This window comes from Rhizobium ecuadorense (assembly GCF_001187535.1).
GTDB lineage: Bacteria > Pseudomonadota > Alphaproteobacteria > Rhizobiales > Rhizobiaceae > Rhizobium > Rhizobium ecuadorense.
Window position 1 is genome coordinate 1 of the sequence record NZ_LFIO01000045.1, and the last position, 40,938, is coordinate 40,938.

Consider the following 40,938-nt stretch of genomic DNA (forward strand, 5'->3'; position numbering starts at 1 on the left):
CCCGGATCTTCACGTTGTAGTCGACGACGCGCTTGACGGGCACGAGAATCTTCATTTGCAAAACCCCTTTATGTCTAGACTGCCGGCCATCAATGCGGCCGTTCGGCAAGCAGCGCCCAGAAGGCGAAGAGCGGTGTGTCCACCGACCTCATGGCATGTTTGATCCCGGGGATATTGTAGAACGATCCGCCGATACCAGGCGAAAACCAGTCCCCCTCCCCTTGCTGAAATTCTCCCTCGGAAAGCACGAGATAAACTTCCTCCGGCGGGTGGTCGTGATCGGGATAGCGCACGTGCGGCGCCAGCAATGTCACACCGAGCCACAGGTCGCTCCGCTCCTCCAATCCTCCCGGGCCGATGATCATGGCATTGGCATGTCCATCGACGAAATTGTCGCCGGCCGTGTGGTCATACTTGGTGCGCCGACGCCATTCAAGCATCGGCTCGATGCCTTTGAACGCCGCGATCAATCGCGCCAGCGAAGGATCATAGGAGGGATCGACCGCAAGCGCCACATCAAGCTGAGCGCAGACGGGCAACCGGCTTCCCTTCCCCGCACGCATGATCCCCGGCTGCTCCAGCGCCGCAAAAAACTGACCGATCGAGCGCCGGGACTCCTGAGCTTTCGCGAACTGATCGAAAGCCAGAGATGCGGCATCCACGAAAAGCCGGAGGCTTTCTTCACGTAAACTCATATCATCCCCCGAAAGGAGCGGCCGACGCGCGGCCGCTCCTGCAATCATATATCCTTGGCGATGCGCAGGCCGTCATAAATGGCGGCATGCGTATTGCGCGCAGCGACAGCATCGCCGATCCGGAACAGCTGGAACTTGCCTTCAGGATTGCGCATGACGGACTGCGGCTCTCCCTGGAGAAGCTGGTCGTGCGACATCTCGCCGAGATTGCTCGAGCTGGGCTTCAGCTCGAAATAGAGCTCGTCGAGCGGGATGGTCCCGTGATTGACGACGATCTGGTCGAAGCTGCTCTGCTTGGCAATCCCGCCGTAATCGCTGCCGACATGGGCGACGAGCTGGTTGCCGCTCTTCTCGACGGCCTCCAGACGATAGGTGACGGTGAAGGTCACGTCATGCTTCTGAAGCGCGCGCATATAGGGCACCAGGTTCATGGCCATGACCTCCGGCGCGAAGGAGCGGTCCGGCGTCATGATCTCGACCTTGGCGCCTGCCTTGGCGACGAACTCCGCCGCCTGAAGACCGGCATGGTCGCCGGCATCGTCGAAGATCAGCACGTTGGTTCCAGGCTTCACGTCGCCGGAGATGATGTCCCAGGAGGAGACCACCAGCTCGTTGCCGCGCGAGAGAACCTCGGTATGCGGCAGGCCGCCGGTCGCGATAATGACGACATCGGGGTTCTCGGCTTCGATCGTGTCGGCTTCTGCCCAGGTGTTGAAGTGGAAGGTGACGTCGTATTTCTGGCACTGGCTCATGCGCCAGTCGATGATGCTGATCATCTCCCTGCGGCGCTCGCTTTGGGCGGTGAGCCGGATCTGGCCGCCGGCATTGTTCGCCGCTTCGAAGACGACGACCTGGTGGCCGCGCTCTCCGGCGACGCGCGCCGCCTCCAGACCGGCCGGACCGGCGCCGACGATGACGACCTTTTTCCTGGTGTCGGCCTTTGCCACGATATGCGGCATGGTCAGTTCGCGGCCGGTGGCAGCATTGTGGATGCAGTAGGCGGCCCCGCCCTGATAGATGCGATCGAGACAGTAATTGGCGCCGACGCAGGGACGGATATCCTCTTCCCGCTTTTCGATGATCTTGCGGACGATGTGCGGATCGGTCATGTGGGCGCGGGTCATGCCGATCATGTCGACCTTGCCGGCCGCGATCGCGTGGCGGGCGGTGGCGACGTCGGGGATCTTCGCCGCATGGAAGGTCGGGAAGTCGGTCGCGGCGCGGATCTCGCCGGCGAAGTCGAGATGCGGTGAATTCGCCATGCCCTGGATCGGGATCACGTCGGTCAGACCCGCGTCGGTATCGATGTGGCCGCGGATCACGTTCAGGTAATCGATGAGGCCGCTTTCCTTCAGGCGCTTGGAGATTTCGATGCCTTCGGCCTTGCCGGTGCCGCCGGGAAGACATTCGTCGGCGGTATAGCGCAGACCGAGAATGAAATCGTCGCCCACCCGCTTCCGGATCGCCTTGAACACGTCGAAACAGAAGCGCAGACGATTGTCGAGCGAGCCGCCATAGGGGCCATCGAGCTCGTTGGTGAGCGGAGACACGAACTGGTCGATCAGGTGACCATAGGCCTCGAGTTCGACACCGTCCATGCCGCCCGCCTTCATGCGTTCGGCCGCATCGGCGAAGTCCTTGATGATGCGCTCGATATCCCAATCTTCCATCTTCTTCGGGAAGGCGCGGTGCGAAGCTTCGCGATGATGGGATGGGGCAACGACCGGCAGCCAGTCTCCCTTGTCCCAGCGGGTGCGCCGGCCGAGATGGGTCAGCTGGATCATGATCGCCGCACCCTCTTCATGCACGGCATCGGTCATTTCCCTGATCCAGGGCACGATCTCGTCCTTATAGGCAAGCAGATTGTTGAAAACCGGCGGGCTGTCCTTGGAGACGGCAGCCGAGCCCGCCGTCATCGTCAAAGCCACCCCACCCTTTGCCCGCTCCACCGTATAGGCGCGATATTTTCCCTTCGGCATGCCGTCTTCCGGATAGGCCGGCTCGTGAGACGTCACGATGATACGGTTGCGCAACTTCAAATGCTTGAGCTGATAGGGCTGCAGAAGGGGATCATTCGACATGGGCCGTGGTTCCGGATTAAAACATCGAGGGAAACGCTAAGCGCAATGTACATATGTGTCAACGACGAAAACAGTTAAGTCGCTATTTTCGACACTGATGTACATTTTTCTTGTGCGCGGCTTCATAATTTGATAGGAGATAAGGCATGGATCAGGCTTTAAACGACACTGGCTGGCGCGGGTCGCAGGAAGGGTGGCTTGAGGCAGCCTACCACTCCCTGCTGGAATCCGGCGTGGATTCGGTGAAGATTCTGCCGCTGGCGAAGAAGCTCAATCTCTCGCGCACGAGCTTCTACTGGTTCTTCAAGGATCGGGAGGAGCTATTGAGCGCGCTCGTCGCGCTGTGGCGCGACAAAAACACCGGCAACATCGTCAAGCGGGCCGAAGCCTATGCGGAATCGCTGGCCGAGGCGATGCTCAACGTGTTCGATTGCTGGCTCGACAACGATCTGTTCGACGCGAAGTTCGAGTTTGCCGTGCGCAGCTGGGCGCTGCAATCCGACGAGCTTCTCGCAGAAGTCCAGCAGGCCGATCAGATCCGGCTTGAGGCGCTCAAACGCATGTTCATGCGGTTCGGGTTACCAGAAACGACATCGGATGTCAGAGCGCGCACAACGTACCTTGTTCAGATCGGATATATTTCCATGCAATCAAGGGAGGAACTCGCCGTCCGCATGAAACGGATTCCGGAATATATCGCGATCTACACGGGCGTCGTGCCGCAGCAGAGGGAGCTCGACCGCTTCTTCTCCCGGCATCGCTACAGGCCCGGCTAGAGGAGGCCCGGATGAGCGTTTCCTTGAGGATCGGTATCATTGGCGGCGGCGGCTGGCTGGGCGGAGCAATCGCCGGCTCGATTGTCGATGCCGGCCTGGTCGAGCCTCGGAATCTCTCGCTCTCCTATCGCAGCCTGCAGCCGGATCGCTTCGCGAACTCCTTCTGGACCTCCGACAATCAGGTGCTTGCCGACCGCTCGGACGTGATCCTTCTCTCCGTCCGGCCCGATGACTGGCGCACCCTTGATGTCGATGCTGGCGGCAAGCTCGTCATTTCGGTCATGGCGGGCATCAGTCTTGCCGCCCTTTCACAACGCCACAAGACCGGCCGTGTCGTCCGCGCCCTGCCGAATGCCGGCGCCGAAGTGGCCAGGTCCTATACGCCCTGGATTGCTGCGGGCGACATTCCGGAAGGCGACCGCGCCGTCGTCCGCGCCATTTTCGAGGCATGCGGATCGCAGGACGAGGTCGCAAGCGAAAGCGACATCGATTACCTCACCGGCCTTTCCGGGTCCGGACCGGCCTTCCCGGCGCTGCTTGCGGCCGCCATGATGCGTGACGCCATCGCCCGCGGCCTGCCGGCCGCGATTGCGCGCCGCGCCGTCAATACGGTGATATCGGGCGCCGGCCGGCTTTTGGAGCGCCGTGACGAGAGCCCTGAGGAGGTCGTTCAAACCTTTCTCGACTATCGCGGCACGACGGCGGCGGCCATCGACAGCATGCGGGCGGCGGGGTTCGACGCTTCGGTCGCCAAGGGATTATCGGCAGCATTTCAGAAATCGGTGAGTATGGGAAAGGTTTCCTGACGACCGTTGGGGCGGGTACTGCGGCACCCCGCTCGGCAAGACAAGCCGCTAAACAGAGGGAACGAGAAATGAAAAAATTACTTGCAACGACGTGTTTGACGTTCGGCCTGATCGGCGGCGCGTCATTCGCCAGCGCTGCCGAATGCGGCAGCGTGACCATCGCCAGCATGAACTGGCAGAGCGCCGAAGTTCTCTCCAACCTGGACAAGTTCATCCTGAACGAAGGCTACGGCTGCAGCGCTGACATCACCGTCGGCGACACCGTCCCGACGATCACCTCCATGGCCGAAAAGGGCCAGCCGGATATCGCGCCCGAAGCCTGGATCGATCTTCTGCCCGACGTCGTCAAGAAGGGCACGGAAGAAGGCCGCATCGTCCAGGTCGGCTCGCCGCTGCCGGACGGCGGCGTGCAGGGCTGGTGGATTCCGAAATATCTCGCCGACGCCCATCCCGATATCAAAACGATCGGCGACGTGCTGAAGCATCCGGAACTCTTCCCCGATCCCGAAGATCCGAAGAAGGGCGCCATCGTCAACGGCCCGCAGGGCTGGGGCGGTACGGTCGTCACCTCGCAGCTCTACAAGGCCTTTGAAGCCGAGAAGGCGGGCTTCACCCTCGTCGACACCGGTTCCGCCGCCGGCCTCGACGGTTCGATCGCCAAGGCCTACGAACGCAAGGAAGGCTGGGCCGGATATTACTGGGCGCCGACCGCGCTGCTCGGCAAGTATCAGATGGTCAAGCTCGAAGCCGGCGTGCCGGAGGATTCAGCCGAATGGAAGCGCTGCATCACCGTTGCCGACTGCCCCGATCCCAAGCCCGCTTCGTGGCCGGTCGATCACGTCGTCACCCTGGTTGCCAAGCCTTTCTCGGAAAAGGTCGGGCCTGAGGTCATGGACTACCTGGCGAAGCGCTCCTGGAGCAACGACACGGTCAACAAGCTGATGTCGTGGATGACCGACAACCAGGCGACCGGCGAAGACGGCGCCAAGCACTTCCTGAAAGAAAACAAGGACATCTGGTCCAAGTGGGTTTCGCCTGAGGCAGCCACGAAGATCGAAGCTGCCCTTTAATACTGACTATCGCGGTGCGCCAAAAGCGCACCGCTTCTCGCTCGCCGATAAAAACAAAAAGACTGCCGCGGCTCTTTGAAGAAAAGGGGAACCGAATGGAATGGTTTTATAAGTTTCCACATATGGACGACGACGCGCTTCGCAATCTGAAGAAGGCGATCGATGACGGCTTTCGCGGGTTCACCCGCGCCTACGGCGACGGCATCGAAACACTGTTCGTGCCGCTGCAGCATTTCCTCATCGCCGCCGAGCGTTTCATGACCCAGACGCCATGGCCGATCATCACCCTGATCGTCCTTGCCATCGCCTGGTTTGCCAGCCGCAGCCTGAAGATCGTCTTCGGCTGTCTGGTGACGCTGATGCTGATCGGCTATTTCGACATGTGGGACGATACGATGCGGACGGTCTCGATGATCTTCGTCTGCACGATTCTGTCCATCGCCATCGGCATTCCGATGGGTATCCTGATGGCCCGCTCCGATCGGCTGCAGCGCGTCATCAACCCGATCCTCGACGTCATGCAGACGATGCCGAGCTTCGTCTACCTCATCCCCGTCGTCATGCTGCTCGGCATCGGCAAGGTGCCCGGCCTGATCGCCGTCGTCATCTACGCCATCCCGCCGATGATCCGCCTGACCGATCTCGGCATCCGGCTCGTCGATAAGGACGTGCTTGAAGCAGCCGACGCCTTCGGCACCTCGCGATCGCAGAAGCTGTTCAAGGTGCAGCTGCCGCTGGCGCTGCCGACCATCATGGCCGGCATCAACCAGACGATCATGATGGCGCTGGCCATGGTGGTCATCGCCTCGATGATCGGCGTCCAGGGCCTCGGCCAGCCGGTGCTCAAAGCTATCGCCAACCAGTATTTCACGCTGGGTATCTTCAATGGTCTTGCCATCGTCGGCATCGCCATCATCTTCGACCGAGTCAGCCAGGCTTATGGCAAAAGGCTCCAGAAGCATCGGGAGACCGTCCATGGCTGAGCAGCGTTTCGGCGGCATCAAGATCCGCCACCTCTACAAGATCTTCGGCCCCAATCCCGCCGCCCATGTCGAGGCGGTTCAGAAGGGACTGTCGAAGACCGAGCTCAACGAAAAGCACGGTCACGTGCTCGGTCTCCGGGATATCAATGTCGAGATCCCTTCCGGCCGCATCCAGGTCGTCATGGGCCTGTCGGGTTCGGGCAAATCGACGCTGATCCGCCACATTAACCGGCTGATCGATCCGACCGCCGGCGAAGTGCTGGTCGACGGCGTCGATGTCGTGAAGATGAACGAGGCAGAGTTGCGGGCGTTTCGCCGGCACCAGACGGCGATGGTGTTTCAGAAGTTCGCGCTGCTGCCGCACCGCAACGTGCTCGACAACACCATCTTCGGCCTCGAAGTGCAGGGCATGGAGCGGTCGAAAGCCGTCGACGTCGCCATGCGCTGGCTGGAGCGGGTCGGGCTCAAAGGCTTCGAACAGCGTTATCCCAACCAGCTTTCCGGCGGCATGCAGCAGCGTGTCGGCCTGGCCAGAGCTCTCTCCAACGATGCCCCGGTCCTTCTCATGGACGAAGCCTATTCGGCGCTCGATCCCTTGATCCGCACGGACATGCAGACGGTGCTTCTCGACATCCAGAAGGAGATCAAGAAAACCATCGTCTTCATCACCCACGATCTCGACGAAGCGCTGCGGCTCGGCGACCAGATCGCCATCCTGCGCGACGGCGAAGTCATCCAGCAGGGCACCAGCCAGGACATCGTCCTGCGCCCGGCCGACGAGTACATCGCCAACTTCGTCAAGGAGGTCAATCGCGGCCGGGTCATCCATGTCGAAGCCGTCATGACGCCGCTGCACGCCGGTGCGGCGCCGGTCGGACTGGCGATTGCCGCAGGAACGACCGTCGAAGAGGCCGTCCGAATGCTGTCATCGGCGCCTGAGGGCGATGCCAGGGTGGTCTCGCCTGCCGGAGAAACCTTGGGGCTCGTCACCTTCCGCCAGCTCGCAAGTGCGATGGTGAACTCGCAGGAGACAGCCCCCCAGCGCGACAGCGCCCTGTCGGTCGCCCTCTGAAGCTCCTAGAGCGTGATGTCGAAAAGTGTAAGCGGTTTTCTCCTGACATCATGCTCTAACCTTTTGATTTAGAACAGAATTCAATTTTAGGCCGACCGGGCCTAAAATCATTCTGTTCTAATGCGGCCGTCTTCCATTTCGCTGGACATCGAACACGTCGCCATCTCGGGAACTGGGAAGCCGGCCGCCGCCGAGCGGTGAAGATACTTGATGTCAAATGGCGTCTTGTGGCCTGCCCGATCACAATATCGGCTGACCGGGGAATTGCGCTCGTAGCGTATCGATGTCATAGAGATCGGCGACTGCGCGGCCGGCGCCGGGCGCCCTATGCGTTCTATGAGGGTGGGCGGGTCGAGCAGTGACGCCGGAGCAATCCCGCTGCGTTAAGCAAGCTTTTCCTGCTTGCCAAACGAGACATTCAAGTCTCTATCCACTTTGCGCAAGCTGCGGCGCGACCATGCCTCCAGCCAGCGCCTTCCTATACATTTTGCGCAAACCCAGTCCAGACTGCGTCGCGAAAACCTCCTCGGCCGACTTTATCGGGGGCCGGCAATTGCTCGATGGCCACGGAGCAATAAGATGATTCTCGACCAAGGCCATGATGGTTTGCGGTCCTCAAGCCAAGCCCGTTCATCCATCACCCCCAAAAGGATGGAAGGGACCGTACATACGCACCCCATCCCGTGCGTATGCCTGCATGCCTGTCTGCCTGCCGAAGGCTATAAGCGGTCCACTATGAACCTTCGGCAGGCGACTGCGCTGATCCCGGGCCGTGATATTCTCCATAGCGTCAGATGATGATGCGTATCTCGGCAAGATCGCCGCGTTGAGCCCTTCGTGGCATCACGGATACACCCCATAAAATTGCCCCTCTGCGTAATCGTTTTATCACCGATAACCGGTGGCGCGAACGCTTGCCTATTGTTCCGAGTTCTGCCAGTTCCTGCCCTCAGGCTGCGAAAACCGGTCGGATGGGGACTGTCGACAATGCATTCAATGGGTCGGTTTTTTTGACGCCTGCCACGCCCGAATTCGGCCTGTGTCGGCTTGCGCAAAGCGCTGATCCTGCTGTCGATACCACGCGGAGATCGACCTGCTCCGCGGCTGCCTGCTGCACTCCAGGCCTCGATCGGCTAGGATATAGCCAGGGCTCGCCCATCAAACCCGCCCGTCAGCACTGAGAAGCGGGGGACGATGATCATGGCTATCGGCAGGGCCGAAAGAGGTACGCACATCAAACCGTCAGCCCGGACCGCGCATCGCCACGGGAGCGAGCAGTTGAGAGCAGGTCAACGCCGCCACACGGAACAGGGGGAACAGCATGTCCGAAACTAGCCCTTCGCCATTTTCGTTCCGGTTTCGCGGTTCATCCTTCGACAACATGGTCGAAACGCTCGGGGGCGCCTTCGGCGCATTCGATGCCGAGCCTGTCGGCCGCGCCCAGGAGTTCCATTGGGGGCTGGATTTTTCTGCCAGTGACAGCGCCGTCCTGCTTACCGGCTATCACGAAGCGGAGTTTCAGTTCAACATCGAGCCGACCGTCGATACGGCGGAATATCTGTCGGTTGTCGTGCCGCGAAGCGGCGGCATGGGGGTGACCTATGGATCCCGCGTCGCCGAGGCGGGGCGAGGAAAATTGCTTCTCTATAATAATTTCGAACCAGACAGCGTCATCATGCACGGCCAGTCGAATGTCATCGACGAATTGCTGATCAACTGGTCGGTGATCCTCCAGACGATCGGCCAGACGTTCGAAATACCGTTCAGCGGCTCGCTCGATCTGCTGCCGGAACTGGATCTGTCGACGCCGGTCGGCCGAACGATCGGCAACCTGACGGAGACGATCGCCATCGGCATGCGCGACGACGGCCCCTTGCTGCAGTCGCCAATCGCCATGGCGCACATGACCCAGGCACTGGCCGATCTTGTCGTGCGCATGGTGCCGAACCGGCTGTCGCATTTCCTCGACAAGGGGCCCGCCCTCATCGCTCCCCGGCATGTCCGCAAGGCGATCGATTTCATGCAGGCCAATATCGATCAGCCGATCACCATGCCGAAGGTGGCCGAAGCCGCCGGCGTCTCCAGCCGTGCACTCGAAACCGGCTTCCGGGCCTTCAGGGGCACCTCCCCCGCCGCCTATCTGCTGACGCTTCGCTTGCGCTCGGCGCGGCAGGACCTTCTCGATCCCGAGAGCAAGGCGACCATGAAAGGCATCTGTCTCAAATGGGGATTCTTTCATTTCGGAAGGTTTTCAGCGGTCTACAAATCGACCTATGGGGAATATCCTTCCGACACCAGGAAGCGCGTCTGCCGTATATAGCGGCGGTTACCGCGAAGAAGATGGCGGCAATATGTAGTGCAGTCTCATCGTCTTCTGATCCCGCTTGACGATTTCAAGCATGCCTTGGCGCTCCGCCAGCGCGTTAAGTTCCCGCAGCACGAGGGAATGTGCGATCCCGAGCTTGCGCGCAAAAGAGCGGCTGTCACGCGCAATGTCGAGTTTGGCGGCAACGAGGAGACCTGCCTGTATGGCTGTCAGGCTGATGTCCCCCTCCCGCGTCGCAGCGACGAGGGCGAGAAACCGATCGACTTCGGACGGCTCTTCGCTCACGCGGCGTTTCGCCCGCGGAAGGACACCATGATCGATTTCGAGGTGGGCGTATCGCTTTCCTTGCCAGCGCTGGCGAGCGGCACCAGCACGTTCAGCTCCGGATAATAACCGGCGATGCTGCCCCTCGGAATGTCATAGGGCACCAGACGGAAATCCTCAGCGACGCGCTCGATGCCGTCATCATGCTCGCCGACCACGTCGATGCGCTCGCCGGCCTCGGCATTCATCGCCTTCAGATCGTCGGGATGAATGAAAATGACCTGCCGCTCTCCGTAGACACCGCGATATCGGTCGTCGAGACCATAGACTGTCGTATTGTATTGATCGTGCGACCGGAATGTCTGCAGGGCGAAGCGACCTCCCTCGCCCTTTCTTGCGCGTTGATGCACCGTCTCGTCGGGAAGCGCCTCGGACGAGAATGAGGCCTTGCCCGTTGGCGTTTGCCATTCCCGATGCCTTGCCGCATTGCGCAGATGGAAGCCTCGCGGTTTGCGCAGGCGCGCATTATAGTTTTCGAAGTCCGGAATGGTCGCCTCGATATGATCGCGGATGAGATCGTAGTCATCGGCGAGCTCCGCCCAATCGACCACCGTCGAACCGACCGTCGCTTCCGCAATGCCGGCAATGATGGCGACTTCCGAGAGAATATGCGGCGAGGCCGGACGATTGATGCCCGCGGAGCCATGCACCATGCTCATCGAATCCTCAACGCTGACGAGCTGGGAATTGCCGGCTTCGTTCAGATCCATCTCGGTGCGCCCGAGGCAGGGCAGGATAAAGGCCGCTTCGCCCGGCATGAGATGCGAATGGTTGGGTTTGGTTGCGATGTGCACCGTCAGTTTCAGCTGCCGAAGCGCCATTTCCACAAGGGCGCTGTCGGGCGTGGCGCGGGCGAAATTGCCGCCGAGCCCGATAAAGGCCTCGGCCGAGCCGTCGAGCATCGCGCCGATCGCGGCCAGAACATTGTGGCCATGTTCGCGAGGAACGGCGAAGCGGAAGTGTTTTTCCAGTGCATCGAGGAAATCGTCCTCCGGCTTTTCGTTGATGCCGACGGTGCGGTCGCCCTGCACGTTGGAATGGCCGCGCACCGGGCAGAGGCCGGCGCCTGGTTTGCCGATATTGCCGCGCAGGAACATGAAGTTGGCGATCTCGCGGATCGTCGCGACCGAATGCAGATGCTGGGTGACGCCCATCGCCCAGGTGCAGATGACACGTTCGGCGGTGATGTAGACATCGGCCGCCCGTTCGATCTCCTGCCGGCTCAGTCCCGACTGGTCCTCGATCTCAGCCCAGCCTGTGGCCTCGACCGCCGCCCGATACGCTTGAAAATCCGCGCAATGTTCGGTGAGAAATGCATGGTCGAGAACGGCGGGCAGACCGGCGGCGACCGCTCTGTCTTCTGCAGCCAGCACGGCCTTGGCCATGCCCCGCACCGCGGCCATGTCGCCGCCGAGCTGCGGCTGCAGATAAAGGCTGGCGATATCGGTCGAACCGCCGCGCAGCATTTCCATCTTGTCCTGCGGATCGGAGAAGCGCTCCAGTCCGCGCTCGCGGATCGGATTGAAGACGACGACGCGCGCGCCGCGGATCGCCGCCCGGCGCAGGTCGCCGAGCATTCTCGGATGGTTGGTGCCCGGGTTTTGCCCGATCACGAAGATCGCGTCGGCCTCTTCGAAATCCTCCAGAAGCACGGTGCCCTTGCCGACGCCGATGGCCTGGCGCATGGCGATGCCGCTTGCTTCATGGCACATGTTTGAGCAGTCGGGAAAATTATTGGTGCCGTAGACGCGCACGAACAGTTGGTAGAGAAAAGCGGCTTCGTTGCTGGCCCGGCCCGAGGTGTAGAATTCCGCCCGGTTGGGGGTATCGAGGCGCGTCAGGATGCTGCCGATCTCGGCAAAGGCATCCTCCCACGCAACCGGCAGATAGCGATCGCTCGCCGCGTCGTAGCGCATCGGATGTGTCAGGCGGCCGTTGAGTTCGAGTTCATAGTCCGTCAGCCGGCGAAGCTCAGACACCGTCTTCTCCGCGAAGAACGCGGGCGTTGCCCGCTTCTCCGTCGCCTCCCAGGCGACCGCCTTCACGCCGTTCTCGCAGAACTCGAATGACGATCCGTGTTCCGGATCGCCCCAGGCGCAGCCGGGGCAATCGAAGCCATCCGGCTGGTTCGCCTTCAGCATGGTGCGCGCGCCCGAGATGGGCATGCCGCTTTGCAGCAATTGCTTGCCGCAGCTCTTCAAAGCACCCCAACCGCCGGCCGCCGCCGATTTCTTGCCAATGAATTTTGTGTCCATGCGCCCTTATTGTCGAAGCGCGGAAAACATCAAGGCCACAGGCGCGATGGTTTGATAGAAAAAACCTATCAAAGAAGGATCTCGATTTAACCGGCTTCCTTGATGGTGGGCCGGTCCCCGTTTGGCGAATGGGCCAGAATGCGATTGCGGCCCTGTGTCTTGGCGTCGTAGAGCGCCGCGTCGGCCTCGGTCAGGAGGCGGTTCGGGTTGGTCCGCAGGACGGCGCCGGTGGCACAGGATACGCCGATGCTCGCCGTCACTCGGGCAAATTCGCTACCGGAATGCGCGATATTCTCCTGGGCCAGGCGCCGGGCGAATTGCTCGGCGACGATCATCGCCCCTTTGGCGCTGGTGTCGGGGAGGAACACCACGAATTCCTCGCCGCCGTAGCGCGCGACGATATCCGCCGGTCGGCTGACGGATTGGCGCAGACATTTGCTGACGACCCGCAGGCATTGGTCTCCGGCGGGATGACCATAGGTATCGTTATAGGCCTTGAAGCGGTCGATATCGACCATCAGCAGGCTGAACGGCGTGTTTTTCCGGGCGCTGCCCGCGGTCTCGCGGGTGAAAGCTTCGTCGAAAGCGCGGCGGTTGACCATGCCGGTGAGGCCATCGGTCTCGGCAAGGTTTTTCAGCTGCTCCGCCGACAATCTGAGCGCGATTTCGGCCTGCTTCGTCGCCGTGATGTCGGAGACGACGGCCATTGCCGTGCCGTCCTCCGCAAGCCTTGTCCGGATGCTGCGCCAGTCGCCGTTATGGAGCTGAACCTCTTCGTCCTTGTTGCTGTGCAGGGAAGCCGCGGCGGCCTTGATCCAACCTTCAATATCCCCTTCGGGGATACCGGGCCGCTCGCCGGTTTCGACGACGCGGCGCAGGATGTCGCTGATATGGGCGCCGACCACGCGGGCATCGCCGGAGAGCGGGAACGCATGGCGATACTGATCGTTGCAAAAGAGGATAAAGCCGTTGCTGTCATACATGGCGATGCCATCGGACATGCCGGCCATCGCATGCGAGAGCAGGTTCTTGCTTTCGCGCAACTCTCGCTCCAGGGCAGTACGCTCCGTAACATCGCGCGTTACACCGGCAAGGCCGATCACCCGCCCCTGCTTGTCCCGCAGCGGAACCTTGGAGGCGAGCAGGAATCTGCCTTCGATATATTCGGTGGAATCGATCAGCGGCACCCCGGTGTCTATGACCTGCTGCTCGAGATAATATAATTCCTCGGCGAGCGGCCGCGACATCAGATTGAAATCCGACAATCCGGTCATCTCCGCCGTCGTCCTGAAACGGAAGAGGCGGGTCATGTTTTCATTGACGGTGATGAACCGGCTGTTTCGGTCCTTTACATAGAGATAGTCGGGCGACTGCGAAAACGCGGTCACCAATATGCTTCGTTCCAGCTCCCATTGCTGTGTTTTCAGGAGGACGAGCCCGCCCAGAACGGTCGCCAGGCAATTCAATGCGGTCAGGGGAAACCCGACGCCGGCGAGCACATGGGCATTCACCAAGGTGGGAAGCATCGCCATCGACAGGACCAATGCAACGCCGAGGGCGAGGCTTAGCAGCGCAACGTCCATGAGCCCCGGCGATCTCTTGCGAGTCCAGCCATGACCGGCCAGACCGATGCCGGTGGCGACGGCCATGGTGATGATCCCGTCGACCATCGCCGCGCCGCCGACGAAAAAACGAAAGGCGATCGCCAGCAATGCGGCAAAGGCGGCCGCGATCGGCCCACCGAACATGCCGGCCAATGCAAGCGGCGCAAAACGCATGTCGATATAGATGCCGGGATGGAATTCAATGGCCAGCAATATGGAGCCGATGGAGGCAGCGCCGGCTATGATTCCGAAGGCGATTTTTTCCTGCCGGAAGGAATGGTGCTGAAACTGAATCGAAAAAAGCGCCCACAGCGAAATTGCCAGACACACGAAAGAAAGGTTGCCACCGAATTGCGTCCAATTGCCATTCACCGCGCTGGATCCACCTTCCAAGACATGTAACGAACTCATCATAGGCGAAACTGGTTTGAGCTTGGTTAAACCGATCTCATGGGGCGGCATGGAATATCGACCAGGCCAGCCTGACACGCCTGTTATAAGGCATGCTTAACAACCGCCCCCTCTTCGTCTGGACATGTCTTGGGATGGCGCAATAATGCGTTATTCGGATAAGACTGCGCAATGGGACTATTATCGCGCGATTAAAAGCCGCTGAGATGCCGATAGTTGCAGCGCGTTCCGCTGCCAGCCAGCCGAAATTCGCCGGCGCCCCGCGGTCGAACAAGGAGCCCGGCGTGGTCCGCCGGGCATGACTTCCTTTACTTGCAAATCGCCGCGGCCAGGAAGCCGCGCATCGCCTCGCCGAAGGGCGGCCGCATCATATATTCCGCTTCCACCATCCTGCTCTGGTGATAGACGGCACGTGGATGCGAGAAGGTGAGGAAGCCGAACTTGCCGTGATAGGCGCCCATGCCGGAATGGCCGACGCCGCCGAAGGGCAGGCCTTCGGCGGTGACATGGCTCATGCAGTCGTTGACCGTCACCCCGCCGGAGGTCGTATTGCCGACAACGCGGCGCTCCTCGTCACCGTCCTGGCTGAAATAATAGAGAGCGAGCGGACGCGCCTTTGCATTGATGCGGTCGACGACGTCGGCGATATCGCGATAGGCGATGACCGGCAGCACCGGCCCGAAGATTTCCTCCTGCAGCACCCGCATATCCTCGCCCGGGTCCAAAATGAGGGTCGGAGGGATGCGGTGGACCGATTGCTGCGAGAAATTCTCCGCCGCCGGATTGATCTCGACGATACGGGCGCCTTTGGCCCTCGCATCGTCGATCAGGCCCTGGACGCGGTCATGATGACGACCATTGACGATCGAAGTGTAATCAGGATTTTCCTTCAGGGTCGGATACATCGCGCCGACCGCCGCCACCGCGTGCTTGGCAAAGGCCTCGACACTTTCCTCCGGCACATAGACATGGTCGGGCGCCAGGCAGATCTGACCGGCATTCAGCGTCTTGACGGTCATGACGCGGCGCGCGGCATCCGCCAGATCGGCCGAGCGGCCGATGACGACGGGCGATTTGCCGCCGAGCTCGAGTGTGAGCGGTGTCAGGTTTTCCGCCGCCGCGCGCATGACGTGATGGGCGATCGCCGTGCCGCCGGTAAAGATCAGGTGGTCGAAGGCAAGTGATGTAAAGGCGGTGCCGGTGGCCGGTCCACCCTGGACGACGGCGATTTCCGTGTCGTCGAAGGCGCAGGCGATCAGTTCCGTCATCAGTGCTGACGAAGCCGGCGTCACCTCCGACGGCTTGATCATGGCGCGGTTGCCGGCGGCGAGAATACCGGCAAGCGGCGCGAGCGCGAGCTGATAGGGGAAATTCCAGGGGCTGAGGATGCCCACAACGCCCTTCGGCTGATAGACCACCTCGGCGACCGCATCCGGGAACAGCGCCTCGTGCCGCTCGGGTTTCAGCCATTCGGCCAGATGGGCCTTGGCATATTTCAGCGAACCGACGCAGGTGAAAACATCGAGAAGCAGGCTTGCCTCGACACTGCGGCTGCCGAAATCCTCCGACAGTGCGGCGGCGATCGCATCCTTGTGGTCGACGAGAAGGGCGATGACGCGGTCGATACGATCGGTACGGATCTCGATATCAGGCGGTCCGTCCTTCAGGAAGGACGCCCTTTGCCGGGCAAGCAGCGCCTTCATCGCATCGGGGCTGGTATCGGTGGCGATTGGGGTGATGGTGTTCATTGTTTCCTCCCTTGAACGGTGTCAGGCGGCCGGCTGGCGCACGACCGGTTTCAGCACGATGCCCTTTTCCGCATCCAACACCGCCTGATTGATATCGGCGAAATCATAGAAGGTGACGAGCCTGTCGAAGGGGAAGCGGCCCTGCCGGTGAAGGTCGATCAGCAGCGGGATCAGCACGTCGGGATTGGAATCGCCCTCGACGATCCCGCGCACCCGGCGTCCGCCGGAGAGAATATGGGTGAGGTCGAGCGTCAGCGTCGCGCCGTGCGGCGAGGCACCGACGATGCCGCAGGTGCCGCGCGGCGCCAGCACCCGCACGCATTGATCGATGACAGCAGGCACGCCGGAAGCATCGATCGCATAATCGACGCCGGCGCCGGTCAGCGCCATGATCGTGGCAACGGCATCGTTCGCCTTGCCGTTGACGATATCGGTCGCGCCGAGTTCGGCGGCAAGCGCCAGCCGCGTCTCGTTGATATCGACGGCGATGATCCTGGAAGCGCCGACGATCCGCGCCGCCATCACGGCGGCAAGACCGACCGACCCCATGCCGAAAACCGCGAGCACTTTTCCGGGTTCGACCTTCAGCGCATTCATGACCGCGCCGGCGCCGGTCTGGATGCCGCAGGCCAGCGGCCCGAGCAGCGCCAGATCGGCATCTGCGGGCACCTTCACGATATTGCGCTCATGGCAGAGCGCGTGGCTGGCGAAAGAGGATTGCCCGAATATGTTGCCGTTCACCCGCTCCCCTCTATAGGAGAGCCCGCTCGAACCATCGGCGCGCGAACCGAAGAAATTGCGCGGGAAGAATTCGTGGCAATAGGTCTCTTCGTGCTCGTTGCAGCTCGGGCAATGACCGCAGGAGTTGAAGGTCATGACCACATGATCGCCGGGCACCACTTTGGCAACGCCCGGCCCGACACGCTCGACGATCCCGGCACCTTCATGGCCGAGCACGACCGGCTGCGGCACCGGCAGGTGCTGGTCACGCATGACGATATCGGTGTGGCAAACCCCGGTCGCCACCACACGAACCAGGATCTCCCCCTCGCGCGGCTCCTCCAGATCGAGGCTTTCCAGCGAAAACGGCATATGCGGCGCACGCGCGACCGCGGCATGTATCTTCATTCTATCCTCCTCCCGATGATCGGCCTGCGAAAGGCCCGGCCATGCCGGGTCTGACCTCAGCGCCCGCGTTTGTAGGCGCCGAGCCCCGGCTGATAGGTCTTGTCGTCGAGGAACTGCTTCAGCCCCTCGTCGCGCCCCTTGGTCTTGTCGAGAAACAGCATCTGCTCCAGCTTGGCGTAGATGTAATCGTCGGCGAGATCCCAGGGCAGATTGCGCACGCGCTTATAGGTGTCCTTGGCGGCCTTCAGCGTCACCGGGTTCTTTTCGAGCAGGCTGGCGCAGATCTTGCGGACCCGGGTTTCAAGCTCGGCGAGCGGCACGGCTTCGTTGACGAGGCCCATTTCGGCAGCCTTGCGCCCGCCGAACAATTCGCCGGTCATGATGTAGTAGAGCGCGTCGCGATGGCGCATCACTTCGGCGACCGCGCGGGTGACGTTGCCGCCCGGCAGGATGCCCCAATTGATTTCGGACAGGCCGAAATTCGCCTCCTCGGCGGCGATGGCGAGATCGCAGCAAACCAGCGGCGTGAAGGCGCCGCCGAAGCACCAGCCGTTGACCATGGCGATCGTCGGCTTTTCGAAATACATCAGCCGGCCCCACCAGCCGCCGGATTGGCGCCGCGCCTTCAGCGTCACATCGCGCGGCTTGTCATCATTGTCGCGGAAATATTCCTTCAGATCCATGCCGGCCGACCAGGACTCGCCAGCGCCGCGCAGCACGAGGACGCCGCAGCGCTCGTCGCCCTCGAGCTCGTCGAGCACCTCCAGCATCCGCGCATTCAAGGCCGGGTTCATCGCATTACGCTTTTCGGGACGGTTGAGGGTCACGAAAGCGATGCCGTTATCGAATTCGACCAGAACCGGCGATTTCATATCAGTCATGGGTCTACTCCATTGGTTTCGGCATTGAATGCCGGGGCCGCTTCATCAGGCCTGTCGTTGAAGGGTTTCGTCGGAATGCAGCTGGCGCAGAACATGTTTCTGCACCTTGCCGGAGGCGGTACGGGGAATGGTCTCGACGAAGAGGATACGCGCCGGACGCTTGAAGGCGGCGAGCCTTGCGGCGCAATGGCCGGCGATCGCCTCGTCCGTTGCCGCGGCACCCGACCGCAGCACGACATAGGCGATGCCGCATTCGCCCCATCTGTCGTCGGGAACGCCGACGACCGCGACGTCGAGAATATCGGGATGGTTTGCGAGGGCGGCTTCGACCTCGGCGGGGTAAACATTTTCGCCGCCGCTGATATACATGTCCTTCAGCCGGTCGACGATGCGATAGAAGCCGTTGATTTCGCGTCGGCCGAGATCGCCGGTGCGATACCAGCCGTCGGTAAAGGCGGCAGCGCTTTCCAGCGGCTTGTTCCAGTAGCCCGGCGTGACCGCCGGCCCGCGCAGCCAGAGTTCGCCGATCTCACCTTGCCCGACGTCGCGGCCGGCCTCGTCGACGATGCGGATGTCGAGCAGCGGCGCCGGCAGACCGACGCTGCCGGGATTATCCTGCACGGCGCGCCGGTCGATCGGCACATGCAGCACCGTTCCCGCCTCGCTCATGCCGTAGCCATTGACCAGCGCCACGCCGTCGCCGAGATAGCTTTCGATCAGCGCCTGCGTCAGCGGCGCGCCGCCGACAAAGAGCGCATGCAGGCCGGAAAGAGCCGCGGCGCTATAGGCGGGATCGCTGCGCAAGGCGAGCGCGATCTGCGGCACGGCGAAATAATGGGTGATGGCGCGCTGCCGGTCGGCAAGGGCTGCGAGCGTGCGGGCCGGGGTGAAGCGGTCGGAGACGACGAGTGTGCCACCCAGCATCAATGTGGTGCGCGCCACCGCGATCAGCCCGATCGTATGGAAGAACGGCAGGTCGCAGAGAGCGACCGATCCCGGGCCGATCTCGCCGACGAAGGAAAAATTGACGGCGGCAAAGAAGGCGTTGCGGCGGGTGATGACGACGCCCTTCGGCTGCCCCGTCGTGCCCGACGTATAGAGCAGGACGCAAGGCCGATCGGCATCGGCGGGCACGGGCTCCACCGGGAGGCTCGTCTCGATCCGCGCGGCAAGCCCGCCCGGGCCATCGGCCGTCGAGATCACCGCCATCTCGGACTCGATGTCCGCAAGATCCGTCACGGCCGCCGAAAACTCTTCGTCGTGGACCAAAAGCGCCGGCGCGCAATCGGCCAGGATCGGCCGAAGCTCGGCGGCGTTGAGACGCCAGTTGAGCGGCACGTAGATGGCGCCGGCGCGCTGGCAGGCAAAGGCAAGCACGATCGAATCCATCGAATTACGCGCCAGCATGGCGACACGCGCCCCGTCCCGCCCCGCTCCGAGCACAGCGCCGAGGAAACCGGCGCAGCGGGCGATCCGCGTATCGAGTTCGGCATAGGTCAGTTGCCGGCCGGTGGCGATCTCGAACAGAGCCTGACGATTTGGTGCAACGCGGGCGCGGTAAAGGATCGGATCATCCGTCACCAGTCCGCAATCCGCCGACGAAGCCATCCCGGAAAAGGAATGCGCCATTTTCTCCTCCCATGCCCGCCGCTCCTCCGCGGTAGGCAAATTTGTATGCAACACATACTAATATCTTTTTTCGGTGAGATGCAAGAGGCTGTTTTCGACAAATCCTGGTGCTCGAGGGAGCACGGGAAATTTCCCAACGGGGATATTGACTAACCCGCTGATTTTGATGGTTATGGCGCCTGAACGAAGCGAGACGAATGATGGCCGCAAAACCACCGCAGGACGAAATCGAGGCCGAGGAGGCTTCCGCAGCGCCGCCGCTCGACGTCGGCCGGCTCGGCGATCTCTTGGGCTTTCACCTGCGCATGGCGCATGTGGCGATCTATCGCGACTTCGCCGACACCATGGAGGAGCTCGGGCTGACGCAGAAGCAGCTTGCGGTGATGGAACTTGTCGCCGGCAATCCGGGCGCATCGCAGATCGATCTTGCCAATACGCTCGGCACCGACCGCGCAACGATGATGGCCCTCGTGAACCGGCTGGCGGCCCGCGACTTCATCGAGCGCCATCCTTCCGCGGCCGACCGCCGGCGCCAGGAACTGCATCTGACGAAGGCCGGGCGCGCGATGCTCGCGCGGGCGCGTAAGCTGATCAACACGCATGAACAGCGTTTCATCGACCTGTTTTCAGCAGACGAAATGGATGGGCTGCTGGCGGCGCTGAAGCGGATTTACAAGGGCGGTTGAACCACCGCTTTCGCTTGGGAAGCACGCAACGTCCTGGCCTGTAGATTTCTATTGGGAAAATCCCGTGTTATGATCCCAGCCCGGGCGTCGTCCGCCGTGGGTTCTGCACACGGAGACTTGTCTCATGAGTGAAATGGACGTGCTTTTTGTCACCCTGCGGCAGGCGGCTGACCCGCAGACGGTTGCGTGCATCGAAAACGTCGTCAAGCATGGCTTGGATCGCGATCTCAATCGCATCAATGCGCTGGCCTTCGCCGAAAAACATCATCTTGATGAAGAGAAAACGATCGCGGCGCTTCTGCACGCAGCCCGCATCGGCGCGTTCGAGATGACCTGGAATGTGCTTTGCCCGGGATGCGGCGGCGTCCTCGACAGCGGCGCAACCCTGAAAGGGGTCGTCCAGGACACCTACCATTGCGCCCTCTGCGCGGCCGGATACGAGCCGACCCTCGACGAGATGGTCGAGGTGACTTTCACGGTCAGCCCGCGCGTGCGCAGGATCGGCGCCCACGACCCCGATCTGCTGCCGCCGCTCGAATATTACCGGCAGATCTTTTTCAGTTCCGGCGTCGACCTGCCGGAGGACCTGGAGGCGCGATTCGAACGCATCCTGTTGGAGATGATCGAGCTGGCGCCGGGCGAGAAGGCTTTCGTGTCTTTAAAACTGCCGCCGCAATTCGTCATCATCTTCGATGCGGTCACGCACTCGGCACAGTTCATCGACGTGAAGGGGGAGCCAACCGACGAACGTCAAAACCTATCGATGGTCATCAGCCGCGCGCATGCGCTGAACGAAACGCTGACCCTGCGTCCCGGACTGCTGCGGCTCACCCTCGAAAACCACACCGATCGCAGAGTGGTGCCGAATGTCTGCATTGCAGGCGATGACCTGCACGACCTGCTGGGCCGCAGACGGCCGTTTCTGACAGCCAAGCGTCTGCTGACCAACCAGAGTTTCCGGGACATCTACCGGACCGACACGCTCGATGTCGACCAGCGCCTGAAGATCACCAGCCTGACTTTCCTCTTCACCGACTTGCGCGGCTCGACCGCGCTTTACGAGCGCGTCGGAGATCTTGCCGCCTTCGATCTGGTGCGGGCGCACTTCAGGGTTCTGCACGAGATCGTTGCCACGGAAGCCGGCGCGGTGGTCAAGACCATCGGCGATGCCGTGATGGCGACCTTTCCAAGCCCGGACCGCGCGGTGGCCGCCGCGCTCAGAATGCGGGAGGCGATGCTTCGGCTGAATGCCGAACACGGCAGCGACGACCTCCTGCTGAAGATCGGCATCCACGAAGGGCCATGCCTCGCGGTCAATCTCAACGACCGGCAGGACTATTTCGGCCAGACCGTCAACATCGCCTCTCGCGTCCAGGGCCTTGCCGATCCCAATGTGATCATGACGACGGAAGCGATCGTCGGCGATATCAAGGTTTCGGAGATCCTGCGCGACAGCGGCATCAGCTCGGCCTCCCGGATGGCAGAACTTCAGGGCATCGGCAGGGAGGTCAGGATCTTCGCGCTGTCGTGAGGTTGGTCTGCTCGTCGACATCAAGTCAAAAGGCCGGCGGAGTCGCCTCCCGAGAGCAGACATTCCCTCGATGCGAATTTCCCGACCCGCGCTATTCGCCTAGGCTGGAAAGCAATTCGTCGAGCTGATCCAACTGCTCCGGCAATGCAGCCGCCGAGCCCTGTAGTGCTTCCTCAAGCGCTTGCTTGGACGGATAGACTTCGTGGAAAATCAGGAGCGTGCTCCCGCCTTGGTCCTCGAAGGTCACAGTCGTGACCGCGCCCTCTTCGCCCTCGTCGTTGGTCCAGACGATGCGCTCGTTCGGCACCACCTCGAGATACTTGCCATAGAAGGCCATGGTGTCCGAACCGCCGGCGCCGAATTCCAGCCGATATTTGCCGCCGGTACGGACGTCCATCTCGCATGATACGAGCGAAATGCCGGATACCGATTTTGGCACCCACCAGCGCTGGAACAGCTCGGGCTGGCTCCATGCCCTGTAAACCGTGCTCGGCGGCGCATTGAATATCCGCGTTACCAAGAGTTCGCGATCCCCTCTGCGCTCGACTGACGTGCGGTTCTGCGCACCACTTGCACTGTTGACTTGCTCAGTCATCGCTTCTCTCCTGTTTCATTTCGCTGATGATTTCGTCCAGCGCTTCGAAGCGGGCCTCAAAGAGCTTGCGATGCGCCTCGATCCACTCGGCCTCCGCCAGGAGGCCGCGTTTCCCGAGCTTGCAGGTTCTCACCCGTCCGACTTTCTGCGTGACGACGAGCCCCGCCCGCTCGAGAACCTGGACGTGCTTCTTCATGCCGGTCAGCGTCATCCGGAACTGATCCGCGAGACTGGTGATCGACGCGTCCCCTCGCCCAAGCTGATCGATAATCCCGCGGCGGGTCGCATCGGACAGCGCCGCAAACGAGAGATCGAGGGGAGAACCTAAATACTGAACCATCTAGTTCAGTGTATAACCCGCTCGTGCGGGAAGCGCAAGCATCCCGAACTTTCCATGCTGTCGAGCGCACGCGGCGGCAGCAGAAAATCGTCTGGTGCACGCCGACAGCTGCAGAAATGCGACTGCCGAGCTTCAGGTGAGTTGAGCGAGGATATCGTCGACGACACTTGGAACGGTATTCGCCGTGTCGATATGATTGCCGGCAGGAAGATGCTCCCGGCTACGATGGTGGCGGAGTACCAGGGCCCGCTCGGCCGGCTCGAAGCCCGGCTCATCCGGCCGCCCATCCAGTCGTCGGTTCAACGTCTCAACGTCGATGTCGAGCACGAAAATCTGATCGAACAGGTCCAGGAATTTGTGGAAATTGCGCGAGCCGCCACAAAAGAACGTCGCAGGATGGGTGGTGTCGGCAGCGATTGCTCGGACCTTGTCGACAGGCCAGATCCAGTGAGCGTATCCCCAGGCGATGCGGTCTGCTCCTTCGGGTGGTCCTGCGAGCGCCTGGCCTGTCTCGGGGTCGCCGACATAGGCCAAAACGCGGTCACCATGGACGACATGGTAGCCCCGCCGCTCCAGTTCGGTAGCGACGGACGTCTTTCCAGTCCCCGATCCGCCTTCGATCAGATAGTTCTTGATGCCCATGGGCCCATTTATCACAGTCTTCAATACGGTGAGAAGACACTCTCCCTGGGTGTGCTCCGCCAACGAGCTCACCTGATCAAGGTGAGCATTCGGAACATTTGGATTAAGGGTGAATGTCCGGCGGCATCACGCCCCCATGTCGGCCGCGGAAGTCGATCTTGACGTTGCCCGGAAGCAGACATCTGCTGTGACCGCGCTGGCGTCGCGACGAGCCTCCGAGCACATCTCGGCACCGCCGTCAAAGGCTGTGGGTTGTGAAATGTTTACAGCTTTGCGCATCGGTCGCTTTCGTACTCTAGATGAGTCAGCCGAGCGTGGCCACTGGCCCTGCCACCGAGGCTATGTTTACCACCAGCCTCGTTTCGTGGCGGCTTTCTCCCAGCCGGATTCTGGCGGCGTGCTTGGAACTAATGGCGGGCGAGACTGTTTCAGACTGTGATTTTGGCATAACGCTGACGTGCCCTCCTGGCTGGGTAAGCCTCGATTTTGAGGAGACGCATCATGAAGTATTCGTCCAGATTTCGTTCAGTCGCGGCTGCTGTTATCGCTGCAGCAGGAATCAGCTTTGCCGGCTCCGCGCACGCCGACGGCGGTACAATCAGCTTCTCAGTCTACAAGGCTGCCTTTTTTGTGGGCGGTTCTGGAGGCGAGGGTACGCTGACCTTCCATGGTCACCGCTATCCCGTCTCTATCGGCGGCATCTCGGGCGGCCTCGCCTTCGGGGCTTCTAAGACTTATTTTCATGGTACCGTTCGCCACATTCGCCGCGCCCGAGATGTGACGGGGGTCTACGGTGCGGCGGGCGGTGGCGGCGCGCTCGGCAAAGGGGCCCAGATGATCGTCATGACCAATGAGAAGGGCGCCCAACTCGAACTCTCAGGCAAGCAGGTAGGCCTCCAAGTCAACGCTGATCTCAGCGGAATTGCCATCACGGTAAAGTAGGGGCCGTCGCTCCGTTCGTCTTCCCGTTCTTCGGCCCACTACGCTGAATACAAAGGTCGGCCCAACAGGTGTCACCCGGCACTGCCGGGTGACAGATCGTCCTGATGACGTTGGATGAAGGCCGCGGTTCGGTCGATGTCGTCAAGACCTGATGAACGAGAGCAGGTCGGGGTTAAGGACATCTGCATGCGTGGTCAGCATGCCATGGGGGTAGCCCGGATAGGTCTTCAGCGACCCGTTCTTGAGCAGGTCGACCGCACGCGGCACGGAACTTGCGAATGGGACGACCTGATCGGCCTCGCCATGCATCACCAGCACCGGCACGGTGATCTTCATGAGGTCTTCGGTATAATCTTCCAGCCAGGAGGCGACAGTCGCGTGGTGAGCGAGAGCACCACCGCCCATGCCCTGGCGCCACCAGTTCGCAATGATTGCCTCCGAAGGCTTGGCCCTATCGAGGTTGTACCCGTAGAACGGATTCTCAGGGACGAAACGGTAGAATTCCGACCGGTTGCCCAGCACACCCGCGCGGATCGCTTCGAACCACTCCGGCGGCTGACCGGACGGGTTTTCCTCGCTCCGGTACATGTTCGGCGTCAGGGAAGCGACCAGTACCGCCTTCGCGACGCGCTCCTGGTGGCGGGCGACATAGCGAGCGACCTCACCGCCGCCGGTGGAGTGGCCGATATGGATCGCGTCGCGCAGGTTGAGGTGCCCGGTCAGGGCCGCGAGGTCGGCAACCCAGTGGTCCATGTCGTTGCCGGTGCCGGGCTGGTCGGACCGGCCGTGGCCGCGCCGGTCGTGAGCGATCACCCGGTAGCCGTGGCCGAGGAAGAAGGTCATCTGGGCGTCCCAGTCGTCCGCCGACAGCGGCCAGCCGTGGCTGAAAACGATCGGCTGGCCTGAGCCCCAGTCCTTGTAGAAGATGTTTACGCCGTCCGTGGTCGTGATTGTAGGCATCGTGTCGCTCCATCTGTCCTGTTGAACATTCGTTTTGGGATACAGTTGATTGCGAAATACCTCCGGTGAGGCGTGTTCGATCATATCCCAAAATTGCGACGTCAGTTAAATTCCCTCTTTATCAGGGACAAATACCTTGTACGCTTGAGCTATGCCTCAAAGGTATAGCGAGGACCCGATGGAACTCAGGCATTTGCGCTATTTCGTTGCTGTTGCGGAGGAGGGAAGCCTGCTGACCGCAGCAGAGCGGCGGCTTCACACATCCCAGCCCTCACTCAGCAGGCAAATTCGCGATCTGGAAGCCGAAGTCGGTGTAAAACTGCTGGAACGGCAGCCGCGCGGCGTGACGCTGACCGCCGCCGGCAAAGTGTTTCTCGATCACGCGCGGCTGGCGTTGTTACAAGTCGAGGCGGCTGCGGAAGGGGCCCGGCGGGCGGAACGGCCGCAAAAGCAGTCGTTCACTATCGGTTTTCTCGCAGGACAAGAGGTCGTGTGGCTACCGCATGCATTGCGCATTATTCGTGAGGAAGCGCCGGAGGTTGAAATCATACTGTCCAGTCAGTCTTCCCCGGACCTTGCTCTGGCACTGATGCGAGGCAAGCTGGACGTCGCTTTCCTTCGCCCCGAGACGCAGAGTGTTGGCGTGTCCTTCAAGTTTCTGGCCAAGGAGCCACTGATCGCCGTGCTGCCGGCGGACCATCGCCTGACGTCGCGCAAAAAGATCCAGCCGCAGGACCTTGCCCGCGAAACTTACGTCAGTTCGGCCAGAATTTCTCCCGTATTGCAATCCGTGATCCAGGATTACGCGTCGGAAGTTGGGATCACACTCAAGGCAGAGTACGAAGGTGACGGCCTGCCATCAGCAATGTCGCTCGTCGTGTCTACAGGTGGAATAACGCTTATTCCGCTTTATGCGCAAAATATGCTGACGCCAAATGTCGTTGCCAGAGCACTTGAGGGTGTGCCTCCGACAATTGATCTCACCTTGGGATACAACGATTCAAATTCCTCACCTTTGCTCCGCCGATTTTTGTCTCGTTCTGATGAATTGGTCGCCAACGTACAAAATCAGAGCATCATCCGCTATGCTGAAGTTCCATAGTAGAGATTAAGCTCATGCGATTTCTGCTTGTTGGCGTGCTCCCGAATTTTGTCGCGCCTTCATAATGGTCATTGAGCCACCCGTCGCTGTTGCTGCAAAGCGGACATGACGCAGTGACAACGCGGGTCGCAGTTGCGCCAAAAGCCGCCATTCCACCCCATGCGGGTGATTAGATCACGAATTCCTCCTCGTAAGTCTGTGGCTCGGGAACGACCGTAACCTCCACCGGAACGATCCAATTGGCCGCGTAGCTCTCGCAGTCCGAACGCGGGAGGTCGGGCTGCACGCACCCCGCCGCATCGATCGCGCGACATCGCAGTATATATTGCCCCACTTCTTTAGGCGTCCACATGTACTCCCACAAGCGCCATGCAAAGGGACGTTCTGTTTCGAGGAGCCTTCCCTCGCGCCAGCCCCTGCCATCTCCGGTGCAGACCTGCACCTGCCGGACAACAGCCTCTCCGCTCCAGGCGGCTCCGAAAATCCGGTACGGTTGGCCGGCGATGAGACGCGCCCCCTGCACGGGACGCGCGATCTGCGCTTTGACCTCCATCTCCGCGAGGGGGACCAGCCTGGGTTCCCCGAGGCTGCGCTCCCAACGGAAATAGTCGCGCGCCTGCCAGTAGCCAAGGAAAGGTTGCTCCACAACCGTGATATCAGTGATCCACTTGACCCAAGCCATGCCGAACCAGCCGCCGACAACCGCGCGTAGCGGGTAACCGTGATCGCGCGTCAACGGCTCCTCGTTCATCGAATAGGCAAGGATCGTGCTGTCAGCGATGGCCTTCTCAAGCGGTAAACTGCGCGCAAAAGCGATGGGGCCGGGAGAGGCCGTTTTCTTGTTCGTGTCGACGACGCCGCTGTCGGCGCCTGTGAGCAGAACCTCACATGCGGTTGACTTAACGCCCGCCATTTCCAGAATCTCGCGCAGAAGAACACCTGTCCACGCGGCATTGCCGACGGCTCCGTTCTGCCACTGCAACCCCTCCTTCGGCGGGACATAGTAGACGCGCCCGTTGCCTGCGCACTCGACGACGGCGGTTAATGTCGTGCTCCGCATCGCCTTGATGCTGTCGAGGTCAAGTTCGATCGGCCGCTCCACCGCCCCGCCAACGCGCAATCTCCAGTCACGCGCATCGAGGTCCGGCGACGGGAAATGGTTTCGCACGAAGAACAGCTCGGTTGGGATCAGCCAATCGGAGAGCGACGCAAACGGAAACTCGATGTTTGGTGGGGACTTCTGTCGAATTATTAGACTGGGTTTCTCTGGTGTCGGCATTCGTCCTCGTCTCCCCTTCCAAGAGCACCACGATGGCACTCGGTCGCGCGAATTCCGGTTCGATCACACCGCCCCTCGCAGTGCGTCTGTCGCGTTCCGTCTTCGGCCCCATTCTAGCACATGCCGCACGTTCCTCGGATCGACCTCGAGCAGCAGCAAAGGGCCCGAATGCTGCTATGAGCCCACGTCTCTTTCGCGTCCGCTTGTCGTTCGGGCACTACCGCTGGAGAAAACCAGCAACATATTGTTGGTAGGCATCTCGATCGTCTCGCGGAGATTAAGTCCAGCGGCCTCACCCACTTGTTCAAGATCAGCGATATCACGCACACCCCAGGATGGGTTGCGCTCCTTTAGAGCCGCGTCGAAAGCAGCGTTCGAGGGGGCGTTGTGTGCCCCGTCGCGCATGAATGGGCCGTAGAGAAGAAGAAGCCCACCAGCGTGAAGCAAACGGCCAGCTCCTGCGAACAATCCTAAGCTTGCCGCCCATGGCGCGATATGGATCATGTTGATCGACACGATAGCGTCAAAATGCCCGGTTTGTTCGACGCCCCATTGGCCTGAGCACACATCAATATCCCGCGGTGCCAGCACATTCTTCAACCCTGCGAATTTGATCCAGTTAGACGTGCTGGTGCGGGCGTCGGCATCCGGATCGCTCGGCTGCCAGGTGAGATTGGGCATTGCTCCCGCAAAACACACGGCGTGCTCGCCGGTCCCGCATCCAATCTCCAGCACGGCGCCACGTATTGGAAGGACACGTTTTAGGACCGCGAGGATCGGTGCCGAATTTCGCGCAACGGAAGGTGAGAATATGCGCTGGTCGGCGCTTACGTCGCGCTGTTCCAGCGCAACAGGCGAACGGTCCTTCTTCTCTGGGGGCATTGACCTTGAATCCCCTTTGGGCGATGTCTCCCACCTTATAGCTGAAATGATGGGACTGAAACCAAGCATTTCGGACTTACGAAGGGGGTCGTCGGCGCGTGCGTTCGGCCGAGGGCGACCGAATGTCCACTTCGCGTCAGATCACTCGCCCGCCAGGCTCAAGGTCTGCTTTCGAAAATCGGAGCCCGGAAGCTGACCGACGGCTTTCGGCGCGAAAGCGGTCGTTCACCCGATCCGTTGTGACGGTTACTATTGGCGGCTACTATTGAAAAACTCGGTTGCGATTTCTTGGGACGCGCCTTCATCATTTTTATGCCATTCGTCCGGTGTGCTATGGATGGGGACTGGAAGCCTTGATCGCACTTGGAGACGCAGCATGCAGAAGAACCAACCTGTCGATATGATGGCGCTTCGGTTGGAGGCAAAGAAATTTGCGATGGAGAACTATGCAGCCTCTTTGATGTCTAACACCAAGTGGCGCGCGCTTTTTAGCGCGCTCGAACGGGCGGGTATCGACGCTTCATGTTCGGTAAAGTTTATCGGCGACGACAAGGAATGCAATATAGTGGCTCATCCTGGACTGTATCCGCCTCACGCGTATATCGATCTGTGGCCGCTTAACGTCTACCCACTTGTTGAAATTGAATGGATCGAGTTTAGGCGTGTCGTAAGATACCGAAGGGATAATAACCTCCCGGCTAAACTTGTGCCACAGGACATAGATGCGATTTTAGCTGTCATTGAGAACATCGGAAAACGCTTTCCTCTTGAGGTTTCCGAGGACGCAATTCGGGTCGTCGGACACGTCAAGTGAATAGGCTGCTGCCCATTGCTTGCGCGTTGTCGTCGTGATTCAATCCTCATGCAGTTCCATCGAACCTACGCGACACCGAGATCAGGGATCACAGCGGAGGGAACGCGGCTTTACCGTGCCAGCAAAAGGGACTGTGATCGCTGCGAACTGAGACCCCGGTGCTGCCCGCACATGCCAACGCGCAAGGTGCCGCGCGATCTTAACGAGGAGGCCCATGACGTCGCCCGAGCAATTGCCACGACACCGGAGTACGTGCAGTCGCGGCATCGCCGAAAGGGGTCGAGATGCTCTTTGCACACCTCAAGCGCATCCGGCGCATGGCGCGACTACGGCTTCGAGGACCATGTGGCGCGGAGACGAATTCCTGCTTGCCGCAACGGCACAGAACTTGAGGAGGCTGGCCAAACTCAGGCCTCATATGCCGCCATGCGGTTCCATTGCCGCCTGAGGACGGCATCGATCTATACACTGCGCCAAGGCGCGGAGCAGACCATGGCATAGTTCAGCTTCCGGAAGACCAAGGAGGCGTCCGAGCGGACAATCCGTCGAGTTTTTCAACGATATCGACGCACTACAGTCCTCCATCTGTTGGGGCTCCCCTATCAATGTGATTTGCGATCCAAGACCGGCAAATTCCAGCTTTGACACAATAAGCCCCGAGCCTAAGGCCAATCGGCATAACCCGAGGACAACATGCTGTTTTCCGAGCCGGCCGACGCGCGGGCGATGTCGCGGTAGCCGGCGGGGGAAAGGCCGGTCTTGCGTTTGAAGAAATGGCTGAAATAGGTCGGGTCGCGAAAACCGAGGCCGTCGGAGATTTCCTGGATATTGCGGGCCGACCGTTCCAGTCTGAGTTTTGCCTCCTGCACCACGCGCTCATGTAAAAGCTGGATCGGCGAGCGGCCGAGCCCCCTTTGGCAGATCGAATGAAGCCGGTCGGCGGTGACGCCCAGTTCGGCGGCATAGTCGCTGATCGGCCGATGCCGGCGGAAGCCGGCCTCGACCAGTTGCCGATATCGCTGCAGGATCGATCCGGTTTCGCCCTGCCCGCGCGGCTCGTTTCTCTCGCCGTCGGAACCGCGCCACAGCGTCATCAGGATCAGCCGCATATAGGCCGATGCCACCATCCAGGAAGAACGGGAGGGATCGGCGAGTTCCCGCACGAAGCCTGAAATCAAGGGGCTGATTTCGGCCACCAGCAAGGAATCCAGCGCCTCCACGAGTTTGCGCTGCTCGGTGAAGATGCGCAGAGAATAGGATTCGACCTTGTCGCCGATCGCATCGACCATGACCTGCGCCGAGGCGCCGACGAGATGAGCCGCGGTTCCGGCGGAAATCGACAGGTCGCAGCGGGCCTGCGGCGGCAGGAAGGCAAGCAGCGGCCCCTGCAACCGCCGATCTTCGCCGCCATCGAAATGGAGCTCGGCCCGCCCCTCCCCGAGCAGCAGGAAATGGTAGAAATCGGCATACAGTCCTTTTTGAAGACGGATGCGCCGATGCGACAGCGACGGCGCATGCCACTCGCCCCTGGCATAGTGATGAATGCCGCCGTCCGTCGCCAATGCTTCTCCTCCGCTCGCCTCAAACATTGCCGCAATCGCCGGATAATTACAATATTAACCCAATAAATCGCATTCCATCCGCAATTGATCGGCGTAACCTTATCGTCATCAGCCTTTGGGAGGAGGCATTCCGACAGACGCGGCAACGCTGAGACAGCCTTCGGGCTGCTGCGTCCGCTCGTCTTCTCCCCATGGCAACAATGCGGGGTGAAACGGTGTTTTCGGCAAAGCTGATGATCAACAACGAGGCGATGGAGGCTTCCGAAGGGGCCACCTTCGAACGGATCGATCCGCTGAGCGGCGATGTCGCGACGGTCGCCTCGGCGGGATCGGTCGTCGACATGACCCGGGCAGCCAATGCAGCCGCTGCCGCCTTTCCCGACTGGTCGCAGACCGGCCCCGGCGAACGGCGCCGGCTGCTGAATGCCGCGGCCGATCTGCTGGAGGCCCGCACGCCGGAACTCGTTGCCGCCATGACCGGCGAAACCGGCGCCACCGCGCAATGGGCGGCGATCAATTGCGGGCTCGGCGCCGATATCTTTCGCGAGGCGGCGTCGATGACCACGCAAATCTCAGGCGAACTCATTCCGTCGGGCATTCCCGGCAGTCTCGCCATGGCCGTGCGCCAGCCGGCCGGCGTCTGCGTCGGGATCGCCCCCTGGAATGCGCCGGTCATTCTCGGCGCCCGCGCCGTCGCCATGCCGCTTGCCTGCGGCAACACTGTCGTCCTGAAAGCCTCGGAGCTCTGCCCGAAGACCCATGGCCTGATCGGCGACATCATGCGCGATGCCGGCTTCCCGCGCGGCGTCGTCAATGTCGTCTCCAATGCGCCGGGCGATGCCGCCGCCGTCGTCGATACGCTGATCGCCCATCCGGCCGTGCGCCGCATCAACTTCACCGGCTCCACCCGCGTCGGCAGGATCATCGCAGAAAGCGCGGCAAGGCATCTGAAGCGCTGCCTGCTCGAACTCGGCGGCAAGGCGCCGTTCATCGTGCTTGCCGACGCCGATATCGACGAGGCGGTCGCTGCGGCCGCCTTCGGCGCCTTCATGAACCAGGGCCAGATCTGCATGTCGACCGAGCGGATCATCCTGATGGACGAGATCGCCGACCACTTCGTCGGCAAGTTCGGGACGAAAGCCGCGACCCTCGTTGCAGGCCACCCCGGGGAAGGCAACACGCCGCTCGGCACGCTGATCAATGCAGAGGCCGTGCGCCGCGTCAGGTCGTTGATCGATGATGCCCTGCAGCAGGGCGCGGTCCTCGTCTGCGGCGGCGAGGCCCACGGCACGCTCATGGATGCGACCGTCATCGATCACGTGACGCCGGCCATGCGCATCTACCGCGAGGAGAGCTTCGGCCCGGTCGCGGCGATCATCCGGGTCGGCAGCGTCGACGAGGCCGTGACGGTTGCCAACGACAATGAATACGGGCTTTCGGCGGCGGTTTTCAGCGCCGATGTCAATGCGGCGCTTGCCGTCGCCATGCGGCTCGAATCCGGCATCTGCCACATCAACGAGGCGACGGTTTCCGACGAGCCGCAGATGCCGTTCGGCGGCGTCAAATCGAGCGGCTACGGCCGCTTCGGCGGCAAGGCGGCGATCGACGAATTCACCGAGCTCCGATGGGTCACCATGGCATCGGGAAAACGGCAATACCCGATCTGAACTGCAGGTCGGCCGGAATGAACAGGGAAACGGGCCGGAGGCCCGCATCGAGAGGGAGGAATGATTTCATGAGCGGAAAATTCAACGCGGGGGCACTGACCCGCCGGTCTTTCATCGCGTCGGCTGCGGCGGGCAGCGCGGCATTGGCGCTTTCCGGCCGCACGGCTTTCGCTGACAGCGATACGCTGAAGGTCGGCTTCATCAGTCCGCGCACCGGCCCGCTCGGCGGATTCGGCGAGACGGACGGTTATGTTCTCGACCTCGCACGCAAGGCGCTGGCGAACGGCCTGCAGGCTGGCGGCAAGACCTGGAAGGTCGAGATCCTCGACCAGGACACCCAATCCGACCCCTCGCGCGCCGGCCAACTGGCGAAGGACCTGATCAACAACCAGGCGATCGACCTGATGCTCGCTGTCTCGACGCCCGAAACCATCAATCCGGTGGCCGACGCCTGCGAAGCGGCAGGCATTCCCTGCCTGTCCACGGTCATGCCCTGGGAAGCCTGGTATTTCGGCCGCGGCGCCAAGCCGGGCGCGCCCTCGCCGTTCAAGTGGACCTATCATTTCGGCTTCGGCGTCGAAGAGTTCCACAAGGCCTATGTCTCGCAGTGGAACCTGATCGAGACCAACAAGAAGGTCGGCGTGATGTATCCCAACGATGCCGACGGCAATGCGATCCGCGCCCATCTGGCGCCCGCACTTGCCAAGGCCGGCTTCACCATCGTCGATCCCGGTGCCTATGAAACCGGAACCACCGATTTTACGGCGCAGATCGCCCTTTTTCGGCAGGAGGGTGTCGAGATCTTCAACTCCTTCCCGATACCGCCGGATTTCGCCGCCTTCTGGCGTCAGGCCGCACAGCAGGGTCTGACCCAGCAGATCAAGATCTGCCAGGTGGCCAAGACAGGCCTGTTTCCCTCCGACATCGAGGCGCTCGGCGATCTCGGGATGAACATCGGCAGCGCCGCCTACTGGCACAAGGCCTTCCCCTATAAATCCACGCTGACGGGCGTCTCCGGAACCGAGCTTGCCGACGGCTACGAAACGGCAAGCGGCAAACAGTGGACGCAGCAACTCGGCGCCAGCCTGGCGCTTCTCGACGCCGGCTTCGATGCGCTGAAGGCGAGCAGCGACGTCAAGAGCAAGGAAGCCGTCGCCAAGGCGATCGCCACGCTGAAAACCACGACGATCGCCGGCAAGGTCGACTTCACCAGCGGTCCGGTCGCCAACGTCTCACCCGGGCCGATCATCGGCACGCAATGGGTGAAGGCGGCCGAGGGCTCGAAATTCGCGCTCGACTATGTCGTCACCGAAAACGCCACCGACCCCAATGTCCCGGTCGGCGCCAAGCTCATCGCTTATAACGGGTAACGCACGGTGCAGCAGGTAGCTCAAAATCGGCCGGGAGGAGCCTTTCTCTCGGCCAAAGGGATCCACAAGCAGTTCGGCGCCCTCGTCGTCCTGGAAAACCTGGATTTTTCCATGGGCGACGGCGATGCGGTCGGCATTGTCGGGCCGAACGGCGCGGGCAAGACGACGCTGCTCTCCGTGCTCGCCGGCGCCTTCCCGCCAAGTGCCGGAACCATCACCTTCGATGGCGTCGATGTCACGGGCCGGACGGCGGCGGAGCGCTGCCGTTCCGGGCTGGTGCGGACCCATCAGGTGCCCAAACCCTTCAGCGGCATGACGACCTTCGAGAATGTCTTCGTCGCCGCATCGCACGGCCATGCCGCAAGCCGCGACGAAGCCTATGAGCGTGTGGTGGATTCGCTGTCGCTCTGCGGCATGCTTGGCGTGGCCAACCGCCCGGCCGACACGCTCGGGCTCCTCGATCGCAAACGCCTGGAGCTTGCACGTGCGCTAGCCACGCAGCCGCGGCTGTTGCTGCTCGACGAGATCGGCGGCGGCCTGACCGATGGCGAGGCGAGCGAGCTCGTCGAAACCATTCTCGAATTGCGCCGCCGCGGCATCGGCATCGTCTGGATCGAGCATATCGTTCATATCCTGCTACAGGTGGCGGAACGGCTGATCTGCATGGACGCCGGCAGGATCATCGCCGACGGCGAGCCGAAAGCGGTCATGAGCAATGCGGAGGTGGTCAAGGCCTATCTCGGAGGGACGCCGGCATGAGCCAACTTTCCATCCGCAATCTCGACGTTCGCCACGGCCTGCTGCAGGCGGTGCGCGGGGTGAGTTTCGATATCGCCAAGGGCGAGGTGCTGGCGCTGGTCGGCGCCAACGGCGCGGGCAAGACGACGCTGCTGAGATCGATCGCCGGCGCCCACCTTCCCGCCTCCGGGCAGATCCTTCTCGACGATGAGGACCTGGCCCCGATCCCCTCCCACAAACGGATCGCCAAGGGCATTGCCCTGGTGCCGGAAGGCCGGCGGCTGTTTTCGCAGATGACGGTCGAAGAGAACCTGCTTCTCGGAAAAAGCTGCGGGCGCAAGGGTGATTGGAGCATCGATCGCGTCCTCGACGCCTTTCCCAACCTCAAGCCCCGCCGCCACGCCAAGACAGGCCACCTCTCGGGCGGCGAACAGCAGGCGACCGCGATCGGCCGGGCGCTGATGAGCAATCCCGACATTCTGCTGCTGGATGAAGTCTCGCTCGGGCTTTCGCCTCTGGTCGTCGATCGCGTCTATGCACAGCTGCAGGCATTGCTGACCTCGGGAACGACCATCGTTCTCGTCGAGCAGGACCTTGCCCGCGCCATGAGCGTCGCAAGCCGTGTCGTCTGCATGCTGGAAGGACGCGTCGTCCTCGACAGGCAGGCCACCGCCGTGACCCGCGAGCACGTCACCCAGGCCTATTTCGGGCTGCACCGGGCCGCCGGCGAAAGGAGCCCATCATGATCAACTCCCTCATCCAGGGCATCCTGCTCGGCGGCTATTACGCCGTCATCGCTTGCGGCCTATCCTTCATGTTCTCCGTCATGCGGATCATCAATCTCGCGCATGGCAGCCTGGCGGTCGCGGCCGCCTATGGGCTGTGGCTGCTCGCCGCCAAGGCCGGCATTCCGCCTTTCGCCGGCCTGCTGATCGTGCTGCCGGTCATGGCGGTGATCGGCTGGCTGCTGCAGCGCTTCATCCTGGAACGCAGCGCCCGCGGCGGCACGCTGCTGCCGATTCTCACCACATTCGGTCTGTCGATCGTCGTCGACAATCTGCTGTTCGAACAGTTCGGCGCCGACACCAGATCGCTCGCCCCCTTCATCGGCAACCTGTCCTATGCCTCCTGGCAGCTGCCGGGCCACATTTTCGTCGGCAAGCTCGCCGTGATGATGATGGTGACGGCGGTCCTCGTTCTCGGCGCGCTGCAGTTTTTCCTCAGCCGCTTTGCGCTCGGCCGCGCCATCCGCGCTACAGCCGAAGATCCCGATACGGCAGGGCTGGTCGGCATCGACGCGCGCCGGGTCAATGCCGTCGCCACCGCGATCACCATGGTGACGATCGGGATTGCCGGCGCCTTTCTCGGAATGCGGGCAACCTTCAGCCCCTATGCCGGCGGCCCGCAGCTTCTCTTCGCCTTCGAGACGGCTGTGATCGGCGGAGCGGGATCGCTCTGGGGCACGCTTGCCGGCGGCATCGTGCTCGGCCTTGCGCAATCGCTCGGCGCGCAGCTGCATCCGCAAGGCTTCCTGATCGGCGGCCATGCCGTGTTTCTGCTCGTCCTTTTCGTCAGGCTGTCCCGCTTCGGCATGCCTCAACTCGACAAGCTCGGCGCGTTCTTGAATTTTCGCGCCCGTCTTCGGAGCCCGACATGACATTCGTCTCCAACGGAATATCGATAGAACGCTGGACGAAATCGTCGCGGCTAGCGCTCGGCTCCATGGTGGCGGTGCTGGCACTCTTGGCGCTCGTCCCCGCCGTGCTCGGCGCCGGCGCGATCGACAGGCTGACGGCCCTCTTTATCTACGTGATCCTTGCGGCCATGTGGAATGCGCTCGCCGGTTTCGGCGGGCTCGTCTCGGTCGGCCAGCAGGTGTTTTTCGGCCTCGGCGCCTATTTCACCATCCGGCTCGCCGATGCCGGGCTCGACCCCTTCGTTTCGGTCTTTGCCGCCGCAATCGTGACCGGCGCTCTGTCGATCCCGTTGTCGCTGTTCATGCTGCGGCTGAAGGGCGGCGAGTTCGCAATCGGCATGTGGGTCGTGGCCGAACTCGCTCACCTGCTCGTCAATCTCGACCGGCTGATCCAGGGGGAAACCGGAACCTCGCTGATCTCGCTCAATGTCTACGACAGCGGCATGCGGCGGGCGACGATCTACTGGCTGGCGCTGGCGTCCATGGCGGCCCTGCTCGGCGCTCTCTTCATACTGATGCGTAGCCGCGCGGGGGCCGCCATGCAGGCGATCCGCGACAATGAGGAGGCGGCGACCTCGGTCGGCGTGCGGGTGATCGCGACCAAGAGGCTGCTCTTCGTGCTCGCCGCCTTCGGCATCGCGATCGCCGGCGGCCTGTGGCTGGCGACCGCCACGACTTTCCAGCCGAAGACCTATTTCAGCGTCCAGTGGACGGCCTACATGATCTTCATGGTACTCGTCGGCGGGATCGGCAAGTTCGAGGGCGCCATCCTCGGCGCCATCCTGTTCTTCCTCATCGAGACCTTCTTCGGCGCAGCCGGCGTCTGGTACCTGATCGGCCTCGGCGCCACCGCCCTGATTTTCTCGCTCTATCTGCCGCGCGGCCTCTGGGGTGAAATCGAGCGCCGCTTCGACCTGCAGCTTCTGCCCGTCGGCTACCGGCTGAAACTGCCCGGCCCCACCAAGATCCAATGGAAGGAATGAGCCGGTTTGCTTGCCGGTCTCTCCAGCGAAAGGTGACGTTCATGCTTTTTGGTAAAACAATCCTGGTGACCGGCGTGGCCTCCGGCATCGGTGCCCGCACGGCGGAACTGGCCGGCCAGATGGGCGCCGAGGTCATCGGTGTCGATGTGCGCGAACCGGCCGGTGGAAGTGCCGCCTTCATCAAGGCCGATCTGTCCACGCCCTCGGGCGTTGCCGAGATCGTTGCACGGCTCCCGACGCGTCTCGATGCGCTCGCCAATGTCGCCGGCCTTTCCGGCAGCACTGGCGTCGTCTCGACGCTCGCGGTCAATTTCTACGGTCTGCGCGCCCTGTCGGAAGCCGTGGCGCCCCGGCTGCGCGAAGGCGGCGCCATCGTCAACGTCGCCTCGATCGCCGGTTACGGTTGGCGGGCCAATCTCGAGCGGGCAAAATCGCTGACATCGATCGAGGGCTTTCCTGATGTGGCGGCGATCGTGACCGAACACGGCCTCAAGGACGAGCAAGCCTATCCGCTCTCCAAGGAATTGCTGCTGCTCTGGACCATGCGCGCAGCCCACCAGCCGCTGTTCAAGCAGCGCGGCATCCGCGTCAATGCGGTGAGCCCCGGGCCGGTGGAAACGCCGATCCTCAAACAGTTCCGCGCCGTGCTCGGCGACGCCAGGGTCGACAGCGACATTACCCGCGTCGGCCGCGCCGGCACCGCCGCCGATATAGCGCCCGCCGTGCTCTTCCTCTGCTCGGATGGCGGACGCTGGATCAACGGCGCCAATCTTGCCGCCGACGGCGGCCTCGAAGCATCCATCAATGCCGACGTCCTCGGCTTCTAGTCATTCTCAAAGGAGACCCACGATGAATATTTCCCTGCTGATCAACGGCGCAGACCGCCCGGCCTCCGACGGCCGGACCTATGACCGCATCGATCCCTTCACCGAAAAGCTCGCCAGCCGCGCCGCCGCGGCGAGCCTGGAGGATGCCGCCGCCGCGGTCGATGCCGCTTCAGCCGCCTTCGGCGCCTGGTCGAAGACCGGCCCCGGCCAACGCCGCGCGATCCTGATGAAGGCCGCCGACATCATGGATTCCAAGGTGGACGAGTTTACCCGGCTGATGATCGAGGAAACCGGCGCCACCGCGCCCTGGGCCGGCTTCAATGTCATGTTCGCCGCCAACATCCTGCGCGAAGCCGGCGCCATGACGACGCAGATCTCCGGCGAAATCATTCCCTCCAACAAACCCGGCACGCTCGCCATGGGCGTTCGTCAGGCGGCCGGCGTCTGCCTGGCAATTGCCCCCTGGAACGCGCCCGTCATCCTCGCGACCCGCGCCATCGCCATGCCGATCGCCTGCGGCAACACCGCCATCCTCAAGGCCTCCGAACAATGCCCAGGCACGCACCGGCTGATCGCAACGGTGCTGACCGAAGCGGGCCTGCCGGCCGGCGTCCTCAATGTCATCACCAACGCGCCGGAAGATGCGCCTGAGATCGTCGCCGCGCTGATCGCCCATCCCGCCGTCAAGCGCGTCAATTTCACCGGATCGACCAAAGTCGGCAAGATCATCGCCGAGACCTGCGGCAAGCACCTCAAACCGGCCCTCCTCGAACTCGGCGGCAAGGCCCCGCTGATCATCCTCGACGATGCCGATATCGACGGCGCGGTCAATGCCGCCACTTTCGGCGCCTTCATGCATCAGGGGCAGATCTGCATGTCGACCGAGCGGATTATCGTCGATGAGACCATCGCCGATCAGTTCGTCGCCAAACTGGCCGCCCGCGCCAGCCAGCTCCCGGCCGGCGACCCACGCGGCCACGTCGTGCTCGGCTCGCTGATCAGCCTCGACGCCGCCAAGAAGATGGAAGAACTGATCGCCGATGCGACGGCCAAGGGCGCAACACTCGTGGCCGGCGGCAAGCGCTCCGGCACCGTGGTCGAGGCGACTTTGCTCGATCACGTCACACCGGATATGCGCGTCTATGCGGAAGAATCCTTCGGCCCGGTCAAGCCGATCATTCGCGTCTCGGGTGAGGAGGAAGCAATCCGCATCGCCAACGACACCGAATACGGCCTGTCATCCGCCGTCTTCAGCCGCAACATCCAGCGGGCGATGGCGGTTGCCGCGCGCATCGAATCCGGCATCTGCCACATCAACGGCCCGACCGTGCATGACGAGGCCCAGATGCCCTTCGGCGGCGTCAAGGGCAGCGGCTACGGTCGCTTCGGCGGCAAGGCGGCAATCGCCGAATTCACCGATCTGCGCTGGATCACGGTCGAGGATTCCGCCCAGCACTATCCCTTCTGATAGTGAGGTGCGTTACTGCGCCACAACCGCTGTTGCGGTTGTGGCGCGGTCGATGTTCAGGCCGAGAAACCATCCAGCGCATCGGCAAGCTTCAGCCAGAGATCATGGGGAGGCGAAGGAATTGGCCGCGATTCTTCATCGGAGACCCGGATTTCGAAAGCGGCACCCTTCGATCTGACGCCCGCCAGCATCCGCCGAAATTTCGTCGCCTTCTCCGTGAACCGGCCCGAGCCCTGTTCGCCCAGCACGGTGCGGACCGTCGCCAGGGCGAGATTGAAGTTCTTCTGCAATTGTCCGAAGGCGCCGCGATGTTTGTCCCGCATGCCGCGATGGAGATCGCCATGGGCGAGCGCGGCCATCGCGTCGTTGAAATCGGCGAGGTTATCGCCGATCGACGTGATCAGCTCATTGAGGATAGCGGCCGAACGGGAGAGATCCGGATCGGCATAATCGGCTTTCATCCGCCGCGTCAGATCTCCGCCCAGGACAGCCGTCGCCAATGCCGCGACCTCCGCGGAAAATCTGGCTTTCTCACCGTTGAGATCGGTTGTTGCTTCAATGCTGGGATCATCAGGAACGCGATCCTGATACGCCGCATTCCAACCCGAACCGTTCGTTGTCTCGACCATGTGAACCGGCCTTAGCGCAATGCACCGCAGCCGTAGGACCAGCGGCGGATCATAAATGCACAACTGCTATGGACCATGTCGTATTCCCCGCTACCGACCTCGCCGCTGCCACGTCACAAGTGACAAGCGCGACCCCATCCAAGGCGGCAACATTTAAAAAAGTGCTTCGCCGCCGCCCCGGTCGGATCTTTTGCGCGCGAAACGGATAGCATCGACGTATTTTGATTATGATTGGGGCGTGCCTAGTAAAGACGGGTAAATTCCGCATCCTCCGGCAGGTCGTCAGGGATCGTCGCGATAACGAAGACGTCGTCGGCTGCGGCGCAAGCGACAACGAATTTGACGGGTACGACCATCGGCTCTCCTGGGAGCAAAGCGGGCGCTAGAGCAGATCCTGTTCAATCCGGGTCATATCCGGCAGCCCTGAAGTAGTTTC

The 40,938-nt window shown here is 61.9% G+C and carries 36 protein-coding genes and 1 pseudogene; 20 read left to right on the forward strand and 17 right to left on the reverse strand.

The genetic code is table 11. The annotated features are described in order from the left end of the window. Positions 1-89: 89 nt before the first annotated feature. The gene (locus tag AF337_RS02220) at positions 90-695 is read right to left on the reverse strand and encodes a dimethylsulfoniopropionate lyase (protein WP_049730899.1); all 606 of its coding nucleotides are present in this window, start codon (positions 693-695) and stop codon (positions 90-92) included. Between the two features lie 44 nt (positions 696-739). Beyond that, entirely contained in the window at positions 740-2,776 is a 2,037-nt protein-coding gene (locus AF337_RS02225) for an NADH:flavin oxidoreductase (RefSeq protein ID WP_049730866.1), read from the reverse strand. Between the two features lie 146 nt (positions 2,777-2,922). On the opposite strand from AF337_RS02225, the gene AF337_RS02230 reads away from it, so the two are divergent. The 6 genes from AF337_RS02230 (at position 2,923) to AF337_RS02255 (ending at position 9,803) form a co-directional block, all read left to right on the forward strand. Continuing rightward, complete coding sequence (locus AF337_RS02230; RefSeq protein WP_049730867.1) at positions 2,923-3,552, forward strand: TetR/AcrR family transcriptional regulator; 630 nt, start codon at positions 2,923-2,925, stop codon at positions 3,550-3,552. An 11-nt stretch (positions 3,553-3,563) separates the two neighbouring features. After that, a complete protein-coding gene (locus AF337_RS02235) occupies positions 3,564-4,358 on the forward strand; it encodes a pyrroline-5-carboxylate reductase family protein (protein WP_049730868.1) in 795 nt (264 codons plus the stop codon). Between the two features lie 68 nt (positions 4,359-4,426). Continuing rightward, positions 4,427-5,428: an ABC transporter substrate-binding protein gene (locus tag AF337_RS02240; protein WP_049730869.1), complete on the forward strand. Its 1,002-nt coding sequence runs from the start codon at positions 4,427-4,429 to the stop codon at positions 5,426-5,428. A 95-nt stretch (positions 5,429-5,523) separates the two neighbouring features. Next, the gene (locus AF337_RS02245) at positions 5,524-6,411 is read left to right on the forward strand and encodes an ABC transporter permease (protein WP_003592380.1); all 888 of its coding nucleotides are present in this window, start codon (positions 5,524-5,526) and stop codon (positions 6,409-6,411) included. Then, a complete protein-coding gene (locus AF337_RS02250; protein WP_049730870.1) occupies positions 6,404-7,483 on the forward strand; it encodes a quaternary amine ABC transporter ATP-binding protein in 1,080 nt (359 codons plus the stop codon). Before AF337_RS02245 ends, AF337_RS02250 begins: the two co-directional genes overlap by 8 nt. Positions 7,484-8,804: 1,321 nt before the next feature. Continuing rightward, positions 8,805-9,803 carry an AraC family transcriptional regulator gene (locus AF337_RS02255; protein ID WP_049730871.1) on the forward strand — a complete coding sequence of 333 codons (999 nt, stop codon included), beginning with the start codon at positions 8,805-8,807 and terminating at the stop codon, positions 9,801-9,803. Between the two features lie 6 nt (positions 9,804-9,809). On the opposite strand, the gene AF337_RS02260 is transcribed toward AF337_RS02255, so the two are convergent. From AF337_RS02260 to AF337_RS02290, 7 genes are all read right to left on the reverse strand, one after another. Continuing rightward, positions 9,810-10,094, reverse strand: coding sequence for a hypothetical protein (locus AF337_RS02260; protein ID WP_049730872.1), 285 nt, complete (start codon positions 10,092-10,094; stop codon positions 9,810-9,812). Next, positions 10,091-12,388 carry an FdhF/YdeP family oxidoreductase gene (locus AF337_RS02265; RefSeq protein WP_049730873.1) on the reverse strand — a complete coding sequence of 766 codons (2,298 nt, stop codon included), beginning with the start codon at positions 12,386-12,388 and terminating at the stop codon, positions 10,091-10,093. The genes AF337_RS02260 and AF337_RS02265 overlap by 4 nt, the downstream gene beginning before the upstream one ends. 86 nt (positions 12,389-12,474) lie before the next feature. Beyond that, positions 12,475-14,406 carry a diguanylate cyclase gene (locus AF337_RS02270; RefSeq protein WP_049730874.1) on the reverse strand — a complete coding sequence of 644 codons (1,932 nt, stop codon included), beginning with the start codon at positions 14,404-14,406 and terminating at the stop codon, positions 12,475-12,477. A 305-nt stretch (positions 14,407-14,711) separates the two neighbouring features. Beyond that, the gene (locus AF337_RS02275; RefSeq protein WP_049730875.1) at positions 14,712-16,151 is read right to left on the reverse strand and encodes a coniferyl aldehyde dehydrogenase; all 1,440 of its coding nucleotides are present in this window, start codon (positions 16,149-16,151) and stop codon (positions 14,712-14,714) included. A 21-nt stretch (positions 16,152-16,172) separates the two neighbouring features. After that, positions 16,173-17,279 (reverse strand): NAD(P)-dependent alcohol dehydrogenase, encoded by a 1,107-nt coding sequence (locus tag AF337_RS02280; protein WP_049730876.1) that lies wholly within the window; start codon positions 17,277-17,279, stop codon positions 16,173-16,175. Between the two features lie 56 nt (positions 17,280-17,335). Continuing rightward, a complete protein-coding gene (locus AF337_RS02285; RefSeq protein WP_049730877.1) occupies positions 17,336-18,160 on the reverse strand; it encodes a p-hydroxycinnamoyl CoA hydratase/lyase in 825 nt (274 codons plus the stop codon). A 45-nt stretch (positions 18,161-18,205) separates the two neighbouring features. Further along, the gene (locus tag AF337_RS02290; protein ID WP_049730878.1) at positions 18,206-19,789 is read right to left on the reverse strand and encodes an AMP-binding protein; all 1,584 of its coding nucleotides are present in this window, start codon (positions 19,787-19,789) and stop codon (positions 18,206-18,208) included. A 200-nt stretch (positions 19,790-19,989) separates the two neighbouring features. On the opposite strand from AF337_RS02290, the gene AF337_RS02295 reads away from it, so the two are divergent. Both AF337_RS02295 and AF337_RS02300 read left to right on the forward strand, forming a co-directional pair. After that, complete coding sequence (locus AF337_RS02295) at positions 19,990-20,475, forward strand: MarR family winged helix-turn-helix transcriptional regulator (RefSeq protein WP_049730879.1); 486 nt, start codon at positions 19,990-19,992, stop codon at positions 20,473-20,475. Between the two features lie 124 nt (positions 20,476-20,599). Beyond that, positions 20,600-22,006, forward strand: a complete 1,407-nt coding sequence (locus AF337_RS02300; protein ID WP_049730880.1) for an adenylate/guanylate cyclase domain-containing protein — start codon at positions 20,600-20,602, stop codon at positions 22,004-22,006. A 91-nt stretch (positions 22,007-22,097) separates the two neighbouring features. On the opposite strand, the gene AF337_RS02305 is transcribed toward AF337_RS02300, so the two are convergent. The 3 genes from AF337_RS02305 to AF337_RS02315 form a co-directional block, all read right to left on the reverse strand. Continuing rightward, positions 22,098-22,601 carry an SRPBCC family protein gene (locus AF337_RS02305; protein ID WP_049730881.1) on the reverse strand — a complete coding sequence of 168 codons (504 nt, stop codon included), beginning with the start codon at positions 22,599-22,601 and terminating at the stop codon, positions 22,098-22,100. Then, positions 22,594-22,941: an ArsR/SmtB family transcription factor gene (locus AF337_RS02310; protein ID WP_049730882.1), complete on the reverse strand. Its 348-nt coding sequence runs from the start codon at positions 22,939-22,941 to the stop codon at positions 22,594-22,596. Before AF337_RS02310 ends, AF337_RS02305 begins: the two co-directional genes overlap by 8 nt. A 132-nt stretch (positions 22,942-23,073) precedes the next feature. Next, positions 23,074-23,583 (reverse strand): DEAD/DEAH box helicase family protein, encoded by a 510-nt coding sequence (locus AF337_RS02315; protein WP_049730883.1) that lies wholly within the window; start codon positions 23,581-23,583, stop codon positions 23,074-23,076. A gap of 501 nt (positions 23,584-24,084) precedes the next feature. Here AF337_RS02315 and AF337_RS02320 point away from each other — a divergent pair. After that, positions 24,085-24,525 (forward strand): lipid-binding SYLF domain-containing protein, encoded by a 441-nt coding sequence (locus tag AF337_RS02320; RefSeq protein WP_049730884.1) that lies wholly within the window; start codon positions 24,085-24,087, stop codon positions 24,523-24,525. Positions 24,526-24,666: 141 nt separating this feature from the next. On the opposite strand, the gene AF337_RS02325 is transcribed toward AF337_RS02320, so the two are convergent. Then, entirely contained in the window at positions 24,667-25,485 is an 819-nt protein-coding gene (locus AF337_RS02325; protein WP_049730900.1) for an alpha/beta fold hydrolase, read from the reverse strand. Between the two features lie 178 nt (positions 25,486-25,663). On the opposite strand from AF337_RS02325, the gene AF337_RS02330 reads away from it, so the two are divergent. After that, positions 25,664-26,587 carry a LysR family transcriptional regulator gene (locus AF337_RS02330; protein ID WP_049730885.1) on the forward strand — a complete coding sequence of 308 codons (924 nt, stop codon included), beginning with the start codon at positions 25,664-25,666 and terminating at the stop codon, positions 26,585-26,587. Between the two features lie 169 nt (positions 26,588-26,756). On the opposite strand, the gene AF337_RS02335 is transcribed toward AF337_RS02330, so the two are convergent. Together AF337_RS02335 and AF337_RS02340 are read right to left on the reverse strand one after the other, a co-directional pair. After that, on the reverse strand, positions 26,757-27,866 hold the full coding sequence (locus AF337_RS02335) for a sulfite oxidase (RefSeq protein WP_049730886.1): 1,110 nt from the start codon (positions 27,864-27,866) through the stop codon (positions 26,757-26,759). 174 nt (positions 27,867-28,040) lie between these two features. Beyond that, a complete protein-coding gene (locus AF337_RS02340; protein ID WP_049730887.1) occupies positions 28,041-28,748 on the reverse strand; it encodes a DUF938 domain-containing protein in 708 nt (235 codons plus the stop codon). A 376-nt stretch (positions 28,749-29,124) separates the two neighbouring features. Here AF337_RS02340 and AF337_RS02345 point away from each other — a divergent pair, with 376 nt between their 5' ends. Beyond that, positions 29,125-29,562 (forward strand): DUF6678 family protein, encoded by a 438-nt coding sequence (locus AF337_RS02345; RefSeq protein WP_049730888.1) that lies wholly within the window; start codon positions 29,125-29,127, stop codon positions 29,560-29,562. A gap of 111 nt (positions 29,563-29,673) precedes the next feature. Further along, positions 29,674-30,010: pseudogene (locus tag AF337_RS44905) on the forward strand (transposase); the annotation flags it as partial. Positions 30,011-30,224: 214 nt separating this feature from the next. On the opposite strand, the gene AF337_RS02350 reads toward AF337_RS44905, so the two are convergent. Continuing rightward, positions 30,225-31,124, reverse strand: coding sequence for a helix-turn-helix transcriptional regulator (locus tag AF337_RS02350; protein ID WP_049730889.1), 900 nt, complete (start codon positions 31,122-31,124; stop codon positions 30,225-30,227). Between the two features lie 200 nt (positions 31,125-31,324). Here AF337_RS02350 and AF337_RS02355 point away from each other — a divergent pair, with 200 nt between their 5' ends. From AF337_RS02355 to AF337_RS02390, 8 genes are all read left to right on the forward strand, one after another. Beyond that, a complete protein-coding gene (locus AF337_RS02355; RefSeq protein ID WP_049730890.1) occupies positions 31,325-32,791 on the forward strand; it encodes an aldehyde dehydrogenase in 1,467 nt (488 codons plus the stop codon). A 68-nt stretch (positions 32,792-32,859) separates the two neighbouring features. Continuing rightward, positions 32,860-34,161 (forward strand): ABC transporter substrate-binding protein, encoded by a 1,302-nt coding sequence (locus AF337_RS02360; RefSeq protein ID WP_049730891.1) that lies wholly within the window; start codon positions 32,860-32,862, stop codon positions 34,159-34,161. A 6-nt stretch (positions 34,162-34,167) separates the two neighbouring features. Further along, positions 34,168-34,920, forward strand: coding sequence for an ABC transporter ATP-binding protein (locus AF337_RS02365; RefSeq protein WP_049730892.1), 753 nt, complete (start codon positions 34,168-34,170; stop codon positions 34,918-34,920). Next, a complete protein-coding gene (locus tag AF337_RS02370) occupies positions 34,917-35,645 on the forward strand; it encodes an ABC transporter ATP-binding protein (RefSeq protein WP_049730893.1) in 729 nt (242 codons plus the stop codon). Before AF337_RS02365 ends, AF337_RS02370 begins: the two co-directional genes overlap by 4 nt. Next, positions 35,642-36,556 (forward strand): branched-chain amino acid ABC transporter permease, encoded by a 915-nt coding sequence (locus tag AF337_RS02375; RefSeq protein WP_049730894.1) that lies wholly within the window; start codon positions 35,642-35,644, stop codon positions 36,554-36,556. The genes AF337_RS02370 and AF337_RS02375 overlap by 4 nt, the downstream gene beginning before the upstream one ends. Then, entirely contained in the window at positions 36,553-37,578 is a 1,026-nt protein-coding gene (locus AF337_RS02380; protein WP_049730895.1) for a branched-chain amino acid ABC transporter permease, read from the forward strand. Before AF337_RS02375 ends, AF337_RS02380 begins: the two co-directional genes overlap by 4 nt. 41 nt (positions 37,579-37,619) lie before the next feature. After that, entirely contained in the window at positions 37,620-38,405 is a 786-nt protein-coding gene (locus AF337_RS02385) for a coniferyl-alcohol dehydrogenase (RefSeq protein ID WP_049730896.1), read from the forward strand. Positions 38,406-38,427: 22 nt separating this feature from the next. After that, positions 38,428-39,873 (forward strand): aldehyde dehydrogenase, encoded by a 1,446-nt coding sequence (locus tag AF337_RS02390; RefSeq protein ID WP_049730897.1) that lies wholly within the window; start codon positions 38,428-38,430, stop codon positions 39,871-39,873. Between the two features lie 56 nt (positions 39,874-39,929). Here AF337_RS02390 and AF337_RS02395 read toward each other — a convergent pair whose 3' ends face one another. After that, entirely contained in the window at positions 39,930-40,373 is a 444-nt protein-coding gene (locus AF337_RS02395) for a chemotaxis protein (RefSeq protein ID WP_244471158.1), read from the reverse strand. Positions 40,374-40,938: the final 565 nt, after the last annotated feature.

What these genes read in the sequence shown, in the direction of transcription:
- AF337_RS02345 (WP_049730888.1), top strand. Translation starts at nt 29,125, where the DNA reads ATGCAGAAGAACCAACCTGTCGATATGATGGCGCTTCGGTTGGAGGCA.
- AF337_RS02255 (WP_049730871.1), top strand. Translation starts at nt 8,805, where the DNA reads ATGTCCGAAACTAGCCCTTCGCCATTTTCGTTCCGGTTTCGCGGTTCA.
- AF337_RS02330 (WP_049730885.1), top strand. Translation starts at nt 25,664, where the DNA reads ATGGAACTCAGGCATTTGCGCTATTTCGTTGCTGTTGCGGAGGAGGGA.
- AF337_RS02300 (WP_049730880.1), top strand. Translation starts at nt 20,600, where the DNA reads ATGAGTGAAATGGACGTGCTTTTTGTCACCCTGCGGCAGGCGGCTGAC.
- AF337_RS02250 (WP_049730870.1), top strand. Translation starts at nt 6,404, where the DNA reads ATGGCTGAGCAGCGTTTCGGCGGCATCAAGATCCGCCACCTCTACAAG.
- AF337_RS02235 (WP_049730868.1), top strand. Translation starts at nt 3,564, where the DNA reads ATGAGCGTTTCCTTGAGGATCGGTATCATTGGCGGCGGCGGCTGGCTG.
- AF337_RS02275 (WP_049730875.1), bottom strand. Translation starts at nt 16,151, where the DNA reads ATGAACACCATCACCCCAATCGCCACCGATACCAGCCCCGATGCGATG.
- AF337_RS02355 (WP_049730890.1), top strand. Translation starts at nt 31,325, where the DNA reads ATGCGGGGTGAAACGGTGTTTTCGGCAAAGCTGATGATCAACAACGAG.
- AF337_RS02320 (WP_049730884.1), top strand. Translation starts at nt 24,085, where the DNA reads ATGAAGTATTCGTCCAGATTTCGTTCAGTCGCGGCTGCTGTTATCGCT.
- AF337_RS02380 (WP_049730895.1), top strand. Translation starts at nt 36,553, where the DNA reads ATGACATTCGTCTCCAACGGAATATCGATAGAACGCTGGACGAAATCG.
- AF337_RS02290 (WP_049730878.1), bottom strand. Translation starts at nt 19,789, where the DNA reads ATGGCGCATTCCTTTTCCGGGATGGCTTCGTCGGCGGATTGCGGACTG.
- AF337_RS02385 (WP_049730896.1), top strand. Translation starts at nt 37,620, where the DNA reads ATGCTTTTTGGTAAAACAATCCTGGTGACCGGCGTGGCCTCCGGCATC.
- AF337_RS02315 (WP_049730883.1), bottom strand. Translation starts at nt 23,583, where the DNA reads ATGGGCATCAAGAACTATCTGATCGAAGGCGGATCGGGGACTGGAAAG.
- AF337_RS02390 (WP_049730897.1), top strand. Translation starts at nt 38,428, where the DNA reads ATGAATATTTCCCTGCTGATCAACGGCGCAGACCGCCCGGCCTCCGAC.
- AF337_RS02270 (WP_049730874.1), bottom strand. Translation starts at nt 14,406, where the DNA reads ATGATGAGTTCGTTACATGTCTTGGAAGGTGGATCCAGCGCGGTGAAT.
- AF337_RS02295 (WP_049730879.1), top strand. Translation starts at nt 19,990, where the DNA reads ATGGCCGCAAAACCACCGCAGGACGAAATCGAGGCCGAGGAGGCTTCC.
- AF337_RS02360 (WP_049730891.1), top strand. Translation starts at nt 32,860, where the DNA reads ATGAGCGGAAAATTCAACGCGGGGGCACTGACCCGCCGGTCTTTCATC.
- AF337_RS02230 (WP_049730867.1), top strand. Translation starts at nt 2,923, where the DNA reads ATGGATCAGGCTTTAAACGACACTGGCTGGCGCGGGTCGCAGGAAGGG.
- AF337_RS02220 (WP_049730899.1), bottom strand. Translation starts at nt 695, where the DNA reads ATGAGTTTACGTGAAGAAAGCCTCCGGCTTTTCGTGGATGCCGCATCT.
- AF337_RS02245 (WP_003592380.1), top strand. Translation starts at nt 5,524, where the DNA reads ATGGAATGGTTTTATAAGTTTCCACATATGGACGACGACGCGCTTCGC.
- AF337_RS02225 (WP_049730866.1), bottom strand. Translation starts at nt 2,776, where the DNA reads ATGTCGAATGATCCCCTTCTGCAGCCCTATCAGCTCAAGCATTTGAAG.
- AF337_RS02280 (WP_049730876.1), bottom strand. Translation starts at nt 17,279, where the DNA reads ATGAAGATACATGCCGCGGTCGCGCGTGCGCCGCATATGCCGTTTTCG.
- AF337_RS02310 (WP_049730882.1), bottom strand. Translation starts at nt 22,941, where the DNA reads ATGGTTCAGTATTTAGGTTCTCCCCTCGATCTCTCGTTTGCGGCGCTG.
- AF337_RS02375 (WP_049730894.1), top strand. Translation starts at nt 35,642, where the DNA reads ATGATCAACTCCCTCATCCAGGGCATCCTGCTCGGCGGCTATTACGCC.
- AF337_RS02265 (WP_049730873.1), bottom strand. Translation starts at nt 12,388, where the DNA reads ATGGACACAAAATTCATTGGCAAGAAATCGGCGGCGGCCGGCGGTTGG.
- AF337_RS02340 (WP_049730887.1), bottom strand. Translation starts at nt 28,748, where the DNA reads ATGCCCCCAGAGAAGAAGGACCGTTCGCCTGTTGCGCTGGAACAGCGC.
- AF337_RS02370 (WP_049730893.1), top strand. Translation starts at nt 34,917, where the DNA reads ATGAGCCAACTTTCCATCCGCAATCTCGACGTTCGCCACGGCCTGCTG.
- AF337_RS02335 (WP_049730886.1), bottom strand. Translation starts at nt 27,866, where the DNA reads ATGCCGACACCAGAGAAACCCAGTCTAATAATTCGACAGAAGTCCCCA.
- AF337_RS02285 (WP_049730877.1), bottom strand. Translation starts at nt 18,160, where the DNA reads ATGACTGATATGAAATCGCCGGTTCTGGTCGAATTCGATAACGGCATC.
- AF337_RS02325 (WP_049730900.1), bottom strand. Translation starts at nt 25,485, where the DNA reads ATGCCTACAATCACGACCACGGACGGCGTAAACATCTTCTACAAGGAC.
- AF337_RS02240 (WP_049730869.1), top strand. Translation starts at nt 4,427, where the DNA reads ATGAAAAAATTACTTGCAACGACGTGTTTGACGTTCGGCCTGATCGGC.
- AF337_RS02305 (WP_049730881.1), bottom strand. Translation starts at nt 22,601, where the DNA reads ATGACTGAGCAAGTCAACAGTGCAAGTGGTGCGCAGAACCGCACGTCA.